At 71.6% G+C, this 56,938-nt stretch carries 51 protein-coding genes and 1 pseudogene (1 of these 52 cut by a window edge); 30 read left to right on the top strand and 22 right to left on the bottom strand.

Annotation, left to right across the window (positions count from 1 at the left end):
* The 7 genes and pseudogenes from DY245_RS24645 to DY245_RS24615 form a co-directional block, all read left to right on the top strand.
* On the top strand, positions 1 to 509 hold the final stretch of the coding sequence (locus DY245_RS24645) for an ABC transporter substrate-binding protein (RefSeq protein WP_128509412.1). 511 nt of this gene lie to the left of the window's left edge; 509 of the gene's 1,020 nt are visible here — the last part of the coding sequence; its start codon lies off the left edge, out of view; it ends in the stop codon at positions 507 to 509.
* Positions 510 to 598: 89 nt separating this feature from the next.
* On the top strand, positions 599 to 1,789 hold the full coding sequence (locus tag DY245_RS24640) for an ATP-grasp domain-containing protein (RefSeq protein ID WP_128509452.1): 1,191 nt from the start codon (positions 599 to 601) through the stop codon (positions 1,787 to 1,789).
* Positions 1,786 to 3,579 (top strand): IucA/IucC family protein, encoded by a 1,794-nt coding sequence (locus tag DY245_RS24635; protein WP_128509411.1) that lies wholly within the window; start codon positions 1,786 to 1,788, stop codon positions 3,577 to 3,579. The genes DY245_RS24640 and DY245_RS24635 overlap by 4 nt, the downstream gene beginning before the upstream one ends.
* Positions 3,576 to 4,860: pseudogene (locus tag DY245_RS46685) on the top strand (MFS transporter). The gene DY245_RS24635 and the pseudogene DY245_RS46685 overlap by 4 nt, the downstream one beginning before the upstream one ends.
* The gene (locus DY245_RS24625) at positions 4,848 to 6,629 is read left to right on the top strand and encodes an IucA/IucC family protein (protein WP_128509410.1); all 1,782 of its coding nucleotides are present in this window, start codon (positions 4,848 to 4,850) and stop codon (positions 6,627 to 6,629) included. The pseudogene DY245_RS46685 and the gene DY245_RS24625 overlap by 13 nt, the downstream one beginning before the upstream one ends.
* Positions 6,626 to 7,846: a type III PLP-dependent enzyme gene (locus DY245_RS24620; protein WP_128509409.1), complete on the top strand. Its 1,221-nt coding sequence runs from the start codon at positions 6,626 to 6,628 to the stop codon at positions 7,844 to 7,846. The genes DY245_RS24625 and DY245_RS24620 overlap by 4 nt, the downstream gene beginning before the upstream one ends.
* 155 nt (positions 7,847 to 8,001) lie before the next feature.
* Positions 8,002 to 12,231: a bifunctional nitrate reductase/sulfite reductase flavoprotein subunit alpha gene (locus tag DY245_RS24615; protein WP_128509408.1), complete on the top strand. Its 4,230-nt coding sequence runs from the start codon at positions 8,002 to 8,004 to the stop codon at positions 12,229 to 12,231.
* Positions 12,232 to 12,429: 198 nt separating this feature from the next.
* Here the strand turns inward: DY245_RS24615 and DY245_RS47595 are convergent, their stop codons facing one another.
* A complete protein-coding gene (locus DY245_RS47595) occupies positions 12,430 to 12,561 on the bottom strand; it encodes a hypothetical protein (protein ID WP_280524998.1) in 132 nt (43 codons plus the stop codon).
* 98 nt (positions 12,562 to 12,659) lie between these two features.
* Between DY245_RS47595 and DY245_RS24605 the strand changes: the two genes are divergently transcribed.
* The 3 genes from DY245_RS24605 to DY245_RS44625 all read left to right on the top strand — a co-directional run bounded on the left by DY245_RS24605 (position 12,660) and on the right by DY245_RS44625 (position 15,622).
* The gene (locus DY245_RS24605) at positions 12,660 to 12,899 is read left to right on the top strand and encodes a hypothetical protein (protein ID WP_244943233.1); all 240 of its coding nucleotides are present in this window, start codon (positions 12,660 to 12,662) and stop codon (positions 12,897 to 12,899) included.
* A gap of 77 nt (positions 12,900 to 12,976) precedes the next feature.
* A complete protein-coding gene (locus DY245_RS24600; protein WP_425329439.1) occupies positions 12,977 to 15,448 on the top strand; it encodes a phosphoketolase family protein in 2,472 nt (823 codons plus the stop codon).
* A 21-nt stretch (positions 15,449 to 15,469) separates the two neighbouring features.
* Positions 15,470 to 15,622, top strand: coding sequence for a hypothetical protein (locus tag DY245_RS44625; RefSeq protein ID WP_181923849.1), 153 nt, complete (start codon positions 15,470 to 15,472; stop codon positions 15,620 to 15,622).
* A 33-nt stretch (positions 15,623 to 15,655) separates the two neighbouring features.
* Here DY245_RS44625 and DY245_RS24595 read toward each other — a convergent pair whose 3' ends face one another.
* Positions 15,656 to 16,315 carry an endonuclease gene (locus DY245_RS24595; protein ID WP_128509406.1) on the bottom strand — a complete coding sequence of 220 codons (660 nt, stop codon included), beginning with the start codon at positions 16,313 to 16,315 and terminating at the stop codon, positions 15,656 to 15,658.
* Between the two features lie 1,369 nt (positions 16,316 to 17,684).
* Between DY245_RS24595 and DY245_RS24585 the strand changes: the two genes are divergently transcribed.
* From DY245_RS24585 to DY245_RS24570, 4 genes are all read left to right on the top strand, one after another.
* Entirely contained in the window at positions 17,685 to 18,080 is a 396-nt protein-coding gene (locus DY245_RS24585; protein ID WP_128509405.1) for a DUF7144 family membrane protein, read from the top strand.
* A gap of 18 nt (positions 18,081 to 18,098) precedes the next feature.
* Entirely contained in the window at positions 18,099 to 19,502 is a 1,404-nt protein-coding gene (locus DY245_RS24580) for a DUF2252 domain-containing protein (protein ID WP_128509404.1), read from the top strand.
* 155 nt (positions 19,503 to 19,657) lie between these two features.
* Positions 19,658 to 20,659 (top strand): non-homologous end joining protein Ku, encoded by a 1,002-nt coding sequence (gene ku / locus DY245_RS24575; protein ID WP_128509450.1) that lies wholly within the window; start codon positions 19,658 to 19,660, stop codon positions 20,657 to 20,659.
* A 105-nt stretch (positions 20,660 to 20,764) separates the two neighbouring features.
* Entirely contained in the window at positions 20,765 to 20,992 is a 228-nt protein-coding gene (locus DY245_RS24570) for a DUF6458 family protein (protein ID WP_128509403.1), read from the top strand.
* A 23-nt stretch (positions 20,993 to 21,015) separates the two neighbouring features.
* Here the strand turns inward: DY245_RS24570 and DY245_RS24565 are convergent, their stop codons facing one another.
* Entirely contained in the window at positions 21,016 to 22,530 is a 1,515-nt protein-coding gene (locus DY245_RS24565) for an alpha/beta hydrolase (RefSeq protein ID WP_128509402.1), read from the bottom strand.
* 205 nt (positions 22,531 to 22,735) lie between these two features.
* Here DY245_RS24565 and DY245_RS24560 point away from each other — a divergent pair, with 205 nt between their 5' ends.
* The 3 genes from DY245_RS24560 (at position 22,736) to DY245_RS24550 (ending at position 25,700) form a co-directional block, all read left to right on the top strand.
* A complete protein-coding gene (locus DY245_RS24560) occupies positions 22,736 to 23,314 on the top strand; it encodes a TetR/AcrR family transcriptional regulator (protein WP_128509401.1) in 579 nt (192 codons plus the stop codon).
* A gap of 373 nt (positions 23,315 to 23,687) precedes the next feature.
* Positions 23,688 to 24,725: a histone H1-like repetitive region-containing protein gene (locus tag DY245_RS24555; RefSeq protein WP_128509400.1), complete on the top strand. Its 1,038-nt coding sequence runs from the start codon at positions 23,688 to 23,690 to the stop codon at positions 24,723 to 24,725.
* 6 nt (positions 24,726 to 24,731) lie between these two features.
* The gene (locus DY245_RS24550; RefSeq protein ID WP_128509399.1) at positions 24,732 to 25,700 is read left to right on the top strand and encodes an SRPBCC family protein; all 969 of its coding nucleotides are present in this window, start codon (positions 24,732 to 24,734) and stop codon (positions 25,698 to 25,700) included.
* Positions 25,701 to 25,753: 53 nt separating this feature from the next.
* On the opposite strand, the gene DY245_RS24545 is transcribed toward DY245_RS24550, so the two are convergent.
* From DY245_RS24545 to DY245_RS24500, 10 genes are all read right to left on the bottom strand, one after another.
* The gene (locus DY245_RS24545) at positions 25,754 to 26,710 is read right to left on the bottom strand and encodes a TIGR03557 family F420-dependent LLM class oxidoreductase (protein WP_128509449.1); all 957 of its coding nucleotides are present in this window, start codon (positions 26,708 to 26,710) and stop codon (positions 25,754 to 25,756) included.
* A gap of 319 nt (positions 26,711 to 27,029) precedes the next feature.
* Entirely contained in the window at positions 27,030 to 27,203 is a 174-nt protein-coding gene (locus DY245_RS24540; protein WP_128509398.1) for a CsbD family protein, read from the bottom strand.
* A gap of 58 nt (positions 27,204 to 27,261) precedes the next feature.
* A complete protein-coding gene (locus tag DY245_RS24535) occupies positions 27,262 to 27,669 on the bottom strand; it encodes a gas vesicle protein K (protein ID WP_128509397.1) in 408 nt (135 codons plus the stop codon).
* Positions 27,659 to 27,904 carry a gas vesicle protein gene (locus DY245_RS24530; protein ID WP_128509396.1) on the bottom strand — a complete coding sequence of 82 codons (246 nt, stop codon included), beginning with the start codon at positions 27,902 to 27,904 and terminating at the stop codon, positions 27,659 to 27,661. Before DY245_RS24530 ends, DY245_RS24535 begins: the two co-directional genes overlap by 11 nt.
* A complete protein-coding gene (locus DY245_RS24525) occupies positions 27,901 to 28,716 on the bottom strand; it encodes a GvpL/GvpF family gas vesicle protein (RefSeq protein WP_128509395.1) in 816 nt (271 codons plus the stop codon). The genes DY245_RS24530 and DY245_RS24525 overlap by 4 nt, the downstream gene beginning before the upstream one ends.
* Positions 28,713 to 29,183 carry a gas vesicle protein gene (locus DY245_RS24520; protein WP_128509394.1) on the bottom strand — a complete coding sequence of 157 codons (471 nt, stop codon included), beginning with the start codon at positions 29,181 to 29,183 and terminating at the stop codon, positions 28,713 to 28,715. The genes DY245_RS24525 and DY245_RS24520 overlap by 4 nt, the downstream gene beginning before the upstream one ends.
* Before the next feature lie 76 nt (positions 29,184 to 29,259).
* Entirely contained in the window at positions 29,260 to 29,511 is a 252-nt protein-coding gene (locus DY245_RS24515) for a gas vesicle protein GvpG (protein WP_128509393.1), read from the bottom strand.
* Between the two features lie 9 nt (positions 29,512 to 29,520).
* Positions 29,521 to 30,234, bottom strand: coding sequence for a GvpL/GvpF family gas vesicle protein (locus DY245_RS24510; protein WP_128509392.1), 714 nt, complete (start codon positions 30,232 to 30,234; stop codon positions 29,521 to 29,523).
* Between the two features lie 3 nt (positions 30,235 to 30,237).
* Positions 30,238 to 30,702, bottom strand: a complete 465-nt coding sequence (locus tag DY245_RS24505) for a gas vesicle structural protein GvpA (protein ID WP_128509391.1) — start codon at positions 30,700 to 30,702, stop codon at positions 30,238 to 30,240.
* Positions 30,703 to 30,791: 89 nt separating this feature from the next.
* Entirely contained in the window at positions 30,792 to 31,193 is a 402-nt protein-coding gene (locus tag DY245_RS24500; protein ID WP_128509390.1) for a gas vesicle protein GvpO, read from the bottom strand.
* A gap of 198 nt (positions 31,194 to 31,391) precedes the next feature.
* Here DY245_RS24500 and DY245_RS24495 point away from each other — a divergent pair, with 198 nt between their 5' ends.
* Positions 31,392 to 33,506 carry a SpoIIE family protein phosphatase gene (locus tag DY245_RS24495; RefSeq protein WP_128509389.1) on the top strand — a complete coding sequence of 705 codons (2,115 nt, stop codon included), beginning with the start codon at positions 31,392 to 31,394 and terminating at the stop codon, positions 33,504 to 33,506.
* Positions 33,507 to 33,520: 14 nt separating this feature from the next.
* Here the strand turns inward: DY245_RS24495 and DY245_RS24490 are convergent, their stop codons facing one another.
* Together DY245_RS24490 and DY245_RS24485 are read right to left on the bottom strand one after the other, a co-directional pair.
* A complete protein-coding gene (locus DY245_RS24490; RefSeq protein ID WP_128509388.1) occupies positions 33,521 to 35,152 on the bottom strand; it encodes a phytoene desaturase family protein in 1,632 nt (543 codons plus the stop codon).
* Between the two features lie 59 nt (positions 35,153 to 35,211).
* Complete coding sequence (locus DY245_RS24485) at positions 35,212 to 35,667, bottom strand: SRPBCC family protein (RefSeq protein ID WP_128509387.1); 456 nt, start codon at positions 35,665 to 35,667, stop codon at positions 35,212 to 35,214.
* Between the two features lie 216 nt (positions 35,668 to 35,883).
* On the opposite strand from DY245_RS24485, the gene DY245_RS24480 reads away from it, so the two are divergent.
* Positions 35,884 to 38,106: a polyprenyl synthetase family protein gene (locus DY245_RS24480; protein WP_128509386.1), complete on the top strand. Its 2,223-nt coding sequence runs from the start codon at positions 35,884 to 35,886 to the stop codon at positions 38,104 to 38,106.
* Positions 38,107 to 38,178: 72 nt separating this feature from the next.
* Here the strand turns inward: DY245_RS24480 and DY245_RS48385 are convergent, their stop codons facing one another.
* Complete coding sequence (locus tag DY245_RS48385; RefSeq protein ID WP_425329438.1) at positions 38,179 to 38,421, bottom strand: sigma factor-like helix-turn-helix DNA-binding protein; 243 nt, start codon at positions 38,419 to 38,421, stop codon at positions 38,179 to 38,181.
* A 328-nt stretch (positions 38,422 to 38,749) separates the two neighbouring features.
* Between DY245_RS48385 and DY245_RS24470 the strand changes: the two genes are divergently transcribed.
* The 4 genes from DY245_RS24470 (at position 38,750) to DY245_RS24450 (ending at position 43,492) form a co-directional block, all read left to right on the top strand.
* A complete protein-coding gene (locus DY245_RS24470) occupies positions 38,750 to 39,772 on the top strand; it encodes an alcohol dehydrogenase (RefSeq protein ID WP_128509385.1) in 1,023 nt (340 codons plus the stop codon).
* Positions 39,773 to 39,940: 168 nt separating this feature from the next.
* A complete protein-coding gene (locus DY245_RS24465) occupies positions 39,941 to 42,028 on the top strand; it encodes a SpoIIE family protein phosphatase (RefSeq protein WP_425329437.1) in 2,088 nt (695 codons plus the stop codon).
* Between the two features lie 123 nt (positions 42,029 to 42,151).
* Positions 42,152 to 42,307: a DUF6131 family protein gene (locus tag DY245_RS44000; RefSeq protein WP_147318368.1), complete on the top strand. Its 156-nt coding sequence runs from the start codon at positions 42,152 to 42,154 to the stop codon at positions 42,305 to 42,307.
* 735 nt (positions 42,308 to 43,042) lie between these two features.
* Entirely contained in the window at positions 43,043 to 43,492 is a 450-nt protein-coding gene (locus DY245_RS24450; protein WP_128509383.1) for an NUDIX hydrolase, read from the top strand.
* 156 nt (positions 43,493 to 43,648) lie between these two features.
* Here the strand turns inward: DY245_RS24450 and DY245_RS24445 are convergent, their stop codons facing one another.
* Positions 43,649 to 44,077, bottom strand: coding sequence for a hypothetical protein (locus DY245_RS24445; RefSeq protein WP_128509382.1), 429 nt, complete (start codon positions 44,075 to 44,077; stop codon positions 43,649 to 43,651).
* 538 nt (positions 44,078 to 44,615) lie between these two features.
* Between DY245_RS24445 and dhaK the strand changes: the two genes are divergently transcribed.
* The 3 genes from dhaK (at position 44,616) to DY245_RS24430 (ending at position 46,720) form a co-directional block, all read left to right on the top strand.
* Positions 44,616 to 45,608, top strand: a complete 993-nt coding sequence (gene dhaK, locus DY245_RS24440; protein ID WP_128509381.1) for a dihydroxyacetone kinase subunit DhaK — start codon at positions 44,616 to 44,618, stop codon at positions 45,606 to 45,608.
* 78 nt (positions 45,609 to 45,686) lie between these two features.
* Entirely contained in the window at positions 45,687 to 46,295 is a 609-nt protein-coding gene (gene dhaL, locus DY245_RS24435) for a dihydroxyacetone kinase subunit DhaL (protein ID WP_244943232.1), read from the top strand.
* The gene (locus tag DY245_RS24430) at positions 46,292 to 46,720 is read left to right on the top strand and encodes a PTS-dependent dihydroxyacetone kinase phosphotransferase subunit DhaM (RefSeq protein WP_128509380.1); all 429 of its coding nucleotides are present in this window, start codon (positions 46,292 to 46,294) and stop codon (positions 46,718 to 46,720) included. The genes dhaL and DY245_RS24430 overlap by 4 nt, the downstream gene beginning before the upstream one ends.
* 24 nt (positions 46,721 to 46,744) lie before the next feature.
* Here the strand turns inward: DY245_RS24430 and DY245_RS24425 are convergent, their stop codons facing one another.
* Positions 46,745 to 47,569, bottom strand: a complete 825-nt coding sequence (locus DY245_RS24425) for an SAM-dependent methyltransferase (protein ID WP_128509379.1) — start codon at positions 47,567 to 47,569, stop codon at positions 46,745 to 46,747.
* A gap of 359 nt (positions 47,570 to 47,928) precedes the next feature.
* On the opposite strand from DY245_RS24425, the gene DY245_RS24420 reads away from it, so the two are divergent.
* Together DY245_RS24420 and DY245_RS24415 are read left to right on the top strand one after the other, a co-directional pair.
* Entirely contained in the window at positions 47,929 to 48,573 is a 645-nt protein-coding gene (locus tag DY245_RS24420) for an RNA polymerase sigma factor (RefSeq protein WP_128509378.1), read from the top strand.
* Between the two features lie 3 nt (positions 48,574 to 48,576).
* Positions 48,577 to 49,329: a hypothetical protein gene (locus DY245_RS24415; protein WP_128509377.1), complete on the top strand. Its 753-nt coding sequence runs from the start codon at positions 48,577 to 48,579 to the stop codon at positions 49,327 to 49,329.
* Between the two features lie 23 nt (positions 49,330 to 49,352).
* On the opposite strand, the gene amaB is transcribed toward DY245_RS24415, so the two are convergent.
* The 3 genes from amaB to DY245_RS24400 all read right to left on the bottom strand — a co-directional run bounded on the left by amaB (position 49,353) and on the right by DY245_RS24400 (position 53,702).
* Positions 49,353 to 50,921 (bottom strand): L-piperidine-6-carboxylate dehydrogenase, encoded by a 1,569-nt coding sequence (gene amaB / locus DY245_RS24410; protein WP_128509376.1) that lies wholly within the window; start codon positions 50,919 to 50,921, stop codon positions 49,353 to 49,355.
* A 94-nt stretch (positions 50,922 to 51,015) separates the two neighbouring features.
* On the bottom strand, positions 51,016 to 52,476 hold the full coding sequence (hglS, locus tag DY245_RS24405; RefSeq protein ID WP_128509375.1) for a 2-oxoadipate dioxygenase/decarboxylase: 1,461 nt from the start codon (positions 52,474 to 52,476) through the stop codon (positions 51,016 to 51,018).
* A 38-nt stretch (positions 52,477 to 52,514) separates the two neighbouring features.
* The gene (locus DY245_RS24400; protein WP_128509374.1) at positions 52,515 to 53,702 is read right to left on the bottom strand and encodes an NAD(P)/FAD-dependent oxidoreductase; all 1,188 of its coding nucleotides are present in this window, start codon (positions 53,700 to 53,702) and stop codon (positions 52,515 to 52,517) included.
* A gap of 234 nt (positions 53,703 to 53,936) precedes the next feature.
* Between DY245_RS24400 and DY245_RS24395 the strand changes: the two genes are divergently transcribed.
* Both DY245_RS24395 and DY245_RS24390 read left to right on the top strand, forming a co-directional pair.
* On the top strand, positions 53,937 to 54,917 hold the full coding sequence (locus DY245_RS24395) for a LysR family transcriptional regulator (protein WP_128509373.1): 981 nt from the start codon (positions 53,937 to 53,939) through the stop codon (positions 54,915 to 54,917).
* Between the two features lie 306 nt (positions 54,918 to 55,223).
* Positions 55,224 to 56,426 (top strand): sialidase family protein, encoded by a 1,203-nt coding sequence (locus DY245_RS24390; RefSeq protein WP_181923847.1) that lies wholly within the window; start codon positions 55,224 to 55,226, stop codon positions 56,424 to 56,426.
* Between the two features lie 9 nt (positions 56,427 to 56,435).
* Here DY245_RS24390 and DY245_RS24385 read toward each other — a convergent pair.
* Positions 56,436 to 56,938: STAS domain-containing protein (locus tag DY245_RS24385; protein ID WP_244943231.1), on the bottom strand; the 503-nt coding region annotated here is incomplete at its 5' end.

Raw genomic sequence — 56,938 nt, 5'->3', positions numbered from 1 at the left:
TGAAGGTCCACGCCAAGGCCCTGGGCCTGGAGAAGCAGGCCGACAAGAGGCTCAAGGGGTACGAGGCGCGGGCCAAGGCGCTGGGTGCGGCCATCAAGAAGAAGTACGGCAAGATGCCGTCGGCCTCCGTGGTCCGCTTCGTCGCCGGCCCGACCCGCCTCTACCAGAAGTCCTCCTACAGCGGTGTGGTCCTGGACGACATCGGGCTGGCCCGGCCGGCGTCGCAGAGCTCCACCGACCCGGCCAGGACGATGCTCGACGTCAGCGCGGAGCAGATCGACAAGGCCGACGCCGACCTGGTGTTCGTGACCGTGGCGGACACGCCGGACAAGACCCAGCAGAAGGACGTCACGTCCAACCCGGTCTGGAAGGACCTGCCGGCCGTCAAGCACCACAGGGTCTTCAACGTGCCGGACGAGACCTGGATGTCCGGTATCGGCATCCAGGCCGCGGAGCACATGCTCGCCGACGTGGCCAAGGCCACCGGTGTGCAGCTGCCCAAGAGCTGAATCCCCAGGGGTGGGGCGCCGCCCCCACAGCCCGCCCAGCCCCCGCCCCGATGTCCCGCACCGCCCTCGATCCCGAAGAGGCCCCGCACATGCGGATGTACCTGCTCGCACTCAACCCCACCGACTCGGTCACCGATGGATTCCTTCCTGCCGCCGCCCGGCTCGGCCTCGATCTCACGATCCTGACGGACCGGCCCGAAGCGCACCGGCGCGTCTCCCCTCGGACCGAGGTCCTGGAGTGCGACGTCCATGACTTCCGCGCCGTCATCACCCGCATGGCAAGCCACCACCCCGCCTCCGCGGTCTTCACCAACAGCGACCATCTGCAGACCCAAGCCGCCCTGGTCGCCGAGTACTTCGGGCTGCCCGGCAAGGACTGGCGGGCCGCGCTGCGCGCCAAGAACAAGGCCGAGATGCGCCGCCATCTCGCCGCGGCCGGCGTCGACACCGTACGGTCCGCGGAGCTCGCCGCCGGCCAGGACCCGTCCACGCTCACCGCCGCCGGCCTGCCCTACCCCTGTGTCCTCAAGCCCCGCGAGGGCGTGGCGAGCGAGGATGTGGTGCTCGCCGAGGGCCCGGAGGAGCTGGTGGCGCTCGCCAAGGAGATCCAGGCGCGACGCCCGCAGGCGGCGCTGGTCGCCGAGGAGTTCCTCGCCGGTGAGCTCTACACCCTGGAGACCCTCGGCGACGGCCGCGTACGGCATGTCCTGGGCGGCTTCCACACCGCCGTCTCCGCCCCGCCGGCCTTCATCGAGGAGCGGCTCGATTTCGTCGCCGCCCACCCCGAACCCGTGGTCGCGCAGGTGCTGGCCCAACTCGACGCGCTGGGCGTCGGGTTCGGCGCCTGCCACACGGAATTCGTGGTGCACGAGGGCCGCGCGCGGCTCATCGAGGTGAACTACCGCGTCATCGGGGACCAGTGCGATCTGCTGCTCGCGCAGGTCCTGGGCATCCCCCTCTTCGAGCACATCCTGCGGACGCACCTGGGCGAGCCGCTGCCCGCCGACCTGGGCGCGCGGCGCGACGGGGCGGGCCGGGTGGAGTACGCCTGCGCCGACCGGGCCGGGACGCTCACCGCGGCGCCCGCCGCCTCGGACCGGACGGTGGACGGCGTACGGCTCTCCTACCGGCCGCTGCGCGCGGTCGGCACCGAGCACCCGCACTACCGCACCAACCGCGACTACCTCGGCGTACTGCGGGCCACCGGCACCGACCGGGGCGCCGTGGACCGGGTGTCGGACGACTTCTTCGCGGCCGAGCGCTGGGAGATATCGTCGTGACCGTCGCGCTCGACACCGCAACCGACCGGGCCGGGACCGCCGAGGAAGCCGGGCTGCTGCTGCGTGTCCTCGGCGCGCTGCTGCGCGAGGACGTGGTCGGTCTGCGCACCCGCGGCACGCTGCTGGAGCGGCCGGACGGCCCCTGGCTGCGGCTGCCCGCCGACGAGGCCGCCGGGGCGCTGCTGCTGCCCCTCGGCGAGGACGGCTACCAGAGCGCGTACGCGGCGCGGCTGCCACTCCTGGTCCGCGAGTCCGACGGCGCCCGGCTGACCACGATCGACGAGGTCCTCGCGGCGCTGCGCGCGCTCGCCGATCCCGTCGACCACGAGGGCTTCGACGCCTTCGCCGAGGAGTGCCGCCAGACCCTGGCGACGATGCGGCTGCACGCCCGGAGCCGGGACGAGGTCGAGGACGAACTGACCCTTCGTCATGGACCGGATCCCGGTGGCTGGTCGGGGCTGGACGGCGGCCTGGCGTACGACACGCTCGCCGCCCGGCTCGACCACCCCGTCTACCCGACCGCCCGCGGGCGCTCCGGGCTGGACGAGGACCAACTGCGCGCGTACGCACCCGAGTTCCGGCCGGACTTCACGCTGCGCTGGCTCGCCCTGCCGCGCGCCGCGGTCACCCTGCCGGGCGGCGGGGCGACGCTGCCCGCCTGTTGGCCGACGCCCGCCGACCTGGGCCTCCCCCACCTCGACGGCAGTCATCTCGCCCTTCCCATCCACCCGTTGACGCTCGGCGACCCGCTGGACGGCGCGCTGCGCGAGACCGGCCTGGAGGGCGAGGCGGTGCTGTCCGAGCGCGCCGTGGTCGATGTCGTACCGACCCTGTCGATGCGCACCGTGGCGCTGACCGCCGACCCACGGACGCATCTGAAGCTGCCGCTGGCCACCGCCACGCTGGGCCTGCGGAACCGGCGCACCATCAAGCCCCGTACGCTCATCGACGGTGCCGAGGGTCAGCGGCTGCTGGAGACCGTGATCGCCCGCGAGCCGCGCTTTCGGGAGTCGGTCCTGCAGGCCGACGAGACCGTCTACGCGCACGCCGGCCACGAGCTGCTGACCGTGCTGTGCCGCCGCTACCCCGCGGGGCTGGAGGGCAGTGCCGTGGTGCCGATGGCCGCACTGCTCGGCCGGGCGCCCGGCGGGCGGCTGGTGATCGACCACCTCGCGGACCGCTTCTACGGCGGCGATCCGCTCGCCCTGCTGGACGCCTGCCTCGCCCTGCTCTTCGACTGGCAGACCACGCTCTTCGGCTACGGCATCGCGCTGGAGTCCCATCAGCAGAACATCTCGCTGGTGCTGGACCACGCGGCGGACGGCACCCGGCTGCGGCTGCTGTTCAAGGACAACGACGGGCCACGGATCAACACCGCCCGGCTGCGGGACACGCTGGGAGCCGACGCTGTGGACCCCACGGTCTTCGCCGACCCTCGGATCTTCGCCGAGAACGACCGGCCGGTGCTGGACCTGTTCGCCACCATCACCGTCCATCTGTGCGCCGGTTCGTACGCCTTCGGGCTGGCCCGGCACGGGCGTGCACCGCTCGCGCGGCTGCTGGGTCTGGTCCGCGACCGGCTCGCCGAGGCCATCGAGCGGCTGGGCACCGGCCCCGGCGACCCGGGGGCCGCGCTGCGCGCGTACGTCCTGGACGCCCCGCACCTCCCCATCAAGGCGATGGTCAGCGCCGGGACCCTGCTCTCCAAGGAGCGTTCGGGCGCGGCCGACATCAACAAGCACTACACCACCGGCCCCAACTACCTGCTGTCGACGGGGACTTCCCGGTGAGGACCGCCACTTCTCGCCAGGTCGTGCCGGCCGCCGTCGAAACCAAGGACCGCCCGGGCCTCGCGCGCCGCCAGGTGCACGCCGTGGCCGGCTGCTACTTCGTGGCGTCGTTCGCCGCCCTCGGCCTGCCGCCGTATCTCACCGAGATCCTGCCCGAGCTCGGCGACGGCGCCGCCCGCTGGGCCGGTCTGCTCTATATCGTCCCCACCATCTTCGGGGCCATCGGCGCACCACTGTGGGGACGGCTCGCGGACCGCTTCGGACGGAAACGGCTGCTGCTGCGGGCGCAGTTGGGGCTGGCGGCGGCGTTCGTGCTGGCCGGCTGGGCCGACTCGATGGACACGTTCGTCGCGGCGCTGGTCCTCCAGGGCATCCTCGGCGGCACCTTTGCCGCATCAAACGGCTATCTGGGGGCTGCACTTGAGGGCGGCGCGCTGTCCCGGGCGCTGACCTTGATGCAGGGCAGCGCGCGGGCGGCACTGGTCTTCGCCCCGATCGTCGTCGGCTCGCTGACGCCGTGGCTGTCGCCGCACCGCCAGTACGCCCTGCTGGCCGTGCTGCCGCTGACCGCGGCCGTGATGCTCGCGGCGCTGCCGGAGCCGCCGGGAGCCCCGGCGGCCGCGGCGGAGATCGATGCCGTGCGGACGCCCGGGACGGCGAGGGGGACAGCTGCCGAGCCGGCCGGGCGTTCCCCGGTCGCGTCCCTGCGCGCCCTCTACGCCCTGGAGTTCGCCTTCGTCTTCTCCACCGTCATCTCCTTCCCGTACCTGATCTCCCTCATCAAGGAACGGATTCCGGGCACCGGCCCGATGGTGTCCGGCGTGCTGTTCGCCCTGCCCCATATGTGCTATCTGGTCGCGGCGATGGCGGTGCACGCCGTCTTCCGCACCTGCCCCCGGCTCGGTATCGCGCTCGGCTTCGGCTGTATCGCGCTCGGTCTGGCCGGACACGGCCTGGCCGACTCGCTCACCGGCTTCATCGTGGTACGCCTGGTGCTCGGCGCCGGGCTCACCCTTGGTCTGGTCTGCCTGTCCGTACTGGCCGCGGACTGCGCCAAGGGCCGCGCCCCCGGCGGGCTGTTCGGCTCGATCGAATTCTTCTCCAAGGCCGGCGCGGTCGCCGCCGGCGTGGCCGCCGCGATCGGCAACGACTGGTTCGGCCCGGCCGCGCCCCTCCTCACCGGCACCACGATCGCCCTGGTTACCTTGCTCGCGACCGCCGCCCCTGTTCTGCTGCCCCGTCTCCCCCCGCACCCGCTGGAGCCCGCGATGCCTCCGCTGACCAATTCACCCGGCACTGCCCCGGCCCCCACCACCCCCACCGGCCTGCCCACCGCCGACGAGGCCGTGGCGCACACCCTGCTGAACTGTCTGCTGCGCGAGGTGTCCGGCCCCGAGCACCAGACCGCCGTCGACAACGGGCAGCTGCTGCTGCGACTGCCGCGCCGCGGAGTGCTGCTGCGCATCGCGCTGCGCCGTACGTCGCTGCTCGGCGCGCACCGGTTCACCGGCCCGGTGTCCGAGCAGACCGCCGACGGCTGGGCCGAGGTCGGCTGGCGCCGGCTGGCCGAGTATGTGCACGCCGAGCTGTCGCTGCGGACCGGTGTGCACAACGAGGAGTTCCTGGCTCAGATCGCCTCCAGCCACCAGGCCGTCTCCGCCGCGCTCGCCGCCCGTACCCGGCAGCGCCCGGCCGCCGCGGACCGTGCCGCGGAGGACTGGCAGACCGGCTATGTCGTCTCCGAGCAGTCGCTGATCCTCGGCCACCGCTTCCACCCGACCCCCAAGGCCCGCACCGGCGACCTGGCCGCCTGGCAGTCGTACGCGCCCGAGACCGGGGCCGTCTTCCCGCTGCTGCTGCTCGCCGTACGCGAGGAGCTGATCGCCGAGGAAGCCGTCGACGACGCCGCCACCGCACCGCTGGACGCGCTGCATCCCGGCGTCCCGGACGGCTACCGGCTGCTGCCGGTACACCCCTGGCAGTACGAGCTGCTGCGCGACCACCCCGGCCTTCAGAAGGCCCTGGACCGTGCCGACATCCGCGTACTGGGCAGCGGTGAGCTGCCGTTCGCGGCGACCGCGTCCGTGCGCACGCTCTACGACGGCGCCGCGTTCCTCAAGTTCAGCCTGAACGTCCGGATCACCAACTGCCTTCGCAAGAACGCCAGTTACGAGCTGTCCGGGGCGGTGGCGCTGACCCGGCTGCTGGCACCGGTGCTCACCGGCCTCGCCACCCGCTTCCCCGGCAGCGCGGTGCTGCGCGAACCCGCCTACCGCAGCCTGGCGCTGCCCGGCGCCGACGGCCGCCCGGACACCGAGCTGCTCGAAGGGTTCGGCGTCATCGTCCGCGAGGGCCTGTCCCAGCGGCTGCTGCCCGGCACCACCCCGCTGCTGGCGGCCGCCGTCGCCGATGAGTACCCCACCGGCCCGGCACATATCTCCCGTCTGCTGGACGGCGCGGGACCGCAGGCCGCGCTGGAGTGGTGGGCCGCCTACCTCAACCTGCTGCTCCCGCCGGTGCTCGCCGCCTACTTCGACCACGGTCTGGTGCTGGAGCCGCATCTGCAGAACGTCCTGGTCTGCGTGGACGGCGACGGCATGCCCGCACAGGTCCTCTTCCGCGACCTGGAGGGCACCAAGCTCGTCCCCGAGCACCACGCCGGGCTGCTGGCCTCGCTGCCCGAGCAGATCGCTGCGCCGATGACGTACGACGCCCAGCGCGGCTGGGACCGCGTCGTGTACTGCCTGCTGGTCAACCATGTCGCCGAGATGCTCGCGGCGCTGGCCGATCTGCACCCGGACACCGAGGCGGAGCTGTGGGCTCAGGTCCGCCGCACCCTGCAGACCCACGCGGACCGCCATGGCTGCCCGCCGCGGCTGGCCGCCCTGCTGGCCGGCGTCCCGCTGCCCGCCAAGGCCAATCTGCTCACCCGCTGGGAGCGCAAGGCCGACCGCGAGGCCGGCTATGTCCTGCTGCCCTCGCCGCTGGCCGAGGCCGTACTGTCGGGCGCCGGGCGCACCGACGACACCACCCCCTGGAGCGCACGATGACCACCCCCACACCGCTGGTCCGCGACCGCGCCCTGGCCCTGTCCTCCGAGGAACTGCCGGCATATCTCTACGATCTGACGGCCCTTCGGGAACATGCGGCCGCGGTGCGAGCCGCCCTGCCCGAACGCGTCGAGCTGTACTACGCGGCCAAGGCCAACCCGGAGCCGGAGATCCTGACGGCGCTGCGGCCGTATGTGCACGGTTACGAGGTCTCCTCCGGCGGCGAGCTGGCGCACGTCGGCAAGGCCGTGCCCGGATCCCCGCTGGCCTTCGGCGGGCCCGGCAAGACGCCGGCGGAGCTCGCTTCGGCGCTGGAGCTGGGCGTCGAGCGCTTCCATGTGGAGAGCGTCTACGAACTCCATATGCTCGCCGCCCTCGCCGTCCGGCAGGCCCCGGGCCGCCGGATCACGGTGCTGCCGCGCTTCAACCTGCCGGTGGGCGACGGTGCGCTGGACAGCGTGTCGCTCGCCATGGGCGGCCGTCCCACGCCTTTCGGGCTGGACCCGGACCAGGCCGACGACGTCGTCCGGCTGCTCACCGACGGCACCTGCCCGCAGCTCGAACTCCGCGGCATCCACGCCCACTTGGCCAGTGGTCTGGAGGCGGCGGAACAGCTCGCGGTGGCCTCCTCGATCGTGAGCTGGTCGGCAGGGCTGGCCGCCCGCCACGACATCACACTGCACGAGGTGGTCATCGGCGGCGGTATGGCCGTCGATTACGCCGCGCCGGAGCGCCGCTTCGACTGGGCGGCGTACGGCGCGGGCCTGGAGCGGCTCACCGCCGCCCACCCCGGGCTCACCCTGCGCATCGAGCCGGGCCGTGCGCTCACCGCGTACTGCGGCTGGTACGCCACCGAGGTGCTGGATGTGAAGCACAGCCACGGCGAGGAGTTCGCCGTGGTCCGCGGCGGCACCCACCATCTGCGCACCCCCGCGACCAAGGGCCACGACCAGCCCTGCACGGTCCTGCCGTCCGACGCGCCCTGGCCGCACCCCTGGCCGCGCTCCGCCGCCCGGGGCGACCGGGTCACCCTCACCGGCCAGCTGTGCACGCCGAAGGATCTGCTGTCCAGGAACGTCCCGGCCGCCGGTCTGCGCGCCGGCGACCGGGTGGCGTTCGGCCTGGCCGGCGCGTACGCCTGGAACATCTCGCACCATGACTTCCTGATGCATCCGCGGCCGGGGTTCCACTTCCTGGGCGGGACGGAGGAGGGCTGAGTGGCGCGCCGGCGGCGGACCGCCGGCCGGATCTCACCGGGCGCCGGGGGCGACTGTGTGGCCGTCGTAACCACGGGTGATCTCCTGGCGTGACACCCGGTTAACGGGCGATCCGTAGGGTCGGGGCGAGCATCCGACCACGAAGGGGACCGTCCGTGACCGCACCGAAACCGCTGACAGAGAGCATCACGCAGGTGCGGACGGCGTGCTCGTACTGCGGTGTCGGCTGTGGGATCGTCCTGGACGTCGCGACGGGCCCGGACGGCCGGCGTACGGTCCGCAGGGCCGCCGGTGACAAGGCGCACCCGGCGAACGGTGGCCGGCTCTGCACCAAGGGGGCGACCAGCGCCGAGCTGCTCGCCGCGCCGGGGCGGCTGTCCAGCGCCCTGGTGCGCACGGACCGCGGCGACGAGCCGGTGGCCACGGCGATGGACACGGCGATCAAGCAGACCGCGCGGCGGCTGCGCGAGATCGTCGACGAGCACGGCCCGGACGCCCTCGCGCTCTATGTGTCCGGGCAGATGACGCTGGAGGCGCAGTACCTGGCGAACAAGCTCGCCAAGGGGTTTGTGCGCACCGGGCACATCGAATCCAACTCCCGGCTGTGCATGGCGAGCGCCGGCAGCGGCTACAAGCTGTCCCTGGGCGCGGACGGCCCGCCCGGCTCGTACCAAGACTTCGAGCACGCCGAGGTGTTCCTCGTCATCGGCTCCAACATGGCCGACTGCCACCCGATCCTCTTCCTGCGGCTGATGGAACGGGTGAAGGCGGGCGCCAAGCTGATCGTGGTCGATCCGCGACGCACCGCCACCGCCGCCAAGGCGGACCTGTTCCTGCAGATCGCGCCGGGTGCGGATCTGGCGCTGATGAACGGTCTGCTGCATCTGCTGGTCGAGAACGGCCAGGTCGACACGGAGTTCATCGCCGAGCACACCGAGGGGTGGGAGGCCATGCCGGCCTTCCTCCAGGACTATCCGCCCGCGACGGTCGCGGAGCTCACCGGGATCCCGGAGGCGGACATCCGGCAGGCCGCCGAGTGGATCGGCACGGCGGGCGCGTGGATGAGCTGCTGGACCATGGGCCTGAACCAGAGCACCCACGGCACCTGGAACACCAACGCACTGATCAATCTGCATCTGGCGACCGGCGCGATCTGCCGCCCCGGCAGCGGCCCGTTCTCGCTCACCGGCCAGCCCAATGCGATGGGCGGCCGCGAGATGGGCTACATGGGGCCGGGCCTGCCCGGGCAGCGGTCGGCGCTGGTGGCCGAGGACCGTGCGTTCATCGAGGATCTGTGGGGCCTGGAGCGGGGGGCGCTGCGGGCGGACGGGGCCGGCCAGGGCACCGTCGAGATGTTCCGGCGGATGGCGGACGGGGACATCAAGGCGTGCTGGATCATCTGCACCAACCCCGTCGCCTCGGTGGCCAACCGCCGGACGGTCATCGAGGGGCTGGAGGCGGCGGACTTCGTCGTCGCGCAGGACGTCTTCGCGGAGACCGAGACCAATGCGTACGCCGATGTGGTGCTGCCGGCCGCCATGTGGGCGGAGTCCGAGGGTGTGATGGTCAACTCGGAGCGCAATCTGACGCTGGTGCGGCAGGCCGCCGACCCGCCGGGCGAGGCCTGGCCGGACTGGCGGATCATCGCGCGGATCGCCTGCGAGATGGGGTACGAGGAGGCCTTCGGCTACCGGAGCGCGGAGGAGATATTCGAGGAGATCAAGCGCGCGTGGAACCCGCAGACGGGGTATGACCTGCGCGGGGTGTCGTACGAGCGGCTGCGGCGCACTCCCGTGCAGTGGCCCAGCGCCGCCGCCGACGGGCCGGACCGCAATCCGGTGCGCTACCTCAACGACGGCGTCAGCCAGGAGCTGGACGAGCGGGCGGACGGCAGCCGGCCCCGGCTGTCCTTCCCCACCGCCACCGGCCGGGCCGTGTTCTTCGCCCGGCCGCATCTGCCCGCGGCCGAGATGCCCGACGACGACTTCCCGTTCGTCCTGAACACCGGCCGGCTCCAGCACCAGTGGCACACCCTGACCAAGACCGGCAAGGTCGCCAAGCTGAACAGGCTCAACCCCGGCCCGTTCGTCGAGCTCCATCCGCAGGACGCGGCGGCGCTGGGCATCGGGGAGGGGGACGCGGTGGAGGTCGCCTCACGTCGCGGCCGGGCGGTGCTGCCCGCCGTGGTGACCGACCGGGTGCGCCCGGGGAACTGCTTTGCGCCGTTCCACTGGAACGATCTGTTCGGCGAGTACCTCAGCGTCAACGCGGTGACCCATGACGCGGTCGATCCGGTCTCCTTCCAGCCCGGGTTCAAGGTGTGTGCGGTGTCGCTGGCCAGGGTCGCGGGCGATGTCGGACATCCGCAGGGCGGGGCGGGTACGGCGCGCGGTGGCGGTGCGGCGGAGCACGGTGACGGCCACGGGCCGGGGGGCCGCGGTGCGCTGGCGGTGCTGGCCGAGGTGTTCCGGGTCGACGATCCGGCGCCGCCGGTGCTGGCCGAGCACGAGCGCCGCTACCTGTCCGGCTTTCTCGCCGGGCTCCGCTCCGCACCCGCCGTCGGCACGCCCGTACTGCCGGCTCAGGCGCCGTTCACTGCGGAGAGTGCGCTGTGGGTCAACGGGGTGCTGGCCGGGATGTTCTCGCGCGCTCCGGGCACCTCGCCGACGACGGCGGACCCGGCGGACGGGCCCGCCGAGGCGGCCGGCGCCACGCCCACCCGTGCGCTCATCGTGCTGTGGGCCTCACAGACCGGCAACGCCGAGGAGATCGCCGCCGACGCGGCCCGGCGGCTGAAGGGCAGCGGGCGGGAGACGACGCTGCTGAGCATGGACGACAGCGCGCCGGCCACGCTGCCGCGCGGCGCCGATCTGCTCATCGTCACCAGCACCTTCGGCGACGGCGACGCCCCCGACAACGGATCGGGCTTCTGGGAGACCCTGAACGCGCCGGACACTCCGCGGCTGGACGGGATGCGCTACTCCGTGCTCGCGCTGGGCGACTCCTCGTACGACGATTTCTGTGGCCACGGCCGGCGGCTCGACGCACGCCTCGCCGAGCTGGGCGCGGTGCGGCTGGTGCCCCGTACCGACTGCGAGCCGGACTACGAGCAGCCCGCGGGGCAGTGGCTCGATCAGGTGCTCACGGCCCTGGCGGACGGCGCGGAGCCGGGCGGCGGGGCGGAGGACGACACCGCCGTGGATCCGCGCACCGCCGCACCGGGCACCGCTTCGGCCCCCGCCCCGGCCGCCGCCCGCCCCTCCAAGGCCGCGCCCGCCCTCGCCCGGCTCGTCGGCAACGAGCTGCTGAGCCGCCCCGGTGCCACCAAGGAGGTGCGCCGGTTCACCTTCGACACCCGTGACGGCGACGGCACACCGCTGGACTACGAGGTGGGCGACGCGCTCGGCGTACAGCCGCAGAACTGCCCCGAGTTGGTCGCGGAGTGGCTGGCCATCGCCGGGCTCGACCCCGCCGCCGCCGTGGACCTCACCGGCCTCGGCGCCCTGCCGCTCGGCGAGGCCCTGCACCGCCATCTGGACATCACCACGATCACCCCGGGTCTCCTCCGGCTGGTCGCCGAACGCACCGGCGACCGGGTCCTCAAGAAGCTGCTACGGCCGGACAACAAGGGCGAGTTCGCGCAGTGGGCCTGGGGCCGGCAGGCCGTCGATGTGATCGCCGAACACCCGGTCCGGGCGGCCGCGGCGGAGTGGGCCGCCGTGCTCACCCGGCTGCAACCCCGGCTGTACTCCATATCGTCGAGCCCGCTGACCGACCCCGGGCTGATCCGTCTGACGGTCTCCGTCGTCCGCTACGACAACCACCGCGGCCACCCGCGCAAGGGCGTCGCCTCGGCCTTTCTGGCCGATGCCGAGCCGGGGAGCCCGGTGCCGGTCTTCGTCCGGCGCACCGCCCACTTCCGGCCGCCGGCCGACCCGGTCACCCCGATGGTGATGGTGGGCCCCGGTACCGGCGTCGCGCCCTTCGTCGGCTTCCTCGACGAGCGGCGCGCCCGCGGCCACCGCGCCCCCAACTGGCTCTTCTTCGGCGAACAGCGCCGCGCCACGGACTTCTACTACGAGGACGCACTCGACGGGCTGCGCCGCGACGGGCTGCTCACCCGTCTGGACACCGCCTTCTCCCGTGATCAGCGCGCCAAGGTCTATGTCCAGGACCGGATGCGCGAGCACGGCGCCCATCTGTGGGCCTGGCTCCAGGACGGTGCCCATTTCTATGTGTGCGGTGACGCCTCCCGGATGGCCAAGGATGTCGACCGTGCGCTGCGCGATATCGCCGTCGCGCACGGCGGCCTCACGGAGGACGCGGCGGCCGGCTACGTCAAGCAGCTCGCGGCCGAGAAGCGCTATGTCCGCGATGTGTACTGAGCTTCGTCTCCTGCCCGCCGTCTCAGGCGGGGACCGGGCGGAGCATCACCAACGAGCCTTCGTGGTAAGGCTGTTCGTGCAGTGAACCGAACTGCTTGTCCCAGCCGCCGCTGTCGAGGTCGCGCCTGGTGCACGCTGAAGGGCGTCATGGCGGCGTCGAACGAGTCGTCGACGAAGGGGAGTTGTTCGGCGACGGCGTCAACGGCGCGCGAGCGCCTGGCGGATCCGGGCGGCGATCCGGTCATCGGGCTTGCGGTGGTCGGCATATCCCTGGCCCACGGAGCCGTAGTCGACGTCTCCGGCGCTGCCGTCCGGTGTGCGTCCATGCATGGCATGAACGTAGCGCTGTACGAACGCGCTTTTGGGTTTTTTTCTTGAACGGGCCGACCACGGGCATTGGACGCACGATGGAGAGGAAGGAGAGCGCCATGACCGCGATAACCGCTGACACCATGACCGCCGACGCCATGACCACGGACGCCGTGACCGCGTGCGCCATGACCACGGAACGCGAGCCCAAGGGACCGGGCCCCGTGCCGAGCGATCCCCGTCCGGTGCCGCGTGACCCGGTTCCGGCCGAACCGGAACCGGACGAGCCGGGCCCGAACCCCACGGAGCCGCCCGGTGCGGAGCCGGGCGAGCACCCGGCCCCCGAGCCGCCCGACTGAGCCGGCCGACCCCGGTTGCACGCACAGCGTCACGACAGCAAGGTGTATTGCGTGGTGCACGCCACCCTGGTGAGGAGATGAGCATGCACGACGCGCAAACGTCGGCAGAGGCAGGAACGACGGGGGCAGGAACGGCAGAGGCAGGCGCGCCGGGGCCGCTCGGCGCCGCCGAGTTATCTGCGCTCGACGCCCACTGGCGGGCCGCCAACTATCTGGCCGTGGGGCAGATCTATCTGATGGCCAATCCGCTGCTGACGGCGCCGCTGAGCCCCGAGCACATCAAGCCGCGGCTGCTGGGCCACTGGGGCACCTCGCCCGGCCTGAACCTGGTGCACACCCACCTCAACCGCGTCATCAAGGCCCGCGAGCTGGACGCGCTGTGCGTATGGGGCCCCGGGCACGGCGGCCCCGCCGTGGTGGCCAACTCCTGGCTGGACGGCACGTACTCCGAGACGTACCCCGACGTCACCCGGGACGGCGAAGGCATGGCCCGGCTGTTCAGGCAGTTCTCGTTCCCCGGCGGGGTGCCCAGCCATGTCTCCCCCGAGACGCCGGGCTCGATCCACGAGGGCGGTGAGCTGGGCTACTCCCTCACCCATGCCTACGGCGCGGCGTTCGACAATCCGGAGCTGCTGGTCGCCTGCGTGATCGGCGACGGCGAGGCGGAGACCGGGCCGCTCGCCGCGTCCTGGCACGCCACGAAGTTCCTCGACCCGGTGCACGACGGCGCCGTGCTGCCGATCCTGCACCTCAACGGCTACAAGATCGCCAATCCGACGGTGCTCGCCCGCATCCCGCAGGACGAGCTGGACGACCTGCTGCGCGGCTACGGCCATGATCCGGTCCATGTCACCGGCGACGACCCCATGGCGGTGCACCAGGCGATGGCCGCCGCGATGGACCACTGCCTGGACACGATCGACGGGATCCGGCGCCGGGCCCGTACCGAGGGCGCGACGGAGCGCCCCCGCTGGCCCATGATCGTGCTGCGTACCCCCAAGGGCTGGACCGGTCCGCACGAGGTCGACGGGCAGCCCGTCGAGGGCACCTGGCGCTCCCACCAGGTCCCGCTGGCCGGGGTGCGCGAGAACGCCGGGCATCTGCGGCAGCTGGAGGCCTGGCTGCGCTCGTACCGGCCGGACGAGCTGTTCGACGCCGAGGGCCGGCCGCGCCCGGAGGTGCTCGCCTGCGTGCCCGCGGGAACGCGCCGGCTGGGCGCCTCACCGCACGCCAATGGCGGTCTGCTGCTGCGGGAGCTGCCGATCCCGCCACTGGAGGGGCATGCGGTGGAGGTCGACAAGCGCGGCACCGTGCTGCACGAGCCGACCCGGGTGCTGGGCGGTCTGCTGAAAGCGGTCATGGAGGCCACCGCACAGCGCCGCGACTTCCGGGTCGTGGGCCCCGACGAGACCGAGTCGAACCGGCTGGGGGCGCTCTACGGCGCCACCGGCAAGGCCTGGCAGGCCGCCACGCTCGACACCGACGAGCATCTCGCGCGGGGCGGCCGGGTCATGGAGGTGCTCTCGGAGCATCTGTGCCAGGGGTGGCTGGAGGGCTATCTCCTCACCGGCCGGCACGGGCTCTTCTCCAGCTACGAGGCGTTCGCGCACATCGTCGACTCCATGGTCAACCAGCACGTCAAATGGCTGCGGACCGCCCGTCGGCTGCCCTGGCGGCGCCCGATCGCCTCGCTGAACTATCTGCTCACCTCACACGTCTGGCGGCAGGACCACAACGGCTTCTCCCACCAGGACCCCGGCTTCGTCGACCACATCCTCAACAAGAGCCCCGAGGTCGTCCGGGTCTATCTGCCGCCGGACGCCAACACCCTGCTCTCGGTGGCCGAGCATGCGCTGCGCAGCCGCGACTACGTCAATGTGATCGTGGCCGGCAAACAGCCGAGCTTCGACTGGCTGACCCTGGACGAGGCCCGCGCGCACTGCGCACGCGGCGCCGGCGCCTGGGAGTGGGCGGGCACCGAGGACGGCGACGTCCCCCAGGCCCTCGGCTCCGGTCGAGCACGGGAGACCCGGTCCCCTGACGTCGTGCTCGCCTGCGCGGGGGACGTCCCCACACAGGAGACGCTGGCCGCCGCGGGTCTGCTGCGCGAGCATCTGCCGGAGCTGGCGGTGCGGGTGGTCAATGTCGTCGACATGGCCCGGCTGCTGCCGGCCGGGGTACACCCGCACGGCATGCCGGACTCCGAGTACGACGCGCTGTTCACGCCCGACAAGCCGGTCATCTTCGCGTACCACGGCTACCCATGGCTGATCCACCGGCTCTGCTACAACCGCGCGGGCCACCAGAATCTGCATGTCCGCGGCTACAAGGAGGAGGGCACCACCACCACGCCCTTCGACATGGTCGTCCGCAACGATCTCGACCGGTACCGGCTGGTGATGGATGTGGTGGACCGGGTGCCGGGGCTCGGGGTGCGCGCCCTCGCGCTGCGGCAGGCCATGGCGGACGTCCGTACCCGCCACCACGCCTGGATCCGGGAGCACGGCACCGATCTGCCCGAGGTCGCCGACTGGACCTGGCCGGGCTGACCCGGGCGCGAACTCCCCCGGGTGGGCGGGCTGTTCGGGACCGACGCACTGGCGCCCGCCGGACTGCCGCCGTTCGGCACCGCACTGGGCAAGGCGGTCACCGAGGAGGCGGTGGGCGACCATGTCGCCTGGTTCCTGGCGGGTGTCACCTTGCTGGCGGCGCTGGTCATGTGACGGTCGCGGCCGCGGCCCGTGCCGGCCGTCGGATCAGGCCCGCGACCCCTCAAGTACGTCGTCGACAACACTCCGGTCCAGCGCCGCGCGCACCAGCCCCGAGGCGAACGCCGCCATCTCGTCCGTCCCGACCAGCCGCGCCAGCTTCCCGCTCTCCCCCGGCAGGCCCAGCCGCTCCGCCCCCTGGACGGCCTTGGCATCGAGAAACGGGGCGAATTCGGTCCATACGCCCTGCACCTCGCGCAGAAAGATGGCGGAGCCCGCGGGCCCGAGGCCCGGCAGCCCCTGCAGTGCGCCGCGCAGCGCACCGAGGTCGCCGTCGGCCGCCTCCCGCATCCGCCGCAGGTCACCGCCGTACGTGGCGAGCAGCAGCGCGGCGCCGTCCCCGAGCTGGGTGGAGGTGCGCTCGTCGTAGCGGCGGTAACCGCCCTCCCCGAGCGCGTCGACCCGCTGTTGCCAGGTCGCGTCCGCCATCCGCCGCGGCGTGCGCATTCCCGCGTCGAACAGGGCACGCGCCGACGCCACGGCCACGGACGCGCGAATACGCGCACTGAGCAGACAGGACAGCACCAGCAGCTGATAGAGCGGCTGCGGGGTGTTGCCCACCCGGATCCCGCTCTGTGCCGCGTAGGTTTCGCCGTGACGGTCCAGCAGCGTCCGCGCAATGGCCCGCTGCCCGTCGCGGGGGCTCATGGCGCGAGCCCGTACGGGCGAATGCGGTCGCAGAAAGAATGTCCGGCCACGCCCTGCCCTCCGTCGTTCCGTGCGCTCTTCCGCTTTCAGCGTCCCCGGTCCGCCGAGCAGGAAACAGCCGCTGCTCCGTGGGGCGCAATGCCGCCGCGCCGGTCACCGCAGCCCGTCGGGCCGCCTGCGCGCGCTGCGCAGTGAGCGCCCGCGGGTCGGCACCCCGGACCACGGCTTGGACCGCGCCTGCTCCACCACTGCCGCCTACCCCTCAATGACCAGCCCTGAGCGGTGAGTTCAGGGCCGCTGAGCAATCCGACGAGCAGCCCGACGAGCTGCCGGGCGGCCTCCCCGTACGGCCCTGAAGTCGGAGCCCGGCGGACCCGGATCGCACACCAGCCGGTCCGGATGGCCGGGCCGGCTGACTCGGCGACAGCCGGCGGTGCGGGCGTACGGCAGTTGCGCCGCCGCGCCGGTACGGCCGCCTGCCCGCCCGTCCTCCCAGCTGTCGCCGAGTCAGCCGGGCCGTCGCAGAGTGAGTACGGACGTACACCGAGGATCCGTGCGGATGGTGCCGCATGGCCGGCACAGGAATGGCAAGGAGACCCACATGCCACAAGGAGCGAGCGCCCCNCGCCGAGTCAGCCGGGCCGTCGCAGAGTGAGTACGGACGTACACCGAGGATCCGTGCGGATGGTGCCGCATGGCCGGCACAGGAATGGCAAGGAGACCCACATGCCACAAGGAGCGAGCGCCCCGCACGAGCGCCACCGGGACCCGGTGCCTCCCACTCCGGGTCCGGGCCCCGGGCCACCCGGACCCACGCCAGGCCCGGGGCCCGGCCCGGTCCCCGCCCCTGGACCCGATCGGGTGCCCCCGCCGGTGCCGCGTCCTGAGCCGGACCCGCTCCCGCCGAACCCTGCGCCGCCGACGCCCGGACCGCAGCCGGGACCGGCGCCCGATCCGGTCCCTCTGCCCGGCACCACATGGCGGGCCTGACAGCCGCGTCCTGTCGCGCCGGCCCAGCCCTGGCGCCACGTCGCACCGGGCCCGGGCGACCGGGAGCCCCGTCCGCAGCACATCGCGTTCGCCACCGACGCCACCGTCGCCGCCGTCCGCCTCATACGCGCCACCGGCGCGGGCCCGCTGCCCCTCTCCGACAACTCGTACCTCCAACGCACCGGCGGATACCGCGGGTACGGCGCGCCCGGAACGCCACCGTCCGTCTCGCCGCCCCGCACACGGCCGAACACCGGGTGTGCCAGGCCTCCGCACGTCCCTGACATGCGGATGACCGGTGCCTGTGGAAGCGTGGAGACAGGGCATGACCACCGTCGGTTCCCGCCGGTGGCCAGGTTTCTCAAGTGAGGAGTGACCCATGGCCGCTCAGAAACAGAGCGTCGGCGGGTGGACCGCATTCGCCGGAGTCCTGATGATCTTCGGTGGCGCGATGACCCTTCTGGAGGGCATCTCCGCCATCGCCAAGGACAACGTCTTCGTCACGACGCGGAACTACGTGTTCTCCTTCAACCTCACCGGCTGGGGATGGATCCATCTGATCCTGGGCATCGTCATCCTCGTCGCGGGCATCGCACTGCTTGCCAGCGGCGCGATGTGGGCGCGGGTGATCGGCGTCGTCCTCGCGGGTCTCGGAGCACTGGCGAACTTCCTGTGGATCCCCTACTACCCGTTCTGGGCCATCGTGCTGATCGCCATCAACGTCTTCATCATCTGGGCGCTGTGTGCGGGAGACAAACACCACTCCATGGCCTGAGCCCATGGGACCGCGGCCATGACCTCCGGACCACCGGCATCGGCCACCGCACGGGAACGTGCGGAACAGGGCAGGGCACTTCGCACCGAGGTGCCCCGCTCCAGTCATGCGGACTTCAGCCCCGCGGCCGACCGGGCCGACCCGGTGGACATCCTTGAGCGGCAATCGGCGCTCCGGGTACCGGAGTTGGTGCCCATTCGGTACGGCCGGATGCTGGAGTCGCCGTTCCGCTTCTACCGCGGCGCCGCCGCCATCATGGCGGCGGACCTGGCCACCACCCCGGCCACCGGGCTGACGACCCAGCTGTGCGGGGACGCCCATCTGCTCAACTTCCGGCTGCTGGCCTCCCCCGAGCGCCATCTGATGTTCGATCTCAACGACTTCGACGAGACCCTGCCGGGACCGTGGGAGTGGGACATCAAACGGCTGGCGGCCAGCCTTGCCATCGCCGGGCGCGGGAACGGCTTCGACACGACGGTGCGGGCCGGCATCATCGGGGCCGCCTGCGCGTCGTACCGCACCCGGATGCGCCGGTACGCGGACATGCGCACCCTGGAGGTCTGGTACGCCCATGACGATATGGCCGACATCGAGGCCGAGGAGGCGCAGGAGCTGGGCAGCAGGGGCCGTGCCCAGCTGGCCCGCACCATGGCGGAAGCCCGTACGCGCGACGCCGTGCAGGCGTTCCGCAAACTCACCCGGGTGATCGGCGGTCAGGTACGGATCGCCCCCGATCCGCCGCTGATCGTGCCGCTGGGCGATCTGCTGCCGGACGTCGAGCGCGATCTGCTCACGGACGAGATCCGCGAACTGATCACGAGCTACGCCCGCACTCTGCGGTCGGACCATCGCAGCCTGCTGGAGCAGTACCGGGTGGTCGACACGGCACGCAAGGTCGTCGGGGTCGGCAGCGTGGGCACCCGCTGCTGGATCGTGCTGCTGCTCGGCAAGGACACCGACGACCCGCTGCTGCTCCAGGCCAAGGAGGCCGATGAGTCGGTGCTCGCCCCGTACGCCGGACCGGGGCGCCACACCAACCAGGGTGAACGGGTGGTGTCCGGCCAGCGGTTGATGCAGGCGGCGGGCGACATCTTCCTCGGCTGGGAGCGGACCACCGGCATCGACGGGCGCCAACGGGACTTCTACGTCCGGCAGTTGCGCGACTGGAAGGGCATCATGAAGACCGAGCTCATGGTGCCGGTGGGGCTGCGGCGGTTCGCCGTGCGCTGCGGGGCCACGCTGGCCCGTGCGCACGCCAGATCCGGCGACCGCATCGCGATCGGCGCGTACCTCGGCAAGGGGCCGGCCTTCGACGAGGCGCTGGTGCGGTTCGCGGAGCTGTACGCGGACCAGAACGAACGCGATCATCAGGCGCTGGCGGAGGCGGTCCGCGAGGGGCGGGTCACGGCCGCGGCCGCCTGAGCGGTGGGGGGCTGAGCGGCGAGGGGGTTTAGCGGCTGGGAGCCTGGGCGGCGAGGGGCCGCCACCCGATCGGCACACCTCGGTACGGCCCGGGATGTACGGTGTACCCGCCCCGCCTAGCATGGAGCCGAATGGCACCGATGAAGGCGGCCCCCATGCGCCCCACGGCGAAGTTCTCCATCAGCTTCGGCCTGGTCACGATCCCGGTCGCCGCGTACAACGCCACGGACAGTTCCGCGTCGGTCAGCTTTGTGCGGATCCATTCGCGGGACGGCGGACGGGTACGCAATCAGCCCGTGTGCTCGCTGGAAGGCGCCGAGGTCCCCCCGGACGAGATCGGCCGCGGCTACAAACCCGGCGACGGCGACCTGGTCGTACCGCTGAGTGACGAGGATCTGGACGCGCTGCCGCTGCCGACCGCGAAGACGCTGACCATCCTGGCCTTCGTCGCCGGCGGGGACATCGACCCACTGCAGATGGGCAAGGGCTACTACCTGGGCGTCGACAGCCCCGCCGCGGTCAAGCCCTATGTGCTGCTGCGCGAGGCGATGGAGCGGCACCAGCGCGTCGGACTCGGCAAGATCGCGCTGCACGGGCGGGAGACGCTGGCCATGATCCGCCCGATGGAGGGCGCCCTCGTCATGCAGGTGCTGCTCTGGCCGCACCAGATCCGCCCGATGGACGGGGTGCTGCCCGAGCGGCAGGTGGACGTCGCCGCCAACGAGGTGGCCGCCGCCGAGGCGCTGATGGACTCCTTCGGCGAGCTGTCACAGGACGATGTGCACGACCACTACCGCGAGGCGCTGGAAGAGATCGTGGCGGCGAAGCTGGCGCATCGTGAGCCGGAATTCGAGGCCGGCGAGGAGCAGCCCGCCGGCCAGGTGATGGACCTGATGGCGGCCCTGCAGGACAGCGTGCGCGCCGCCAAGAGGTCCCGCGGCGAGGACGAGGACACCGAGCACGTCGCGGACACCGCCCGGTCCGGCCGCTCCGCGAAGAAGAGCGCGGCGAAGCAGGCAACGGGGAAGGAGGCAACGGGGAAGAAGACGGCCGCTCAGCAGACCACCGCCGCGAAGTCCACCGCCAAGAAGACAGCCGCCGAGAAAACGGCCGCGGCGAAGAAGACCGCGAGCAGGAGCGGGCGCCGGGCCGGCTGAACCTCCGCCCGCGCACCACGTAGCGCACCCGGACATAGGGCGTCTGCGTATGGGTACGCGTCCTTCAACACGCCCTACTGTCAAGACAGTTATGGAGGCTGACACATGGGTATCGGCGGGTGCATCGGTCTGCTCGCAGTGGGGGCCATCCTCACCTTCGCGGTGGACTGGCACATGGCCGGAGTCAATCTCGACCTCGTGGGCGTCATCATGATGATCGTCGGCATCATCGGCCTGGCGACGTATGTGAGCATTCTGAAGCGGCGGCGCACCCAGCCACCGTCCCCCGGTGCTCCCGTCGTCGACATCGAGGACACTCGTTACTACAAGTAGCTCCCGACATGCGCGCTCCCGGCTCAGCCGCAGGAGGTATGGGGCTTCGGCATGATGCCGTGCAGCAGGAAGCCGTCGACATACCGCTGTACGCAGGTGTCGCCGGTGGTGTAGGCGGCGTGCCCCTCACCCCGGAAGGTCAGCACGATGCTGGAGTTGTCCAGCGCACGGGCCATGTTGAGGGCGCCCGCGTACGGAGTCGCCGGATCGTTGGTGGTCGCGACGAGCAGTACGGGCGGTGCGTCGGGCGCCGCGACATCGCGGGAGGTGTCGTCGCCCGGAATCGGCCAGCCGTCGCAGTCCAGCAGGGTCGGGGCGATGTCCGGACCGAAGAGCGGGGAGGCCCGGGTGAGTTCCCGCTGCGCCCGGGCGTAGTCGCCGGCGCCGTAGCGTTCGGAGGTGTCCCGGCAGGAGATCGCGCGCAGGGCCAACTGGTCCTGCGGCGGCAGCTCGTCCTGCCCGATGTGGCGCACCGGGGCCCGTCCTGCGCTGCTGCCGCCGCTGTCGCTCAGGCGCAGGATCCCGGCCCCGTCGCCGCGCCGCAGCTGCGCCAGCGCCTGGCGCAGCGCCGGCCAGTCGCTCCTCCTGTACAGGGCCTCCCGCAGCGCATACACATACGTCGTCTCGTCGACCGTCTCCCCCTTCACCTTCATCGGCGCATCACTCAACTGCTTGTACCAATGGCGCAGTTGGTCCTCTGCACGGTTTGCGTCGGTGCCCAGCGGGCAGCCGGCGTCATGGGTGCAGTCGGCGGCGAAGTCGTCCAGTGCCCGCTGGAAGCCGCGGGCCTGGGCGAGAGCGGTCTGCCAGGTGTTCCTGGTCGGGTCCTCGACGCTGTCCAGGACCATCCGGCCGACCTTGTCGGGGAATTCATGGGCGTAGACCGCGCCGAGTTTGGTGCCGTAGGAGAACCCCAGGTAGTTGAGCTTGTCGTCGCGGACCGCGGCACGCAGTACGTCCATGTCCCGGGCGACATTGGGGGTGCCGATCCACGGCAGCAGCCCACCGGAGTACCGGCCGCAGGCCTCGTTGATGCGCTTCTCCTTCGCGGCGAGGCTGTCGTCGGCGGCGTTGCCGGGGGGCGGCGCGAGCTTGCTGCCGCAGGAGACGGGTTCGGTGTGGCCGGTGCCGCGCGGGTCAAAGCTGACGATGTCGTACTGCTGCCCCAGACGGGCGAAGGCAGTGCCGCTGTCGATCAGATAGTTGACGCCGGAAGCACCCGGCCCTCCGGGATTGAGCACCAGCGAACCGAGCCGTTTGCCGGGCCCGGTCGCCTTCAGCCGGATCAGCTGGACCAGCATGGTGCTCCGCCCGGGATGGGCGTAGTCACGCGGCACCTCCAGCCGGGCGCACTCCAGCCGCTCCGCATAGCCGGGCGGCTGCGTGGTTCCCTGGCTCTGCGCGCCCTTCTTCACGTCGTGCCCGCACGACTCCCAGGAGAGTTGCTGCTGGTAGAAGCGCGTCAGATCCGGGCCATCGGCGGTGCCCACGGCCGGAGTTCCGGCGAAGCCACCGGTCAGCGCGACGACCGCCGCCACGGCCAGCAGCCGGACGGACGCCGTGCGCCGGCGAACACACCGCGCTCCCCCTACTCCCACACGAGACGGTGCACGGCGTGTTCCCGGCATATTCCGAGCCTAGGGCCGTTGCCCACCTTCCGCACACCTGCCGCCGCGCAGCTGCCGCGAGGGAGGGGCCATTCGCGATGTATACGTCGTAAACATCGATGTGTACGATGTAGACATGGTGGAGCGGAAAACGGCGGACCGTATCGCCGCCGCGGCACTCGACATCCTGGTCGGCGAAGGCCCGGAAGCGGTGAGCATGCGGCGGGTGGCGGAGGCCGTCGGGGTGACACCTATGGCGATCTACCGCCACTACCCCAATCGTGAGGTGTTGCTGCGCGCGGTGGCCGCGGACAGCCTTCAGGAACTGGGCGCGCAATGGGCCGCACGCCAGGACCCCGACCCGGTGACCAGGATCTATGGACTCCTCACCGATTTCCTCGACTTCGCCCTCGGCCGGCCGAACCTCCATCTGTTCCTGATGGCCGAACGACGCGAGCGGGCCCCACACTTCCCCGAAGACTTGCACTCCGGGGAAACCCTGGCATGCGGTGTGGTCGTGACGGCGGTCGAACAGGGCATGCACGAAGGCACACTCAAACCCGACGACCCGCTTGAGGTCGCACTGGCCCTCACCGCCCCTGCTCAAGGACTTGTCCAGCTCTATCTCGGCGGCCGTATCGCCATGCCCGAAAGCGAATTCCGCGCACTGTGCAGGCGGACGACGGAGCGAATCCTCCACGGCATTACGGCATAGGCCTCGGCTTGGAGCTCGGCATGGACCTCGGCGCAGGCCCTACCGACCTGGCTCGGCTCGCTGCCGGTACCGCTTCCAGCACCGCTTCCAGCACCAAATGCAGGCGCCGGAACGGCCGTTGCCGCGGCATTCCTCGCCTTCGGTTCCCGACGGCCGCTCGCTCCTGATGCATCGGCGGCCGATCTCTATGGCCTACGCAGCGGCACCGGTTGCATTCCCAGGGTGCTGACAGCGACTACCCAGCGCAATCCAACCGGCGCGGCGCGAAGTGGAATCCCTACTTCGGCTCGCTCGGGATGCGCAGGTCTGCACACGGATCACTCTGGAGATATGGCGCCGATCGGCAGCATGCCCACGAAAAGGTGACGCACCCATGAACGAATCCAAGTTTCTGCTCGCCGCCGCCCTGGCCGGTGGCTATGTCCTGGGCCGCACGAAGAAGGCCCGGTTCGCTCTCACGGTGGCGTCCTACCTCGCCGGGCGCCAATTCGGGCTTGAGCCACGCCAGCTCTTGGCGGAGGGGGTCCGCAGACTCAGGGAGATCCCCCAGGTCGCGGAGCTGGGCGAACAGCTGCGGGGAGAAGTCATGGATGCCGGGCGGCAGGCCGTCAAGTCCGCCGCCAACCGTCAGCTGACCACGTTCGCCGATTCGCTCCATGAGCGCACCCTCCGCCTCGAAAGCGGCGAGCAGGAACCGGAAGAGGAGGAGGAAGAGGAAGAGGAGGGATACGAGGGCGAGGAGGGCGAAGAGCCGGCGGAGGAATACGAGGAGGAAGAGGAGCCCGAGGAGGAGCCCGAGGAGGAGTACGAGGAGGGCGAGTACGAGGAGGGCGAAGAAGAGCCCGAAGAAGAGCCCGAAGAAGAGCCCGAAGAAGAGCCTGAGGAGGAGCCCGAAGGCGAGGAAGAAGAAGAGGAAGAAGAGGAAGAGGAGCCGGCAGAAGAGCCCGAGGAGCGGCCCCGCCGCCGTGGCAAGAAGTCCGCCGGGAAGAAGGCCGCACCCAGCCGGCCGGCCGCGAAGAAGGCTGCGCCCGCCAAGAAGGCCGCTGCGAAGAAGGCGCCGGCCAAGAAGGCTCCGGCCAAGAAGGCTCCGGCCAAGAAGGCTCCGGCGAAGAAGACCGCGGAGAAGCGGACCACCAAGAAGGCCGCGGCCAAGAAGGCGGCCCCCGCCAAGAAAGCCGCCGCCAAGAAGGCCCCCGCCAAGAAGGCCCCCGCGAAGAAGGCCACCACGAAGAAGACCACGGCAAAGAAGACCACGGCGAAGAAGACCGCCGCCAAGAAGGCTCCTGCCAAGAAGACCGCCGCACAGAAGAAGGCAGCCCCGGCTGCGAAGAAGACCGCCAAAAAGACGGCACAGAAGACTTCCCAACAGACCGCCAAGAAGACATCAGCGCGCGGCAAGAGCCGGAGGTAACCGGTTATGGCCAAGACGGGACAGGACAACGCGGACTCGGGGCTCGATCGACTGAAGGACGAGCTCGGGGGCTTTGTGACGGCGTGGGCGGGGAATCTGGCCGAACGGGCCGGCGACAAGCTGATGGATGTGACGGGCCAGCTCACCGACGTCGCCCAGAGCGGCGGTTCGCTGTCCAAGATCGGGGCCAACCTCCTCGGGGGCGACTCCCCCCTCAAGGCCGTGATCAGCGGAAAGGCGCAGGACGTCAAGGACAAGATTGTGGGCAAGGCCAAGGAGGTCCTCGGAGGCGGTAAAGGACGCAAGTCGGGAGACCAGAAGGTCACCAACATCATCGAGGTCCTCGATGTCGGAGTGCCGTTGCGTACCGCCTATGACCACTGGACGCGGTACGAGAAGTTCAACACCTTCACCAAGGGCGTCCGCAGTGTGTCGCAGAGCGATGAGACGACCAGTGACTGGAAGGCCAAGGTCGGCCCGTCGACCCGCGGCTGGAAAGCCACCGTCCAGGAGCAGGTGCCGGACGAACGCATCGTCTGGACGTCCGAGGGCGCCAAGGGATCGACCCGGGGTGCCGTCAGTTTCCATGAACTCGGCCCCAACCTGACCCGCATCGTGCTGGTCGTCGAGTACTACGCCTCGGGGTTCTTCGAGAAGACCGGAAATCTGTGGCGCGTGCAGGGGCGGCGGCTGCGGCTGGACTTCAAGCACTTCCAGCGCTACGTCACGCTCACCGACGAGGAGCCTGACGGCTGGCGCGGTGAAGTGCGCGACGGCGAGGTCGTACGGACCCATGAAGAGGCCGTCGAGGAGGAAGAGGCCGAGGCCGAAGGCTACGACGAGGACGAGGAGTACGAGGAGGAGGACGGCGAGGCCGAGGAGGACGGCGAGGCCGAGGACGAGGACTGGGAAGAGGCCGACGAAGAAGCCGGCGAAGAAGAGGAAGACGAAGAGGCCGAGGACGAGGAGGAGTGATCGTGCGACGCCCGGCGACGGCCTCGTGCGGTGTCACTGCGGTAGCCGGGGTGTCACTGCGGTAGCTGGGGAAGCACTTTGGTGCGGTAGAAGTCGAAGAAGCCCCGCGGGCCGTGCCCGATCTGATGGACGCAGACGGTATCGAAGCCCGCCTTGGTGTACGCGGTGATCGCGGCGAGATGCGCTTCCACATCGTCTCCGCAGAGCACGCTCTCCGCGACGCGATCGGGGCTGATCAGTTCGGCGGCCTGCTCGAAGTGGCGGGGTGTGGGGAGGATCTGCGGCAGCTCGCCGGGCAGCTGTTCGGTGGCCCAGAGCCGGTGTGCGGTCCGTAGCGCCTCCTCGCGGTCGCTGGACCAGCACACCTTCAGTCCGCCCATGGCCGGCTTCGAACCGCCGCCGCTGCGCCGGAACCGCTCCACGGCCTCGGCGTCGGGCTCCATGGTGAGGAAGCCGTCCCCGACGCGTCCGGCCAGCTCGGTCGCGGCCGGACCGAAGCCGGATACGTCGATGGGCACCGGCTCGTCGGGAAGGGTGTACAGGCGCGCGTTCTCGACCGCGTAGTGCTTGCCGTGGTGGCTCACCTCGTCGCCCGCGAAGAGCTGGCGCATCACCTGAACGGCCTCTTCCAGCATCTCCAGTCGCACCGCCGCCCGCGGCCAGGGATCACCCAGGACGTGTTCGTTCAGCGCCTCGCCGGTTCCCACCCCGAGCCGGAAGCGGCCCTGGGTCTGGACGGCGGCGGTGGCGGCCGCCTGGGCGGTGACGGCGGGGTGGAGCCGCATGATCGGGCAGGTCACCGCGGTCTCGATGGGCAGCGAGGTGGCCTCGGACAGTGCGCCGATCACCGACCATACGAAGGGGCTCTGGCCCTGTGCGTCGTTCCACGGGTGGAAGTGGTCGGAGATCCACAGCGAGGTGAATCCGGCCTGCTCGGCCATCCGTGCCTGCTCGACGAGCGCGGCCGGGCCGTGCTCCTCGCAGGACAGGAAGTAGCCGTACTCAGCCATTGATCCTCCACGTGTGTGCCGGGGGTCGGCGGCGCTACCGCTGCGGCTCTCCTCGTCCGGGCAGGCGCCGGGCTGAGCTGTCGTGGTGCGCAGGGCCTCTTCGACCGTACGGATCCTCGCCGCGCTCCGCACCCGGAGCGCGGGGCCGGTCCGCGACGTCCGCCGGCGGTGCCGGTGGGCGAGCCAACGGGGCGGTACTCGTGAGTCGGCATCGGTGGTCACGATCCAGGCCCGGTCGGCGGGCGGCACGAGCAGCCGCATCGCAAGGGCGGCCCCCGTCGTCGCGGGGAGTGCGGCGGCGGGGGCCGGGCGGTGGCGGTCAGTGCCTGAGCGTGTCCTTGCCCCGTTCCACTGCCTGCTTCACCTTGCCCTTGGCCTTCTCCATCTTTCCCTTCTTCTCCAGGCTTTCGTTGCCGAGGGCCTTCCCGGTGGTTTCCTTCGCCTTTCCTTCGGCTATGTCGCCGATGTTCTTGCTCTTCTTTCTGATGCCCATGTCGTGCTCCTTCAGGGCCTTCGGCCGAGCAAGCGGGGTTCGGCCGGTCGGCCGGCTGTCATTCGGACGGTGGCAGCAACGTCCCGAGAGGTCCGAGATCGAGATTGAGGTCTTGCATGGAAAGGTCGTATCGGGCACAGAGCTCCACCATGCGCTCGTGCAGAATCATGAGTGTGGCGCCCAGCCGCTCCTCCTGTTCCTCGGTGAGATCTCCGACGTCGACCCGGTGCAGCGCCTGGCGTTCCATGAGCTGTCGCAGCAGTTCGACGAGGGTGAGAACGAGCTTGATCAGGTCCCGTTCCACCGTGTCGGGGTTGGTGGTGACCCGGTGTGTGCCGCTCCCCGCCGCCGTGCCGCGCGGCGGCTGGAGGTCCTGCGGTGCCGCGGGCAGCAGCCGGAAGGCGCGGCCGGCCGCTTCGGCGACGTCGTCGAAGCGGTCGGCGGGCCTTGGGACTTCACCTGTCATGACCGTCTCCCAGGGGTGTGACGGCAGGCCACGGGGAGAGGTTCTGTTCGCTGATGGAGACGATCAGCGCGTTCAGCGAGACGCGTACGAGGTCGATATCGGCGATCGACAGCACGATGTCACCGGTGAGGACCACACCTCCGCTCAGCAGCCGGTCCAGCAGGTCGATCAGCGCGATCTGCCGGTCCGGCAGCGGCTCTTCCGCCGTGGCCGGCGGCCCGCCCGCCGCCCTCACGGCGCGGCCCTCTTCAATGGTTCGGCTTCGGCGGGGGTGGCGAACGAGTAGGGGGCCCAGGGCCCGGTGACCTCGACGCGTACCCCGGGAAATCCCTCGGCCGCCCGCAGCACGTCGGTGCGGAACCGTTCGGCGTGCTCCAGCGGTACGAGGTAGGCGTCGTTGACGACGTTCTCCCCCGGCCCGCGGGCGAGTTCGCCCTGCTGCGTCCGGTGCTGGACCCGGTCGACCGCCACACCGCGGGCCGCGTCCTCGACGTGCCGGGCCGCCTGTTCGGCTTCGCGGTAGGCGTCCTCGCGGGCATGGCGCTGCGCTCTGCGGTGGCTGAGGTAGGCGCGTCCGGGGCTCAGGTCCGGCTCCGCGGACGGCTCCGCCGGACTCTCGTCGGCCGCGGGCGCCTCGACGTAGATCTTGACGCCCCACTCCACATGCGCGGCCAGCTCGGACAGCCGGTCGGCGAACGCCTCCAGACGGACGTCGAGCATCTGCCGCACCCGTTCGTCGTCGAGGTAGACGGTGGCCAGGCGGAGCGGCAGGACGGTGGTGCGCGCGGCCAGCGCCTCGATCACCCGGTGATGGGCGCGGGCGACCGACTCCAGCCAGTCCAGGTCTTCGAGGTGTGCGCGCAGTGCGTCCTCCTGGAAGTCCTGCTCGGGCACCGGGCTGACCGCGACGACCACGTCACCGCGGTGTCCGGTGCGCACCAGATGCACCGGCGCATCCGCCACGCCGGGGAGCCCGGACAGCTCCTCCTCCAGCGATCCGTCGGCGTCCCGCGCCACGGCGTAGGCGTAGCTGATGGCCTCGGTCATGACTCGTCCCGCTTCTTGCCGCGGGGGCTCGACTCGGCCCGTTTGGTGCGTGAGGTACGCGAGGGACGCCGGGTGGCGGCCGGGCGGCTCTCCTCGTCCTCGTCCTCGTCCTCGGCGGGGGGCAGTTCACCGCCCTCGCGCAGGGCCTCGATCTCGGCGCGCAGCCGCTTGTTCTCCTCGGCGAGCGAGTGGTAGCCGCCGTTGGCGGCGCGGGACGACAGTGCGGGGTCGTGCTCCCACCAGTCGATGCCCATCTCCTTGGCCTTGTCCACCGACGCCACCAGCAGCCGCAGCTTGATGGTGAGCAGTTCGATGTCGAGGAGGTTGATCTGGATATCGCCCGCGATGACGATGCCCTTGTCCAGGACCCGCTCCAGTATGTCGGCGAGATTGGCCGATGAGCCCTGGCCGTACTGGGCGGACCTGGACGGGAGTTCGCCAAGTCTCCTGGCAACGGGTTCCGACACGGCCACTACCTCGATTCCCTGGTAACCCGGCGTCCGGACGGGAGCGCGGGACGCCCTCCGGAGTCAGCTGTCGCGATCAGGTGTCGGTGCCCTGCTCATGGGCCCTGATCTCGTCCAGCCGGTCCAGCAGTTCGTCCTCGCGCCGGTCGAAGGTTTCCTCGTCGATGTCTCCCGCCAGGAGCGCTCGCTCCAGCTCGGCGAGTTCCCGCTCGACGGGTTCGGTGTCGTAGTACTCGTTCTCCGCGGCCTCCATCACGCGCTCCATGACCCAGGCCACGCCGCGCACCGGCGCCAGCGGAAAGGTGCCGAGCTGAGTCAGCAGGCCCATGACGTCTCCCTAGACGAAGCTGTAGGCGGGCAGTGGCCCGCGCAGCCGCAGATCGAAGTCCTCGCCCAGCTCCTCGGCGAGCTCCTGCTCGGCGGCGCGGAGGCGCTTTTCGTCCTTCTGGTTCACCAGGAAGGACACGCTCACGAAGTCGTTGCCGGTCGGCCTCGACGCGCTCTCCTCACGGGCGAACTCGCGCAGTGCGTCGACGACCGCCGCGGCGAGCCGCTCCTGGCGCGCCTCTACTTCCTTCGCGACCAGTTCACCGAGCGCGAACGGCAGATCCGGGCTCGCATTGCCGCTTCTGATGTCCTCGTTGAGCCGACGCGCCTCGTCGGACTCCCTAAGGATCTGGCGCAGCATCGCGTCCTCGTCCTGAGCGCATTTCAGGTGGTATTCGGCGCAGCCCTTCAGCGCCTGCAACCGTTCGGTGAATTCGTCCGTACGCTCCTCCAGCACCTCGCGTACGGCGTCGTCGTTCGTGGTGGTGAAACCGAACTGCAGCGGCAGGACTGTGCCGTCGGCCATGAGCCGCTCCTGGACGGCCTGGTGGGCGCCGAGGTCCCGGCGTTTGGGCCGTAGCTCCTCGGGGGCGTCGCTGACGACCGCGGACAGTTTTTTCGCGTGCACCGTGCGAAGGGCGGTGGGCGGGTCCCCCACCCCGTCGAGACCGTCCAGCCGCTGGGGATGGTCGGTCGCGACGATGGAGTAGACGTATACGGCCATGGCTCATTCCTTCCGGCGCCGGACCGGGCGACGAGCCGGCCGCTCCCGCTTTTCCGCGTGCTCCTTGCGCCGCTCCGCGGGTTCCTTTTCTTCCTCGTCGTCCTCGCTTCCGCCCTTGAGAGCGTCGGTCACCGCCTCGGCGGCCCCGCTCAGCGCTCCCTTGGCCTTGCCGTGCGAGCCACCCTCGGTGACCTCGCCGACGATGTCGGTCAGTTGGGAGGGCGCCTTGCGCCCCTCCTCCAGGTCGAGGCGGTTGCACGCCTCGGCGAAGCGCAGGTAGGTGTCCACGCTGGCCACGACGATCCGGGCGTCGATCTTGAGGATCTCGATGCCGACCAACGAGACCCGTACGAAGACGTCGATGACCAGTCCGCGGTCCAGAATCAGATCGAGGATGTCGTAGAGGTTGCCGGAGCCTCCGCCGCCACCCTTGGCGACGGTTCCTCCGCTTTGCGGCACCACAGTCACGGTGCCTCCCTTCCTCGGCTCGCCCCTTCCTGCGCGGAGTGGCCGTGTAGTTCGCTCGGCGAACGGTTCTGCGGTGGCATCCGGAGCCTTCAGCTGCCCCGGTCGATCTGACTTCGGGTGTAGCGGCGGATGCGCTCGTATGCCACCAGTTCACCTTCCTTGTCCAGCACCACCCGGTAGGTCGCCATCACGCTGGTGGTCGACGGGACGCGTTCCAGCTCCAGGACTTCCACGTCCGCCTGCCAGCCGTCCTCCGTGGGTTTCACCGCGGAGACGGACTCGGGGGCCCGCCCCAGAAGCTGCTGGAGCTGCTCCGCCGCGTTCCGCATGGCCCGCGGCGCCGAAACTCGGCGGGCCACGCGCTCCGTCTCGCCCTCGCCCTTCCGGCTGTCGGCCCGAGCACTGCTGGTTGTCCTGGCGGTCTTTTTGGCGGTCTTCTTACCGGACGGACGCCGCACTCGCTCTGTCTCGTCCTCTTCGCCTGCGGCCATGTTCCCTCTCCGGAACGGAGACGACACGCTGCCCGCGCCACGTTCAAGAGGCGCCATTACATGATATACGTCCACAGCTCACCGCAACTCGGGGTATCTCGGGCACAGTGCGTACCCGAGTGCCGCACCACAGTGAGCGGCGTAACGTCGGCACTGTCCCGTGGGAACGTCATGACGACAGCTGTGTGAAGGTGCGAGATGAGCGACGGAGCCGGGTCCGACGCTGTGGACCGGGCGCTTCTTCGGGCGATGCGGGAGACCGGGGCATCCGCGGGCGGGCTCTATGTGCTGGCGGCCGACGAGCCGGTGCTGCAGCTGACCGTCATGAGCGGGGTCCCGGCGCCGTTCCTGGAGCCGTGGGGCCGGGTCGCGCTGGCGGCCCCGATTCCGGTCGCCGTCGCCACCCGCCAGCAGTGCCTGGTGTGGGCGGCCGGCCATCAGCAGATGACCCGTGACTTCCCCCGTACAGCGGTGGCCGTCCCGTACGACTTCGCGCTGGCCGCGGCTCCGATCAGCGACACGACCGGGCGCCGGGGCGCCTTGCTGCTGCTGTGGCCCGCCGGCCATCCGCCGCAGCTGTCGGCGGACGAGGCCGAGACGGTGCGGGCCGGCTGCCGGCGTCTGGCGGCGCTGCTGGCGAAGCGCCCCCTGCCTGACGGGGAGCCCGCCGAGGTGCCGCGCGTGCTGTCGCCGCCCCCGGTACGGGCCGTCGGCCAGGAGGAGGCGCTGGCGGCGGTCGACTACGTGGAGCGGCTGCCCGGCGGCTGCTGCGCGCTGGACCTGGACGGCCGCATCACCCTGGTCACGACCGGCGCGGAAGAACTGCTCGGCGAAAAGGACACCCGGCTGATCGGATCGCACCCCTGGGAAGTCCTGCCGTGGCTGCGCGACCCGGTCTTCGAGGACCGCTACCGCGCCGCGGTGATCAGCCGCCGGCCGACGTCCTTCACCGCCCTCCGGCCCCCGGAGCAGTGGCTCACCTTCCGCCTGTTCCCGGACGCCCGGGGCCTGAGCGTGTGGATCACCCCCTCGGGCGAGGATCACGACCCGGTGGCGTCCTACCCTGCGGAGTCCGTGCCCGTGCGGGCCGGGCAGATCTACCACGTTCTGCATCTGTCCGCGGCGCTCACCGAGGCCGTGGGCGTACAGGACGTCGTCGATCTGGTCGCCGATCAGATCGTGCCGGCCTTCGGCGCCCAAGGCATGCTCATGTACGCGGCGGAGGCGGGCCGGCTGCGCACCATCGGCCACCGCGGCTACCCCGCCGAAGCCATCGCCGCCTTCGAAGGTGTCGCCCTCAGCGCCGCCAACAGCCCGGCCGTACACGCCCTCGGCACCGGCGAGCCCAGCTTCTTCTCCTGCCCCGAAGAATTGGAACGCGACTACCCGGGGCTGCCGCATCTGACGGGCAAGGCCGCCCGGGCCGTGCTGCCGCTGATCGTGTCCGGCCGCCCGGTCGGCTGCTGCATCCTCGGGTACACCCGGCCCCGCACCTTCAGCGTGGAAGAACGCCAGGTCCTCACCTCGCTGGCGGGGCTGATCGCCCAGGCACTGGACCGTGCCCGGCTGTACGACACCAAGCAGCAACTCGCCCATGATCTGCAGGCCGGACTGCTGCCGCACAGCCTTCCCCCGGTACCCGGGTTCGCCGTCGCCGCGCGTTACCTGCCGTCGACCCGCGGTATGGACATCGGCGGCGACTTCTACGATCTGATCCGGCTCGGCGAGGACAGCGTCGCCGCCGTCATCGGTGACGTACAGGGGCACAACGCGGCGGCCGCCGCCCTGATGGGGCAGGCCCGCACCGCCGTGCACGCCCACGCCACCGCCGGCGCCTCACCGGCCGAGGTACTGGCCCGTACGAACCGGCTGCTGACCGATCTGGACCCGGATCTGTTCACCAGCTGCCTGTACGTCCATATCGATCTGCGTACCCGGCGGGCGTGCCTGGCCAGCGCCGGCCATCCACCGCCCCTCCTGCGCCACCCCGACGGGCACACCACGGTGCTGGACGTACCGCCCGGGCTGCTCCTGGGCATCGAGCCCGATGCCCAGTACGAGGCCACGGAGATCGCCCTGCCGCCGGAATCCGTGCTGGTCCTCTACACCGACGGCCTGGTCGAAGCCCCGGGCGTCGATCTGGACCGCGCGGTCGCCGACCTGGCCGGGCGCCTTGACGACGCCCCGCCACAGGGCCCCGACGGCCTCGCCGACACCCTTCTGCAGAACCGGCAGGGCGAGGCGGACCGGCAGGACGATGTGGCCCTGATGCTCCTGGCCGCCCGGCCGATCGCGCCGACGGCAGCTGCCTGAGCGCCGACGGCACCTCAACCCGCCCTCTCCTGGCGGGCGTTGACGAACGGGGCGGCCAGCGCGCGCTGCGCCCGGCTGAGGAGGCTGCCCGGCGCGCGCCTGCGCAGGGCCGCGCGGGCCGCGTTGGCTCCGGGGGCGCCATGTACTCCGCCGCCCGGGTGCGCGCCGGCGGATGCCAGATAGAGGCCCTCGACCGGGGTTTCCGGGCGGCCGAGGCCGGGCAGCGGGCGGAGGACCAGCTGCTGGTGGACGGCGATGGTGCCACCGTTGAGGGCGCCGCCGTGCAGATTGGCGTTCATCGCCTCCAGGGTGGGCGGGGCGAGGATCCGGCGCGCCCTGATCCGCGAGCGGAAGCCGGGAGCGAAGCGCTCGACCTGTGCCTCCACCCGGTTCGCCATCATTTCTTCTTCCCGTGGGTCCCAGGCTCCGCTGATCCCGTCCTCCCCCGCGTCCCCGCGGATCCCATGAGGTACATGGGTGTAGGCCCAGGCCGACTCGGTGCCGGCCGGGGAGCGGGTGGCATCCGCGGTGGTCATCTGGCCGAAGAGGACGAACGGCCGGTCCGGCACCCGCCCCATGGCGATCTGCGCGGCGAAGCGGGTGAGTTCGTCCATCCCGTCGGCCAGGTGCACGGTGCCTGCGGTGGCGGCGCCCTCCGCGGTCCACGGCACCGGGCCGTCGAGCGCCCAGTCCACCTTGAAGGTGGCGAAGTCCCATTGGAAGCGCCGCAGATCGGCCAGGAGCGGGCCGGGCAGATGCCGGGAGTCGACCAGCCGGCCGTACAGGGCCGGTACGGACACATCCGCCAGTACGGCGCGGCGGGCCGGCACGGTCTCGCCGATCGAGGTGCGTACCGCCACCGCGCGCCCGGAGCGCACAATGATGCCGACGACGCGCTCCCCGCAGCGCAGTACGCCACCGCTGCGCTGCAGCCGCCGCACGAGCGCCGCGGTGAGCGACTGGGCGCCGCCGGCCGGTACCGGAAAGCCGTAGGTCTGGCCGAGCATCGACATCAGCCACCCGAAGCCGCCGCTGCCCGCCGCCTCGGGGGCGAGGTCCGCGTGCAGGGCGTTGCCGGCCAGCAGGAGCCGGCCGGCTTCGCCACGGAACTCCTCATCTCCCAGGCGCCGTACGGGCAGCAGCATCGTGCGCGCCAGCCGCAGACCGCCCGCGCCGCGCAGCCGCGCGGCGAGCCGGGCCGTCGCGCGCAGCGGCGGGAACGGGGTGAACATGGCGTCGATGAGGTCGCTGCCGACGCGGTCCCAGACTCCGCACAGCGCCTGCCAGGCCGCACCGTCACCCGCGCCGAAGGTCTCCAGCCCGGCCGCCGTGTCGGCCGTATCGCGCTCCAGCAGCGCACAGCGGCCGTCGGTCAGCGGATGCGCCAGCACCCGTGGCGCATGGCTCCAGACCAGCCCCTGTTCGTGCAGGCGGAGGGCCGAGAGGACCGGTGAGGCGGCGGCCAGCGGGTAGAAGGAGCTGAACAGGTCGTTGACGTAGTCGGGGTGCACCCCGCGGTCGCTGCGGACCGCGCCGCCCGGCTCGTTCTGCTCTTCGAGCACCTCCACGGTCCATCCGGCGTCCGCCAACAGGTTGGCCGCGACAAGTCCGTTGGGCCCGGCACCGATCACCACTGCGTCCGGCATCGCTGTCTCCTGTTCACCGGGCCCGGCCGTGGCCGTCGGCACAGCCGGCGGGGCGGCGGTCAGGGGCCTGTGTGCGCGCCGTGCGGGGCGTTTTCGGCAACCGCCGCCAGCCTGCTGAGCATGCTGCGGTGACGCAGCTGCAGCAGGAATTCCAGGCCCGCGTTGTGCAGCCGCCCGGCGGGGCCGCGCAGCGGATGCTCGTCGACGATGACCAGCGAATCCTCGCCCCAGCTGCGCACCTCGATGGCGATCCGGACCGTGCCCAGTCGGCCGCTGTCGACTTCGAGTTCGAGTTCCCGTGGCGGGGAGCTGTGCCGTACGACGGTGTGGCCGGTGAGGTCCCAGGGACCCAGGCGCACCGTGTACTCGATCGCGGAGCCGACCTCCGGCCAGTTGTCGTCCACGGGTCGCGAGTGTGCGGTGCCGACCACCCAGTCCGCGTACCGGGAGCCGTCGGCGAGTACCGCCCACAGCGCCTCGGGAGAGCGCTTGATCAGCTGGTGCCGTACCGCCACAAGCCTTCCACCGCCTCACCGCACGTCGGCCTTGGCCTCCTCACCCAGCGTAGAGCGGGCCCGCGGGCCCGGCCTCCCGGGGCGTTTCCTTCTGTGGGCCGGATCGTTGAGGCAGCCGTGGCAGCTGCGGAGAGTGCAAACAACCAGGCCGGGGGCGGTGCCACGGAGCCTGGACCCGACCCCGGGGAGACGCGGTGGCGACTGGGGTGCCGGCTGATGACGGGGCCCGGGGACACGTACGTGGTCGCGGCGGACCTCGTCCGGCACCGCACCACGGCGGCGGACGGATCGCCGGGGTGGGGGCACGGCCTGGTCTGGTCGTTCATCGATGTGCGGCGGCGCTCCCATACGGCCGAGTCATGGGTGGACCGGAGCGCGGTCGACGCCTTCCGCGCGGCGGCGGCCGCCGGGGCGATGGATGCCCAGGTGCGGGCGGCGCTGCTGGAGGCCTTGGCGGCGGGCTTGCCGGTGGCACCGGACCGGCTGCTGCCGGATCCGGTACGGCTCGGCCCCGGCCCGTACGACATCGGCTTCGGCACGGCGGGCACGCTGCATGAGGAGGACGGCGGCGGCCGGTACGGGCTCACGCTGCGCGGCGAGCGCGCGCACTGCGACCTGGTCTTCTCCCCTGTACCGGCCCCGGCCTCCGCGGGGACGACCGGCGACGCAACATACGCGCCGCACTACGCCGTCGCCGGCCGGGTCGGCGCTCCGGGCACGGAGGGCACGGTCGACGTCTCGGGCGAGGGCTGGATCGAGACCGGCTCGGGCGAGGAATGGTGCAAGACCGGCTCGGGCGACGGCCGGTACCTGGCCGACCCGGGCGACGGCCGGTACCTGGCCGGCCCGGGCGGTGAGCCGCTGTCGGACGAACTCCCGGCCGGGACAAGGGACATCGGCTGGCAACGCCTCACCGTGCTGCTGGACGACGGCTGGCGGGTGACGGCCGAGAGCGTGGATCACGTCGACGTGCCCTCGCGTGCGGTGCTCGCCCATCAGGACCTGCTGACGGCATACGCCCCCGACGGCCGGGCGCTGCCGGCCGACGACGCGCACTGCCGCTCCGCCGCCCCCTGGACGTCCCTCGCAACCCTGACCACCTACCCCACCACCTGGACGGTCACCTCCGAGCAACTCCGGCTACGCCTTGACGTCACGGCGCACTTCCCCGGCCAGGAAGTGCGCACCATGCTCGCCGGCCACGGCTTTCTGTGTGCCGCGGCGCGGGTGTCCGGTACGCGGGCCGGCCGGGCGGTGACGGGCTGGGCCCTCGTGTCGGCCGTGCCCGCGCAACGGATCGGTGATCTGGAGGAGTATCTGGGCCGGCTGCACAGGGTGACCCGGCGTGAAGTCCGCCGCCTGTACCCCGACCGGCCGTCGTCCGCGACGACCAGGTCCCTGCTCGGCGGGACCGGCGCCTCGCTCGACGGCTTCACCGACACCGCCGTGCACCGGACCCTGGTACGCCCGGTCCGGCATCTGACCGACCCGGGCGGCCGCGGCTGGCGGACGTACGTCTGCTGCGCCGCCATCGAACTGGTGGGGGTCCGGGCCGATCCGTACACACCGCTGCTGGCCGCGGTCGAGGTGATCCACAGCGCCAATCTGGCCATCGACGACGTCCAGGACGGCTCGGTCCACCGCCGCGGTGTCTCCGCGGTGCACCGGGTCTTCGGGGTTCCGGCCACCGTCAACGCCGCCACGGCCGCCTACTTCGCCCTGGACCGGGTCATCGACGACCTGGTACCGGCGGACGACGGGCTGAAGCTCGCCGTCTGCCGGACGTATCTGGGCACGCTCCGCGCGGCGCACGGCGGCCAGGCCCTGGATCTGGCCGGCCACACCGAGGAGATGGATGCCGCGGTGGCCACGGGTGACCCGCGGCCGCTGCTGCGGCGGCTGCGGGCGGCGCACCGGTTCAAGACCGGGGTGCCGGCCCGTGGCTTCGCGGAGCTCGGCGCCCTTGTCGCACGGGCCGACGAGGCGCAACGCGCCGCCATCGGCGCCTACTTCGAGGCGGTCGGCACCGCGTACCAGATCTCCGACGACGTGCTCGACCTGCTGGGCGCCACCGCCCCGGCGCCCTCCGGCAGCAGCCGCAAACACACCGGTGAGGACCTGCGTTCCGGGACGGTGACCATGCCGCTCGCCCACTGCGTCGCGCTGCTCCCCGCCGACCGGGTGCGTCTGCTGTGGAAGGCCGTACGCGACGGCGGCGCCGATGCGGACACCGTGCACGGTGTGGCCACCGCCATCGCCCGGTCCGGTGCCGTCCAGGCCTGCCGACGGGAGGCGCGGGCACTGGTCGACGACGCCTGGCGCAAGCTCGCGCCGCTGCTGCCGGCTTCCCTGACCAAGGTCCTGGTCCGGGCGCTGGGAACGTACGCGGCCCTGCGCGAACCGGAGCCGCCCGCCGCGCCGGCGCCCCGCCCGAAGTGACCGGTCGGGGCGCTTCGATGCCTCCGGCAGCAGCGCGGACGATGTGATCCGGGAGCCCGGAACCAGAACCTGTTACGCCGCGACCATCTGTGGGACCCGCGCGGAGGTCTCGGCGGACCTCAGCCACTCGGTGAGGTCGGCACAGGCACGGGCCACCCGGGAGCGCACGGTGCCGACCGGACAGCCCACGACCGCCGCGGCGTCCGTGTACGGCAGTCCGACCAACTGTTCCGCACCCTCTTCTTGGACCCTGATCAGGGATTCTGCGGGGCCGTCGCCGCCCCGCACACTCCCCCGGAAGGGCGTCATGCCCATGCCGCCTCGACCTCTGATCCCCTGCCTCCAGGCTGAGGGCCGGCCGGATCATCCGCACCTCAGCCCTGCATGACGGAGAGAGCCGCTCGGCCGTGAGCCGGAGAAGCCAGCAATCACCGCCTGATCTCACCGCCGTCGTTCGTGGCTCAACTCCATTGATGTTTGGACAAGTTGACGGCCATCGCCGCTTTCCGTCGACCGACGTACCCGGCAGCGCCCTGGCCAGGGCATCCCCGCGCCAGGCGCCTGCTCCCTTCGGCGCGCACGATCGCGCCGGAGCTGGTCTGCTGGTAGGGGGCTTTCCTACCCGTACACCGGAGAGATCCAGATGAGCGTTTATCGAGTCGCGCAGGTCGACACCGCCGGCGGGCCGTTCGAGATCGTCGAGCGGGAGGTGCCGCAGCCGGGCCCGGGCCACGTACGGATCGCCGTGGACGCCTGCGGGATCTGCCACAGCGACGCCCTTTTCGTGAACGCCGCATTCCCCGGCGTGCGGTTTCCGCTGGTCCCCGGGCATGAGATCGCCGGGCGCATCGAGGAGGTCGGCGAGGGGACGTACAGCGGCTGGCAGGTGGGCGACCGGGTGGCGGTGGGCTGGTTCGGCGGCAGCTGCGGCCACTGCACGCCCTGCAGACAGGGTGACTTCATGGTGTGCGAGAACCTGAAGGTACCCGGATGGGCGTACGACGGCGGTTACGCCGAGTCGGTGATCGCACCGGCAGACGCGCTGGCCCGGATCCCCGACGCACTGGCGGCGCCCGATGCCGGGCCCCTGGCCTGCGCGGGCGTCACCACGTACAACGGGCTGCGGCGCAGCTCCGCCCGGCCGGGGGACCTGGTCGCCGTCCTCGGCATCGGTGGCCTCGGCCATCTGGGGGTGCAGTACGCGACCGCGATGGGCTTCGAGACCGTGGCCATCGCCCGCGGCGCCGGCAAGGCCGACTTCGCCAAGCAGCTCGGCGCGCACCACTACGTCGACAGCACGGTGGACACCCCCGTCGGGGACGCGCTGCAGTCCCTCGGCGGCGCCAAGGTCGTCCTGGCCACCGCCGCCAACTCCGAGGCCATCACCGCGACCGTGGACGGGCTGACCCACCGCGGCGAGCTGGTGGTCATCGGCGCGGACCCCGACCCGCTGGGGATCAGCCCGGCCCAGCTGCTGATGAGCGGCAAGATCGTCCGGGGCCATCCGTCCGGCACCGCGCAGGACGTGCAGGACACCATGGCGTTCAGCGCCCTGCACGGGATCCGCCCGATGACCGAGATCATGCCGCTGGACCAGGCCGGGGACGCGTACCAAAAGATGCTCTCCGGCACCGCCCGCTTCCGGATGGTGCTCACCAACCGCTGACGCAGCCACCTCACCTCTTCACCGCGGCCCGGCCCCGCCGGGACCGGGTGTGCGTTCGGTCGTTCCGGGGGGACCATGGATGCCGAAGCACTCACCAGACAGGGGGCAGGGCACGGACCGGAGCGAGGGGACAGCCCGCGTGGTCCGTCAAGCGGAAGGAGTGCCCGGGTGAGCGCAGCCGACGGGCGTCCGGCTGACGCGGATGAGCCCGAGGACAGGCCGCCGCAGCCGAGCGGGCTGATGGATCTCCTCGGTGTCGCCGCGGTGCTGCTGGACGCCGAGGGGCGGATCGTCCTGTGGAGCCCGCAGGCCGAGGACCTGTACGGCTACACCGCCCACGAGGCACTCGGACAGTACGCCGCGCCGCTGCTCGTCCACGAAGAGCACTGGGACCTGGTGATCAAGAAGTTCGCCGACGTCATGGAGACCGGCCAGAGCTGGGGCGGCTCATTCCCCGTCCGGCACAAGGACGGCACCGCGCGGCTGGTGGAACTGCGCAACATGCGGCTGCTTGACGACCGCGGCGACTTCTACGCCCTCGGGCTCGCCACCGACTCACCGACGCTGCGCGAGGTGGAGCGGGATGTCGCACTGTCCACCCGGCTGATCGCCCAGTCCCCCATCGGGGTGGCGATCCTCGACACCGATCTGCGGTACGTGGCCGTCAACCCCGCCCTGGAGCGGATGCACGGCATCCCCGCGAAGGACCACCTCGGCCGGCACTACCGCGAGATCATGACCTCCGCGAAGTTCGCGGTGCCCGAGGCCGCGATGCAGCAGGTCCTCGACACCGGGACTCCCCTGGTCGACCACTCCACGATCGTCGGCCGCACCCCCGCCGACCCGGGCCACAAGCACGCCTGGTCGATCTCGTTGTACCGGCTGGAGGACCCACAGGGGCGGGTTCTCGGGGTCGCCGACCTCGTGGTGGATGTCACCGACCGGTATCAGGCAGCCGTGGAGGCCGCCGAGGCCCGGCGGCGCCTGGCCCTGATCGCCGACGGCTCCGCCCGCATCGGCACCACCCTGGAGGTGGGGCAGACCGCCCGTGAGCTGGCCGAGGTGACCGTTCCCGAGCTCGCCGACGTGGTCACGGTCGATGTGCTCGACTCCGTACTGGACGAGCACCGCCCTGCCAGCGGAGACGGCCCCGCGGTCTTCCGCGCCCTCGCGGTGCGGGCCGCCTACCCCACCGAAGCCGTCCAGGCCGCCGATCCACCCGGCGAGATCGCGGCCTACGACACCGACCGCCTCGCCACCCAGTGTGTGCGCACCGGCCGTCCGATCCTGATCTCCCACGCGGACGACAGCGACCTGGCGCGCATCGCCCGCGACGACCACGCCGCCACTTTGCTGGCCCGCGCCGGGGTGCACTCCTACATGCTGGCCCCGCTCACCGCCCGCGGCCACATCCTCGGTTTCCTGGGGCTCAGCCGCGCCCGTAACCCTCTGCCCTTCGACGAGGACGACCTCGCCCTCGCCGGCGAGCTGGCCTCCCGCGCCGCCGTGTGCATCGACAACGCCCGCTCGCACCAGAGCATGCGCAACGCCGCCGAGACCCTGCAGCGCAGCCTGCTCCCCGACCACCCGCCCCACCTTCCCGGTCTGCAGATCGCCTCCCGGTACCGGCCCGCACTGGCCACGTACGAGATCGGCGGCGACTGGTACGACGTCCTCCCGCTCGGCGACGACAAGACCGCGCTCGTCGTGGGCGACGTCATGGGCAGCGGCATCGACGCCGCCGCCACCATGGGCCGCCTGCGCACCGCCACCAGCGCCTTCGCCGACCTCGATCTCGACCCCGCCCAGGTCCTCCAGCACCTCGACAAGATCACCTCAGGGCTGGAGCACTACATCGCCACCTGCGTGTACGCCGTCTACGATCCCCACCGCGCCGTATGCCATATCGCCACCGCCGGCCACCTCCCGCCGGCCCTCGTACGCCGCGGCAAGCGCCCCGAGCTCCTCGACCTGCCCACCGGCACCCCGCTCGGCGTCGGCGGCGTCCCCTTCGAGACCACCACGTTCGGCCTCGGCCCCGGCGACCAGCTGATCCTGTACACCGACGGCCTGGTCGAGACCCGCCACCACCCCATCGACGAGCGCCTCGAAACCCTCCGCCAGCTGCTCGACGCGCCCGACCGCTCCCTGGAAGAGACCTGCGACCGGCTCCTTCGCGAACTCCGGCGGCCCGACGACCCGGATGACGTCGCCCTGCTCATCGCCCGCACACAGCCCTTCCCCCCTGGCTCGTAGCCAGGTCCGGGGCCGGAAGCCGAGCAGGGCGGTCGAGGCCCCTGCCGTGACGGGCAGCAGTTGCCGCTGCAAGAGGCTGGGACCACAGTGAGAGGGAGTGTGTACACGAGATCGGAGAGACCCGTGATCGTTCTCGGCATCATCCTGCTGGTCATCGGCTTCCTGACCGGCATCGGCATCTTGTGGACCATCGGGATCGTGCTAGCCGTTCTCGGGGCGATCCTGTGGGTCCTCGGTTCACTGGGACACGCGGTCGGCGGGCGAAAGCACTACTGGTAGCGCCACCCCGCTTCAGCCACCACGGCCTCCGGCGCCACCCGCAGCGGGCGGCGCCGGAAGTGTCCGCGGGCGAAGGAGGTCGCCTGCGCGCCGGCGGTGTGGATACCAGACAGCCATCGGTGTGGGCGCGTACGACATAGGCGGTGGGCAGGGACGCGTACGACATAGGCGGTGGGCAGGGAGATGGACAACTCTGCCCGGCCCGCGCCGAAGAGCGCGGCGGTGATCCGCTGTTGCTCGGCGTCCGGCGACGGACTCTGCCCGGGGCGGGGTGAGGCCCTGGCGGGTGAGGCAGGCGTGGGTGAGGCCCTGGGCGGCGGCCTTGATCACCTCGTCCGGGGCGGGGCACCGGGGCCGTGCAGCCGATCAGGAGACAGCCGGTCAGGAGCAGGGCCACGGACAGCAGCCCAGCGGCCCGCGTACGAAGGCGCATCTGCGAATCAGCCCGGCTCGCACCGCATGGTGGTGTCGCTCACGCCGTCGAACCTCGCCGCCCAGGCAGTCCAGTTGTTGTAGTAGTCATCCGGGCGGATGGCGCGGCCCGGGCAACGGGCACGGCCTGGGCAACGGCCAGGACGGTGGCGAGGCGGCGGAGGCGGTGACGAGTCGACGCACGCCGATCACGGCGACGCCTTCGGAGACGACGGATTTCACGGCCGCGGCATCGCTCATCCCGCCGTCATGAATGTGCCGTTCGCTGCGATGGTGCGCTGATGACCATTACTCTCGCCAGGCATGAGCGACGACATTGCGGGCCGCGGACCGGTCCGCGACGCATCCGTGGTGGTGGCCCGCGACGCTGACGGTCTGGTGGCCCTGCTGAGCACCGACTTCCCCTGCCACGGCGGCGAGTTCCTGTTCCTGCCCGGCGGACGGAAGGAAGACGGTGAGACAGCGGAAGAATGCGCACGCCGCGAGCTGCGCGAAGAGGCCGGCATCAGCGCTGAGACGTGGAGGTCGCTCGGCGCGTATGCCATGACTCTTGGCGCGACCGCGCGGGTGCACCTCTTCGAGGCCCGACAACTGACCTGTGGACCCCAGGAACTCACCCCCACCGAGGAGGACTTCAAGCTCTCCTGGTGGGCCATGGATGACGCCATCAATGCAGCGTCAGACGGCCGATTCCTCCTCACCGCCGGCCCCTTGGCCCTCCTCCTCGCACAGAGGTCGGGGCAGCTACAGTGAGCTGCCGTCCTCGGTCCCTGAGGACTCCTCTACCGACGGCAGCACAAGGGCCCTCGCCCATGCACCTTCCCGTATCGGTCTGTCGAGTTCAGAAGCTTGCCCGGGTGCCGGCGAAGGCAGATGGCTCAGCGTGGCGGCGCTCATCTTCCCAGCGCCTTACACGGACGCTATCCGGGGATAGCACCACATTGGGAGCACGGGGCGGATGCAATGCACGGCCCACGCGCTCGCCTGATCCACTTCCTCGGCGGCGATGAAGACCGTCCCGACCGCCTGCCCGATGCCACGGAACTGGCCCGAGAGGACAGGCTCCTCGTCGCGGCCGAAGACATGACTGCAAGAGTGGATGGCGTGGGCCTCCAGCGGCGCTTTGGCGGTCTGTGGCAGGCCAGTCATGCGCTGGTGGTGATCCCCCTTGTGCTCATCGCGGTGATCACGATCGTCGACATCAATGTCCCCGCCGACGTCCATCTGGGCCCGCTGCTGGTCGTCGCGCCTGCGATCACCGCCTCCTTCGCCGGCCCCCGGCTCACGGGGCTGATCGGGCTCCTGGCCGTCATGGCCCAGGCGTACCTCAGACTGCACTTCGGCGTGCTGTTCACGGAGCGCAACGTGACGGTGCAGGTACTCGCCCTCGCAGTGCTCTCGGCGGCGATCGTGTTGTTCTGCGTCGTGCGCGAGCGGCGCCGGCAGGAGTTGGCCAAGGTGCGGTCGGTGGCCGAAGCGGCACAGAAGGGACCGTTGCGGCCACTCCCCCACCGGATCGGCCCGCTACCAGGCCGTCTCCACCTGGCCACGATCCCCATGAGGCCAGCAACTGACCAACGAGACGGAACCTCGGTGTCTGCGACCGACGATCACCCCGATCCGATCGGCCAGCCTCTGACACTCGCTCTTTCCACATCACGTGACCTTGAGGCCTGGAGCGCAGATACTGCCCTCGGAGCGACTCACTCCGCGTCCGCCCTGAGTACCGACACCCTGTCAGGAAAGTCAGCATCAGTCCCGCCCAGCCCCGACTTCGACCACCGAAGAGCACCAAGATCAACAGCGGATCACACCTACCTTGACCTGGGAAAACACAGGTCAACGACCCGACTGCCAATCTCACCAGGAGGTACCCATGAGGATGCTGATCAACGTCGCCGAAACCGTGGTCGCGGATGCGCTGCGCGGGATGGCCGCGGCGCATCCCGAGCTGGTGGTGGATGCCGAGAACCGGGTGATCGTGCGGCGGGATGCGCCGGTGGCGCAGAAGGTGGCGTTGGTGTCCGGGGGTGGCAGTGGGCATGAGCCGCTGCACGGGGGGTTCGTGGGGCCCGGGATGCTGGATGCGGCGTGTCCCGGTGAGGTCTTCACCTCGCCCGTGCCCGATCAGATGGTGCGGGCCGCGGCGGCCGTGGACAGCGGCAACGGGGTGTTGTTCATCGTGAAGAACTACACCGGGGATGTGCTCAACTTCCAGATGGCGGCGGAGCTGGCGGAGGACGAAGGTGTGCAGGTCGCCAGTGTGCTCGTCAATGACGATGTCGCGGTGATCGACTCGACGTTCACGGCGGGGCGGCGCGGCACCGGGGCCACGCTGTTCGTGGAGAAGATCGCGGGGGCGGCGGCCGAGGAAGGGATGCCGCTGGAGCGGGTGGAGGCGCTGGCCCGTCAGGTCGTGGCGTCCTCGCGCAGCTTCGGGGTGGCGCTGAGCGCCTGTACGACGCCGGCGAAGGGCAGTCCGACGTTCGACCTTCCGGCCGGGGAGCTGGAGTTGGGGGTCGGGATCCACGGCGAGCCGGGGCGGGAGCGCCGCGCGATGATGACCTCGCGCGAGATCGCGGACTTCGCGGTGGACGCGGTCCTGGAGGACCTCGATCCGCGGCTGCCGGTGCTGGTGTTGGTCAACGGTATGGGCGCGACGCCGCTGCTGGAGCTGTACGGCTTCAACGCGGAGGTCCGCCGGGTGCTCGACGAGCGGGGTGTGGCGGTGGCCCGTACGCTCGTCGGGAACTATGTGACGTCGCTGGACATGGCGGGCTGCTCGGTGACGCTGTGTCAGGTCGACGGGGAGCTGCTGCGGCTGTGGGACGCGCCGGTAGAGACGGCGGGGCTGCGCTGGGGGCGGTGAGGGAGGACCGAGGAGCCGTATCCGTAGCCCTATCGGCTTCTTCGCGCAGTGTGCCGGAACAACTAAGGAGAGTAGTCCGTGTCCGAAACGGCCTTGGATGCCGCGTTCTTCGTACGCTGGATGACGGCGGCCGCCGCCGTCATCGACCGGGAGGCCGAGCGGCTCACCGAGCTGGATTCGCCCATCGGTGACGCCGACCACGGCGCGAACATGCAGCGCGGCTTCGTGGCCGTGGCCAAGATGGTGGAGACGGAGCCGCCGGCGACGCCCGGTGGCGTGCTGACCGCCGCCGGGCGGCAGTTGATCTCCAGTGTGGGCGGCGCGTCCGGGCCGCTGTACGGGACGCTGCTGCGGCGCGCCGGCAAGGCGCTCGGCGACGCGCCGCAGGTGTCGGCACAGGAGCTGCGGTCGGCGCTGGGCGCCGGGGTGGATGCGGTGGGGCAGCTCGGCGGCTCGGCGCCGGGTGACAAGACGATGCTCGATGCGCTGGTGCCGGGGGTGGCGGCGCTGGCGACGTCCTTCGACGCGGCGGCCGAGGCGGCCGAGGGGGGCGCGCTGGCGACGGTGCCGATACTGGCCAGGAAGGGCCGGGCGAGCTATCTGGGCGAACGCAGCATCGGGCATCAGGACCCCGGGGCGACCTCGTCGGCGCTGCTGTTCTCGGCGCTCGCGGAGGTGGCGAAGTGAGTGCGGAGGGCAGCGGCGGCGCGACGGCGCCGGTCGGGGTGGTGCTGGTGTCGCACAGCGGGCCGGTCGCCGAGTCCGTGGCGACGATGGCCGCCGGGCTGGCCGGGGGCGGTGCCACGGCGCCGGTGGCCGCCGCGGGCGGTACGCCGGACGGCGGGCTGGGGACGAGCGCGGAGCTGATCGCCGAGGCGGCGCGGACGGTGGACCGCGGTGCGGGCGTGGCGATCCTGGTCGACCTGGGCAGCGCCGTACTGACCGTCAAGGCCCTGATCGCCGAGGGGGACGAACTCCCCGAGGGATCACGGCTGGTGGATGCGCCGTTCGTGGAGGGTGCGGTGGCCGCCGTGGTCACCGCCTCGGCCGGGGCGGATCTGGACGCGGTCGCGGCGGCGGCCGGCGAGGCGTACGGCTATCGCAAGGAGTGAGGGAGGCCGCCCGCCCCGCCCGGCTCAGGGTTTGCGGGCGATGCCGGCGTAGCAGGCGGCCTCCGCGTCGGTGACATGGGTGGCGTCCTCGGGGCGGTCGGGGCGCCACTGGTGGGAGAGGGCGACGCCCGGTTCCAGCAGCTCCCAGCCGTCGAAGAAGCGGAGGAATTCGGCGCGTGAGCGGAGCTGGAGCCTGGTGCCGGCGTCACCGTAGATTTTGATGATCTTCCGCATCGCCTCGGGGGTGAAGTCCGCTGTCGCATGGCTCATGACCAGGGCGCTGCCGCTGGGCAGGGCGGCCTTGAGGGTCTCGACGATGGTGTGGGCGCGGCGCTGTCCGTCGTCGGGGACGAAGTGCATCAGCGCGTTGAGGCTGAGCGCGACCGGGCGGCTCAGATCCAGAGTGTCCAGGAGTTGTGGCGCCGTGAGGATGCCGGTGGGGTCGGTGACGTCGGCCTGGAGGTATGCGGTGCGGCCCTCGGGGGTGCTGAGCAGCAGTGCCGCGGCGTGCGCGAGGACGATCGGGTCGTTGTCGGTGTAGACCACCCGGGCGTCGGGGGCGATGTCCTGGGCGATGTCGTGGAGGTTGGGCGGCGTGGGGATGCCGGTGCCGATGTCGAGGAACTGCCGCAGGCCCGATGCGGCGAGGAACCTCGTGGCGCGGTGCATGAACTCCCGGTTGATGCGGGCGGCGACCAGCGCGGCGGGGAACACCCCCAGCACCTGTCCGGCGGCCATCCGGTCCGCCAGGAAGTTGGTCTTGCCGCCCAGGAAGTAGTCGTAGATCCGGGACGAGTGGGCCCGGTCCAGCCGTAGATCCACCACGGGCCCGGGCTCCTGCTCGTTCATCGTGCGCTGCCTCTCCACTACGGCACGCCACCCCGGTGCTTCACCGGCGCACGGTGGCGCCACTTTTCAAGCCGTGCGCCCCTATGGCGTCCCACACGCCGCCGCGCGCCCGGCTGTTGGAGCAATGCCCCGTACGCCCTGGATCATGCGGAAAGCCTCCACGACACGGGTCGTGGCGGCCGACCACCCCTTTATCACGAGTAGTCATATGAATACGCAGCGGAAGATTTTTATGCCCCTGATGCCACAAACAGGGTCGCTTTCCTGTTCATTGGAACGTGAGGGCAAACCGTCCTCCCGCTGCTGTCGGCGTTTCGCGCCCGCGCGGCGGTGCACGGCGAACGGAACGAGGACGGCTCGTGAGCGCAGACCGGGACCGACTTCTACCGGCGTGCGCCCCGGCGCACGTCCGCATCGCGGAGTTAGCCGCGCTCCCGCGCTGTCCACCCCGGGCCGTCGCCACGGATCCGTCCGACCGCCAGCTGTCGATCACGTTCGAGGCGTTCCTGACGACACACGCCCGTAAGTGGCTGACGTACGCGTATCTGCACACCGGCAGCGAGGCCGCGGCCCGCGAGGTCACGCTGGCGGCCTATGAGCAGCTCGGCCGGCTGTGGCCACTTGCGCTGCGGCAGGCGTCGGTGGAGGCGTACGCCTGGTCGGTCCTCAAGGAACGTGTCGTGGAGTGGCTCTACGACCACCAGCAGCCCACCGCGCTCACCGAAACCGCCGCCTTCGCCGTCGTCACGCATGCGCTGCTGCGCGAGTGCCAGCAGCAGTTCGCCATGTTGGAGAGCCAGTTGGGGCTGTATGCGGCCATCGCCCGGCTGCCGGAGCGGCAGTGCGATGTGATCGTGCTGCGGCATGTCATCGGCTACAGCGATGCGCAGATCGGCTCGCTGCTCGGCGTCGACGAAGTCACCGTCCGCTCCTACGCGAGCCGCGGCAAGCGCAAGCTCGCCGCGGCGCTCGGTATCGACCAGGGAAATACCAGGGGGAACTGAAAAATGTCGCACATCATGCCACCCGGCCGCCGGGAGACCGTCGAGACACTGCTCAGCGCCGCGGCCGCGGTGTCCGGAATCGATGGTCCGGCCGGCTTCTGTGACCTCGACGACGGGGGTGCGCTCGGCCGTCTCACCGTCCCCCGGCAGGCGGGGGCGGCGGCAGCGGACGGGCCGCGGGCGACGCTGTCGCCGGGCCGCGCCGACCGCGGTGCGCCCAGTGCCTATCCCAGCGCCCGCGACGAGGCCACCCATGAACTCCAGCTGGCCTGCGCGCTGGTCGTCAATGCCGCGGCGGCCGCGGCCAGCCTGGAACGGCTGGTCAACGACCACCACATCGACCCCGAGGGCGCACTGGTCTTCGCCTGTCTGCTGCACATCACCGGGCGCTGCGACGCGGCGCACTTCTGGTGGCACTTCGGCGCCGGCGCCGGCAGCCGCACCGCCGCCTACTGCCTGTATCTCTCGCACCGCCGCAACGGCGAGTACCGCGACGCCGCCTACTGGCGCGAGCAGGCCGCGCACGCGCCCGATGAGGAGCGCCGGTCCGTGGCCGCGTTCGACGAGAAGCAGTTGCTGCCGGACGCGGCCCGGCACAATCTCCTCGTCCAGTGGCACAGCGGGCTCGCCCCGACCCTGCCGACGGCGCTGGAGAATGTGATCAACCGTCTCGTCGTGGACGGCGACGACGAGGATTTCGGTGAGATCCCGCGTCCTTCGCCGACCCTCGTCCAGGACCTGGGCCGGGCCGAGTAGCGGCCCGGCCCGTCGGCGGGCGTTCAGAGGAAGTTGACGCCCTGGGCGAGCGGGAGATCCGCGGAGTAGTTGACGGTGTTGGTGGCCCGGCGCATATAGGCACGCCAGGCGTCGGAGCCGGACTCGCGGCCGCCGCCGGTCTCCTTCTCGCCGCCGAACGCACCCCCGATCTCCGCCCCTGACGTGCCGATGTTGACGTTGGCGATCCCGCAGTCGGACCCGTCGGCGGCCAGGAACCGCTCGGCCTCGCGCTGGTCGCGGGTGAAGATGCTGGACGACAGGCCCTGCGGGACGCCGTTGTGCAGGGCGATGGCCTCGTCGAGGGTGCGGTAGGTCAGGACGTAGAGGACGGGGGCGAAGGTCTCGGTGCGGACGATCTCGGTCTGCTCCGGCATCCGGACGATCGCCGGCCGGACATAGGCGGCGTCCGGCGCCTGTGCCTCGTAGCACCGCTCGCCGCCGGTCAGCAGCTTGCCGCCGGCCTGCTGCGCGGCGGCCAGCGCATCGGACATCGCCGTATGGGCGGCGGTGCTGATGAGCGGGCCGACGAGCGTCGACGCGTCGAACGGGTCGCCCAGCGGCAGTTGGCCGTACGCCTGCACGATGCGCTCCACGAGGCCGTCGGCGACATCCTCGTGGACGATCAGCCGGCGCAGCGTCGTACAGCGCTGGCCCGCGGTGCCGGCGGCGGAGAAGACGATGCCGCGGACGGCGAGGTCGAGGTCCGCGGAGGGGGTGACAACGGCGGCGTTGTTGCCGCCGAGTTCGAGCAGACAGCGGCCGAAACGGGCGGCGACCCGAGGGGCGACCAGCTGCCCCATCCGTACCGATCCGGTCGCGCTGACGAGCGCCACCCGCGGATCGTCGACCAGCCGCTCACCGCACGCCCGCGCCCCGAGGAGCAGCCGGTGCACCCCGGCGGGCGCGCCCACCTCGGCGGCCGCCCGGGCCAGCAGCCCGTCACAGGCGAGGGCGGTGAGCGGGGTCAGCTCGGACGGCTTCCATACGACGGTGTCGCCGCAGACCAGGGCGACGGCGGTGTTCCAGGACCAGACGGCGACCGGGAAGTTGAAGGCGGAGATGACGCCGACCACGCCGAGCGGGTGCCAGCTCTCGGAGAGCCGGTGGCCCGGCCGTTCGCCGGCGATGGTGCGGCCGTAGAGCTGCCGGGAGAGGCCCACGGCGAAGTCGCAGATGTCGATCATCTCCTGCACCTCGCCGAGCGCCTCGGAGCGGATCTTGCCCGCCTCGATCGTGACGAGGTCGGCGAGCTCTTCGCGGTGCGCGGTGAGGAGTTCACCGAGCCGCTTGACCAGCGCGCCACGCCGTGGGGCGGGCACGGTGCGCCACTCCTGGAACGTACGGTGCGCCTCGGCGATGGCCGCGTCGGCCTGCTCGGGGGTGGTGGCGGGGAGGTGGGCGAGGGTGCCGCCGGTGAGCGGGGTACGGGCGGGGAGGGTGTCGCCTTCGTGTGCCGGCGGCGCGGTGTGGGCCTCGAGGTCGATACCGCAGCGGCGGAGGGCGGTTGCCGCGCGGGCGCGCAGGGTGGCGGTGTCGGGGAGGCGGGGACCGGCGGCGGGGGTCGCGGGCATGTTGGGGCTCCTTGGGAGATCCGGATGAACGGGCCGGCAGGGCGGTCAGGCCGGCAGGGCGGTCAGGGCTTTCAGGGCGGCCAAGGGCAGGTGGTCAGAGGGCCGGGGCTCCGGCGTCCGGATCACCGCTGTCCTGATCGGTGGCGACCAGTTCGCCGTCGTCCAGAGCCCGCAGCGCCGCGCACGCCCCGAGCGTGAACAGCGCCTGCCGCAGCGAGCGGTCCTGCTGTTCCGCGTAGAGCCCGAACGGGTCGAGCACCGGCCGGCCGATCGCTTCGGAGAGGCGGTGTGCGTCGAAGGGAGTGCCCGCCAGCTCCGTGTCGCGGGTGCCGTCCTCGGTCAGGTTGGACCGGAAGATGCCGGCGGCGGAGCGGGGCAGGAAGTCCTCGTAGACGATGGGGTGGGCGGTGAGCCAGCCGTGGGTGAGCAGGCCGGTGAGGTCGGCGGGCGGGCGGCGTCCGTCCCGGGGCCGTCCGGTCACCGGGCGGTAGGTGAAGAACGCCTGGTGTTCCACGGCGAGTTGGTGTTCGGTGCCGGGGAAGCCCCGCTGCCACAGGGAGCGGGCGACCTCCTGCCGGTCGGTGTCGGGGCGCAGCCCCGTCAGGCGGTCGGTCTCCGCCATCAGGCCGTCGTAACGGGCCCGGCCCGCGCGGGTCAGGGCGATACCGCGCGCCTCGACCTCGCCGAACCGGACCCGTAGCGATCCGCCGGTGACGCTGCCGTCGGGCTCGCGGAACTTGCGTGGCTCGGCCAGGGCCCGGAAGGAGGTCTGACGCAGCAGCACATCGGGCCCGGCCCAGCGTGGTGGCCCCTGGATCCGGTCGATCATGGTGATACCGCGCTCCTCCATGCGCCGGTAGAGGGCGTCGATGTCCAGGACGCGCGGGGTGAGGTGGTTGATGTGGGTGGCCGCCACCCCGCCGATGTCGGCGGCGACCGCGGAGACCCGCTCCAACTCGGTGTACCAGGCGCGGTCGACGGGTTCCGGGGACAGTTCGAACGCGGCGACCGCGAGGGCGAGGAAACGTTCGGCCTCAGACTCGGGGAGCCCGGCCTGCTCCTCGGCGCGCTCGGCGAGGGCGAGCAGTTCCGGCGGGAAGAGCTGCCGGCGGGCGAGGAAGGCGTCGAGCCGGGATTCCAGGCCGGCGTCGAAGAAGCGGCGGTCGGAGGTGGTGAGCAGCGAGGTGAAGACGCGGAAGGGGTTGCGGTCCAGTTCGTCGGGGTCGGTGGGCCGGAAGGCGGTGGAGACGACGGGTACGGCGCCCTCGTCGCCGTCGCGCAGGTCGTAGAAGCCCACCGGATGCATGCCGAGGGCGGCGAAGATCTGGGCGGCCTGGCGGAGTTCCTCGGGTGTGCCGACGCGGATCGCGCCGTGGCGTTCCGCGGTGACCCGGGCGATGCTGCCGAACCGGCCGGCATCCGGGTCCCGGGCCGCGACCTCGTCGTTGACCTGCCCGGCCACCTCCAGCAGCGTGGTGTACGCGGGGACTTCGGTGCCGTACATGTCGGACAGCCGACGGGCGAACGCGGCGCGCAGTTGCCAGGTGGGGACCATTCGGAACTCCCGGGACGAGGGGCTGGGGGCAGGAGGGGTCAGATGATGTGGGCCTCGGGGCGGACGGCGCGGCCGTCGAAGCGGGTGGCGGCGAGCGGGGCGATATCGAGGAACGGCTCCCGGCCCAGGTAGAGGTCGCGGACCAGCTCCCCCACCGCGGGGGCCTGCAGAAAGCCGTGGCCGGAGAAGCCGGTGGCGTACAGGAAGCGGCCGACGTTCCGGGCCTCGCCGATCAGCGCATTGCGGTCGGGGGTCATCTCGTAGAGGCCGGCCCAGCCGTCGACGACCGGGAGGCGGGCGAGTGCCGGTGCGCGGCGGGCGGCCGCGGTACGGAACGGATCCAGCCATTCCCGGCTGAACTCCCGCTGGAATCCGGGCTGTTGGCGGGGGTCGGACAGGCCCATGAGGAGGCCTTCGGCGGCGTCGTTGTGGAAGTAGAGGGTGGAGTCGTAGTCGAGGGTGAAGGGGATGCGGGGCGGGGCGGGGCGCAGTGGTCCGGTGAAGGCGATCTGCCGGCGCAGCGGCGTGACGGGGAGTTCGACGCCCGCCATCGCGCCGAGGGCGCCGGACCAGGCGCCCGCGCAGCAGATGACGGTGTGGGTGCGCACGGTGCCGTGCGGGGTGCGGACCGCCTGGAGTGTGCCGTCGGCGGTGTCGATGGCGGTGACCGGGCAGCGGGTGCGGACGGTCACGCCGAGCCGGCGGGCCGCGCGCAGATAGCCGGCCACCGCGGACCTGGGCAGCGCATAGCCGTCGGTGGGTGAGAAGGCGGCGGCGACGATGCCGCTCGGGTCGACGTACGGGCACAGGTCCTGGGCGGCGCGCGGGGTGATGATGCGGCTGGGTACGCCGTATGCGTTCTGGACCTCAACCCCCTCGGTGAAGGTGGCCAGTTCGCTGTCGTTGCCGAGGAGGAAGAGATAGCCGACGTTCTCCAGTCCGATGTCGGCGCCGGGCCGGCGGACGAAGTCCCGCCAGGCGTCCAGGCTGCGCAGGCCGAGCCGGATGTTGAGCGGGTCGGAGAACTGGGCGCGGACGCCGCCGATGGGTTTGCCGGACGAGCCGGACGCCGGCCGGTCGCGCTCCAGCAGGAGCACCCGGGCGACGCCCGCTTCGGCCAGGTGGAACGCGATGCTCGCCCCGATGACACCGCCGCCGATAATCACGACGTCGGCCTGCTCGGGGACGGGGACAGGGGCATCGGCCGAAGCCGTGGTGGAAGCCATCCGGGCCGCCTTCCCGTCTTCTTGTTCCGGACGGAGTGGGATGTGGGATGTCGGAGGTGCCGGAGCGGGTGGCGGGTCGGCCACCGGTGGTTCAGATGGTGACGGGCGGACCGTGCCGCGTCCATGCACAGTTGCTGGACGCGATCTCTTAAGAGTTCTGTGAGTAGAGGGGTTTCGCAAGGCGGCACACCTCGTGGCGCCGGGCGTCCCGGAGCCCGTGGGTAGGGTGCCGCCATGGAATTGCCAGGTGTCCAGCTCAAAACGCTGCTGGAGCTGACCCGGAGCGGCACGATGACCGCGGCGGCCGCGGCCCTCGGCTACACACCGGGCGCGGTGTCCCAGCACATCGCGGCGCTGGAGCGGGCCACGGGCACGGAGCTGGTCCGGCGGACCGGCCGCCGGGTGGAGCTGACGGACGCCGGGCACACCCTCGCCACCCATGCGGAGCGGATCCTGGCCGCGCAGGCCGAGGCGGTGGCGGCGCTGGAACGCACCCACGGCGAGGTCCGCGCGCGGCTGCGGCTGGGGGTTTTCGGTACGGCGGCCGCCGGGCTGCTGCCGCCGGCCCTGCGCCGCCTCGGTGCCCGGCACCCGGGTGTGCGGGTAGAGAGCCGTGAGGTGGATGTGGACCAGGCGTACACGGAGGTGTGCGCCGGCCGGGTGGATCTGGCGCTCGGCCTGGACTATCCGGACGCGCCGCTGGTCCGGGACGGCACGGTGGAGTTGGTGCGGCTGTGCACCGAACGGTTCTCGCTGGCGGTACCGGCGGGGCAGCCGCCGTGGGACGCCTACGACGCGGGGGCGAAGGAAGAGGGGGCGGACGACGCGGAGACAGAGGATGAGGCGACGGACGACGCGAAGGCGGGGACCGCAGCGCTGCGGCTTGCCGACACCGCCGGCTTCGACTGGATCCTGCCGGCCCCCGGCTCGTACTACGGGCGGGCCGTCCGCGCCGCCTGCCGCCGGGCCGGGTTCGAACCGCGGGTCGTCCACGAGGTGACCGACACCGCCACCTCGCTGGCGATGGTCGGGGCGGGGCTGGGTGTCGCGCCGCTGACGGAGCTGATGCTGCGGCTGCGCTCGGAGGGCATCACGTCCGTGCCGCTGCGGGATCCGGTCGTCCGGCACATCGTGGTCGCGGTCGGCTCTGCCGCGTGCCGGCGGCCGTCGGTGGCGGCGCTGATCGACGCACTGCGCGAGGGCGCCGCGTCGTAAGGCGAATCCCGCCGCCGTCACCCCGCGGCAGCCCCGGGACCCCGGCACCTGCGCTCCCCCTCTCGGGGCGTAGGACGTCTGATGTCCGATGCCGCGTTCGCCCCTAGGGTCCCGCCACCGCCCCCGCAAGACGCATACCCCCACCCTCACACCGTCGCTCACACGGGCCCCACGCGGCCCATCACTCCACTTCTTCCCCGGAGTTGACGGCCCCTCACCATGACCTTAGATTCGCAGGACGTCCGATGTCCGATCCCTCCGTTATGCCCGTCGCGTTCCGCGCCGCGTCCCGCCCTGGAGGTCTCGGTGAAAGCCGCCCGTCCCGTCACGCTGGCCACCCTGCTCGCCGCCGGCGCCGGCCTGCTGTCCGCCCCCGCGGCACCCGCCGCCGAACCGCGCCTGGTACCGCTCCGCGCCACGGTCCGGCCGGCCCTGTACGAGACCACCGATCTGGCGGTATCCGGGCAAGGAGCGCACACCTACCGCATCCCGGCGCTGACCACGCTGCCGGACGGCACCCTCGTCGCGGCGTACGACCGGCGCAACGACAGCGCGGCCGATCTGCCCGGCAATGTGGATGTGATGGTGCGTCGGAGCACCGACAAGGGGCGTACATGGAGCGCCCCACGGGCGGCGGTGGACTACGACGGCGGGGTGGGCGCGGGCGACCCGAGCCTGCTGGTCGACCGGAAGACCGGCCGGGTCTTCCTCTTCCATGCGTACGCGCCCAAGGGCGTCGGGTTCGGCAACGCGGGCGCCGGCAACGCCCACGACAGCACCACCGTGCTGCACACCGACTACAGCTACTCCGACGACCGGGGCCTCAGCTGGCGCCACCGGCGCCTCACCCATGACCTCAAGGACCCGTCCTGGCGCGGCATCTTCGCCTCGTCCGGCTCCGGCAGCCAGCTCGCCGGCGGGCGGCTGCTCCAGCAGTACGCGTTCCGCAAGGCCGACGGCAGCATGTGGGCGGCCAGTGCGTACAGCGACGACCACGGAGCGACCTGGCACATGGGGACGCCGGTCGGGCCGCTGATGGACGAGAACAAGACCGTCGAGCTGGCCGATGGCCGCGTCATGCTCAACAGCCGCACCAGCAGCACCACGAAGCGACTGGTCGCACACTCACGGGACGGTGGACTGTCCTACAGCGCCCCGGCCCCGGACGACGAGCTGATCGACCCGGCCAACAACGCCTCGATCCTGCGCTACGACCCGGCAGCGCCGGCGCACCAGCCCCGGTCGCACTGGCTGCTGTTCAGCAATACGGCGAGCACCGGCGCGCGCGAGAACCTCACCGTGCGGGCGTCCTGCGACGACGGCGAGAGCTGGCCCATCTCCCGGGCCGTCGCACCGGGCGCGGCGGCCTACTCGACGCTGACCCGGCTGACGGACGGCACCTTCGGGCTGCTCTACGAGTCCGGCCCGTACCAGAAGATCACTTTCGCGCGGTTCGACGATGCCTGGCTGGGGGTGAACTGCCCGGGCGGCCGGCCGTCACCCGGCTGAACCGGCGCCTCACACGGACGGGTCCTCCACCGCGGGCGGCCAGGCCGGGCGGCTGCCGTCGGGGACGGCGGCCAGCGCATGGCCGACCGTGGGGTAGCAGGAGAAGACGCCCAGGGACTGGGTGCCGACCAGCAGGCGCAGCATCCGCACACCGAGCGAGGCCAGCAGCAGCCGGCCCTCCAGGCGCCGGCACAGCCATTCGAGGGCGAGCAGACAGCTCAGCCCCCGCGAGTCACAAAAGCGCAGGGCGGTCAGATCGAGCACGAGAAAGCGGTGGCCGGCCGAGACCACCGACCGTGCCTCGGCGAGAAAGGCCTGCTCGGTGCGGAGGTCCAGTTCCCCGCTGACGCGCAGGACCGCGCACTCATCCGCCTGCACGATCGCAGTGACCGCCAACGACCGCATCTCCGAGCTCATGCCGTCCAGACTAAGCGCCGCCGCCTGCCGCACCATCGCTGCGGCCCGCCGGCGCCCCCGGGCCCGCTCCCGCCCGCGGCCCCGCCCGTGGCCTC

This window comes from Streptomyces inhibens, assembly GCF_003389455.1.
GTDB lineage: Bacteria > Actinomycetota > Actinomycetes > Streptomycetales > Streptomycetaceae > Streptomyces > Streptomyces inhibens.
The sequence above is the reverse complement of the archived record's forward strand: the minus strand, read 5'-3'. Positions and strand labels throughout refer to the sequence as shown.

Excerpts from the sequence above, each read along its gene's own strand:
- DY245_RS24640 (WP_128509452.1), top strand. The coding sequence starts at position 599 with ATGCGGATGTACCTGCTCGCACTCAACCCCACCGACTCGGTCACCGAT.
- DY245_RS24625 (WP_128509410.1), top strand. The coding sequence starts at position 4,848 with ATGCCTCCGCTGACCAATTCACCCGGCACTGCCCCGGCCCCCACCACC.
- DY245_RS24620 (WP_128509409.1), top strand. The coding sequence starts at position 6,626 with ATGACCACCCCCACACCGCTGGTCCGCGACCGCGCCCTGGCCCTGTCC.
- DY245_RS47595 (WP_280524998.1), bottom strand. The coding sequence starts at position 12,561 with ATGCATGGACGCACACCGGACGGCAGCGCCGGAGACGTCGACTACGGC.
- DY245_RS24605 (WP_244943233.1), top strand. The coding sequence starts at position 12,660 with ATGACCGCGATAACCGCTGACACCATGACCGCCGACGCCATGACCACG.
- DY245_RS24600 (WP_425329439.1), top strand. The coding sequence starts at position 12,977 with ATGAGCATGCACGACGCGCAAACGTCGGCAGAGGCAGGAACGACGGGG.
- DY245_RS24595 (WP_128509406.1), bottom strand. The coding sequence starts at position 16,315 with ATGAGCCCCCGCGACGGGCAGCGGGCCATTGCGCGGACGCTGCTGGAC.
- DY245_RS24585 (WP_128509405.1), top strand. The coding sequence starts at position 17,685 with ATGGCCGCTCAGAAACAGAGCGTCGGCGGGTGGACCGCATTCGCCGGA.
- DY245_RS24580 (WP_128509404.1), top strand. The coding sequence starts at position 18,099 with ATGACCTCCGGACCACCGGCATCGGCCACCGCACGGGAACGTGCGGAA.
- ku (WP_128509450.1), top strand. The coding sequence starts at position 19,658 with ATGCGCCCCACGGCGAAGTTCTCCATCAGCTTCGGCCTGGTCACGATC.
- DY245_RS24570 (WP_128509403.1), top strand. The coding sequence starts at position 20,765 with ATGGGTATCGGCGGGTGCATCGGTCTGCTCGCAGTGGGGGCCATCCTC.
- DY245_RS24560 (WP_128509401.1), top strand. The coding sequence starts at position 22,736 with ATGGTGGAGCGGAAAACGGCGGACCGTATCGCCGCCGCGGCACTCGAC.
- DY245_RS24555 (WP_128509400.1), top strand. The coding sequence starts at position 23,688 with ATGAACGAATCCAAGTTTCTGCTCGCCGCCGCCCTGGCCGGTGGCTAT.
- DY245_RS24550 (WP_128509399.1), top strand. The coding sequence starts at position 24,732 with ATGGCCAAGACGGGACAGGACAACGCGGACTCGGGGCTCGATCGACTG.
- DY245_RS24545 (WP_128509449.1), bottom strand. The coding sequence starts at position 26,710 with ATGGCTGAGTACGGCTACTTCCTGTCCTGCGAGGAGCACGGCCCGGCC.
- DY245_RS24540 (WP_128509398.1), bottom strand. The coding sequence starts at position 27,203 with ATGGGCATCAGAAAGAAGAGCAAGAACATCGGCGACATAGCCGAAGGA.
- DY245_RS24535 (WP_128509397.1), bottom strand. The coding sequence starts at position 27,669 with ATGACAGGTGAAGTCCCAAGGCCCGCCGACCGCTTCGACGACGTCGCC.
- DY245_RS24525 (WP_128509395.1), bottom strand. The coding sequence starts at position 28,716 with ATGACCGAGGCCATCAGCTACGCCTACGCCGTGGCGCGGGACGCCGAC.
- DY245_RS24515 (WP_128509393.1), bottom strand. The coding sequence starts at position 29,511 with ATGGGCCTGCTGACTCAGCTCGGCACCTTTCCGCTGGCGCCGGTGCGC.
- DY245_RS24510 (WP_128509392.1), bottom strand. The coding sequence starts at position 30,234 with ATGGCCGTATACGTCTACTCCATCGTCGCGACCGACCATCCCCAGCGG.
- DY245_RS24500 (WP_128509390.1), bottom strand. The coding sequence starts at position 31,193 with ATGGCCGCAGGCGAAGAGGACGAGACAGAGCGAGTGCGGCGTCCGTCC.
- DY245_RS24495 (WP_128509389.1), top strand. The coding sequence starts at position 31,392 with ATGAGCGACGGAGCCGGGTCCGACGCTGTGGACCGGGCGCTTCTTCGG.
- DY245_RS24490 (WP_128509388.1), bottom strand. The coding sequence starts at position 35,152 with ATGCCGGACGCAGTGGTGATCGGTGCCGGGCCCAACGGACTTGTCGCG.
- DY245_RS24480 (WP_128509386.1), top strand. The coding sequence starts at position 35,884 with ATGACGGGGCCCGGGGACACGTACGTGGTCGCGGCGGACCTCGTCCGG.
- DY245_RS48385 (WP_425329438.1), bottom strand. The coding sequence starts at position 38,421 with ATGGGCATGACGCCCTTCCGGGGGAGTGTGCGGGGCGGCGACGGCCCC.
- DY245_RS24470 (WP_128509385.1), top strand. The coding sequence starts at position 38,750 with ATGAGCGTTTATCGAGTCGCGCAGGTCGACACCGCCGGCGGGCCGTTC.
- DY245_RS24450 (WP_128509383.1), top strand. The coding sequence starts at position 43,043 with ATGAGCGACGACATTGCGGGCCGCGGACCGGTCCGCGACGCATCCGTG.
- dhaK (WP_128509381.1), top strand. The coding sequence starts at position 44,616 with ATGAGGATGCTGATCAACGTCGCCGAAACCGTGGTCGCGGATGCGCTG.
- DY245_RS24425 (WP_128509379.1), bottom strand. The coding sequence starts at position 47,569 with ATGAACGAGCAGGAGCCCGGGCCCGTGGTGGATCTACGGCTGGACCGG.
- DY245_RS24415 (WP_128509377.1), top strand. The coding sequence starts at position 48,577 with ATGTCGCACATCATGCCACCCGGCCGCCGGGAGACCGTCGAGACACTG.
- amaB (WP_128509376.1), bottom strand. The coding sequence starts at position 50,921 with ATGCCCGCGACCCCCGCCGCCGGTCCCCGCCTCCCCGACACCGCCACC.
- hglS (WP_128509375.1), bottom strand. The coding sequence starts at position 52,476 with ATGGTCCCCACCTGGCAACTGCGCGCCGCGTTCGCCCGTCGGCTGTCC.
- DY245_RS24400 (WP_128509374.1), bottom strand. The coding sequence starts at position 53,702 with ATGGCTTCCACCACGGCTTCGGCCGATGCCCCTGTCCCCGTCCCCGAG.
- DY245_RS24395 (WP_128509373.1), top strand. The coding sequence starts at position 53,937 with ATGGAATTGCCAGGTGTCCAGCTCAAAACGCTGCTGGAGCTGACCCGG.